We start from the raw sequence: 56203 nt of genomic DNA, 5'->3' as shown, positions 1-56203 counted from the left end.
CTTGTTCGCCTCGTCGACCACGGCCTGGATCTCGGCGATCAGGTCCGCGTCCTCGATCAGGTCGGGCACCTCGGCCGACGCCGGCTTGCCGTGCGACTCCTTCCACGACGGGAAGAACTCCGGGTCGATGGTGATCAGCGCGCCGATGAACGGCTGCTTGTCGCCGACGACCATGCACTGCGAGATCAGCGGGTGCGCCCGGATGCGGTCCTCGAGCTGCGCGGGGGAGACGTTCTTGCCACCGGCGGTGACGATGATCTCCTTCTTGCGGCCCGTGATCTTCAGGAACCCGTCGCCGTCGAGCTCGCCGATGTCCCCGGTGTGGAACCAGCCGTCCTCGAGGGCCTCCTTGGTGGCAGCCTCGTTGTTCCAGTAGCCGGTGAACACGATCTCGCCCTTGATGAGGATCTCGCCGTCCTCGGCGATCCTCACCGACGTGCCCGGCACCGGCGGGCCGACCGTGCCGACCTTCTCCTGGCCGCGGAACGTCACGCACGCCGCCGCGGAGGTCTCGGTCAGGCCGTAGCCCTCGTAGACGGGGATGCCCGCGCCGCGGAAGAAGTGCGACAGCCGGTCGCCCAGCGGCGCGCCACCGGAGACCGCGGCGACCGCGCGGCCGCCCAGCGCGGCGCGCAGCTTCGCGAACACCAGCTTGTCGAACACCGCGTGCTTGAGCCGCAGGCCCAGGCCCGGACCGCCGTTGTCGAGCGCGGCCGAGTACGCGACCGAGGTGGCCTCGGCGGCGTCGAAGATCTTGCCCTTGCCGCCGGCGTGCGCCTTCTGCTTCGCGCCGTTGTAGACCTTCTCGAACACGCGCGGCACCGCCACGACGAACGTCGGGCGGAACTGGCCGAGGTCGTCGACGAGGTTCTTCACGTCCGCGGTGTGGCCCAGCGTCACGCGCGAGTACACGCACGCCAGCGCCAGGGCGCGCGCCAGGATGTGCGCGAGCGGCAGGAACAGCAGCAGCGAGTTGCCCGCGGCGAGGATCTCGGGGAACCGCGACAGCGCCGACCGCACCTCGGCCACGAGGTTGCGGTGCGTCAGCGTGCAGCCCTTGGGACGGCCGGTGGTGCCGGACGTGTAGACCAGCGTGGCCGTGTGGTCGGCCTTGGCCTGCGCGCGGCGCTCGTGCACCTGCTCGTCGGTGATCTCGGCGCCCAGCGCCGTCAGCTCGTCGACGGCCGCGGCCGAGCCCTCGATCTGCCACACGTGGCGCAGCTCGGGCAGCTTGCCGACGACGTCGTCGACCAGCGCGCGGTGCGAGGACGCCTCGACGAAGACCGCCTTGGCGCCGGAGTCGGACAGGATCCACTCGATCTGGTCCGCCGACGACGTCTCGTAGATCGGGACCACGACGCCGCCCGCCGCCCAGATGGCGAAGTCGAGCAACGACCACTCGTAGCGGGTCTTGGAGACCAGGCCGACCCGGTCGCCCAGCTCGAGACCGGCCGCTACCAGGCCCTTGGCGACGGCCATCACCTGCGCGGCGAAGTCACGCGCCGTGATGTCCACCCAGGTGCCGTCGACCTGCCTGCGGAAGCTGACGGCGTTGCCGAAGCGCTCCGCGTTGGCCCACACCATGTCGGTGAGGTTCTCCTCCGGAGCCACTTCGGCCGTGGCGGGGACGCTGAACTCGCGCACGTCAACCTCCGTACGGTGTTTTGTTACTGGTGGGGAAACTTAGCGTGTGATTCCGGCGATACAAAGGTCGGTACGCCCTTCCGTTACCTTTTGTCCTCATGGCGAGCGTCGATGTGGTTGACGAGACTTTCCTGGCGGTGCCACCCGGCGTGGTCGCCGCCGCGTTCGCCGCTCCCTCGTCGTGGCGGCGGTTCTGGCCCGACCTGGAGCTCGACGTCTACGCGAACCGCGGCGACGAGGGTCTGCGCTGGACGGTCGGCGGCGCGCTCGTCGGCACCATGGAGGTCTGGCTCGAGCCCGTGCTCGACGGCACCGTTGTGCACTACTTCCTCCGCGCTGATCCACCGGCCGGGTCGCTCACGCCGCGCAACGCCCGCCGCGAGGTGCGACGCCGCCAGCTCGACGCGAAGTCCGTCGCACTGGGCCTCAAGCTGACGCTGGAGGACGGCCGTCCCGCCGGCTGCCCACCGCTCCCGTGATCTTGCCAAGACTTCAACTAAGTTGGAACCGTGCGGGTTCACGTGGTTTCCGATGTGCACGGCAACGCGGAGGCGCTCGCGCGCGCCGGTGAGGGTGCCGACGCCCTCGTCGTGCTCGGCGACCTGATCGACTTCGTCGACTACCACGACCACTCCGGGGGCATCCTCGGCCGCGTCTTCGGGCCGGAGAAGGTCGGGATCTTCGCGGAGCTGCGCAGGGGCACCCGGCGCGCCGACACCGCGAGCTACATCCGGTCGCTGTGGGACGGTCTCGCCGACGCGCGCTCCGTCGTCGAGGAAGCGGTCCTGGAGCAGTACGACGCGCTGTTCTCGGCGATGTCCGCGCCGACGTACGCGACACCGGGCAATGTGGACAGTCCGCACCTGTGGCCGCGGTTCGCGGGCGCCGGCGTGCACGTCCTCGACGGCGAGGCGACCGAGATCGGCGGCCTGCGGTTCGGCTTCGCCGGCGGCGGCCTGATGCTGCCGGGCTCCGTGCGCAACCCCGACGCGCCGTGGCTGCCGTACCTGCGCACGGAGCAGGAGATGGCCTCCGCGCTGGACCGGATGGGGCAGGTCGACGTGCTGTGCACGCACATCCCGCCGCACATCCCGGACCTGACCTACGACGTCGTCGCGCGCCGTCCCGAGTGGGGCTCGCGGGCCGCGCTGGACAAGATCGTGCGCGAACGGCCGCGCTGGTCGGTGTTCGGGCACGTGCACCAGCCGCTGGCCCGGCGCGTGCGCGTGGGCCACACCGAGTGCATCAACGTCGGGCACTTCCAGCGCAGCGGCAAGCCTCACGTCCTCAACTGGTGAAGACGCGAGTAACCTCCTCACACATGGCCGACGAGTCCACTCAGTCCATCGTCATCGACGCGCCGCCCGAGAAGATCATGGCGATCATCGCTGACTTCCCGTCGTACCCGGACTGGGCGAACGGGATGAAGGAGGTCGAGGTCCTCGGCACCGGTGCGGACGGCCGCGCCGACCAGGTCCGGTTCGCGATCGACCAGGGGCCCGTCAAGGACGAGTACACCCTGTCCTACGACTGGTCCGCCGACGGCCTGTCCGTGCAGTGGGACCTCGTCAAGGGCACCATGCAGAAGTCCCAGCACGGCAGCTACGTGCTGGAGCCGTCCGGGACCGGCACCAAGGTCACCTACACGCTGTCGGTGCAGCTGGTGATCCCTATGATCGGCCTGTTCCGCCGCAAGGCCGAGAAGCTGATCCTCGACACCGCGCTCAAGGAGCTCAAGAAGCGCGCGGAGAAGGCGGCTTGAGCCAGGTCCTGCTCTTCACCGGCAAGGGCGGGGTCGGCAAGACGACGCTGGCCGCCGCCACGGCGGCCTCCCTCGCGGCCGGCGGGCGCAAAGCGCTCGTGGTCTCCACCGACCCCGCGCACTCGCTCGCCGACGCCCTCGACGTCCGCCTGGGCTCCTCTCCGTCCGAAGTGGACACCCCCGAGATGGGTGTCGGCGGCCTCTACGCCTGCCAGATCGACCCCAGGGGCCTCGTCGACGAGGCGTGGGGTGAGCTGCGCGGACACCTGCGCACCGTGCTCGCCGGCGCGGGCGTCGACGAGCTCGACGCCGAGGAGCTGACCGTGCTGCCCGGCGTCGAGGAGCTCCTCGCGCTCGCGGAGGTGCGGCGGCTCGCCGTGTCCGGGCCGTGGGAGGTCGTGGTCGTCGACTGCGGCCCGACCGCCGAGACGCTGCGGCTGCTGTCGCTGCCCGAGGCGTTCGCGGGCTACCTCGAACGGCTCTTCCCCACCCACCGGCGCGTGGTGCGCGGCCTGCTCGCCGGGGTCGCGGGCACCGGGAGCGTCGAGAAGTGGGACGCGACCGCCGACGCGCTGAGCAGGCTCGCCGAACGGCTGGACGCGCTGCGGTCGATGCTCGCCGACCCGTCGACGTGCTCGGTGCGGCTCGTCCTGACGCCCGAACGCGTGGTCGCCGCCGAGACCCGGCGCACGCTGACCGCGCTCGCTCTGCAGGGCATCCGCGTCGACGGCGTGGTCGCGAACCGGCTGGTGCCCTCGCCGGGCGCCGCGCGCGGTGCGGCCGCCACGTGGCTGCGGACCCGCCGGCACGAGCAGGACGCGGTGCTCGCGGAGCTGACCGGCATCGGCGAGATCCGCACGGTCGACCACCGCGCGTCCGAGCCCGTCGGCGTGCCCGCGCTGCTGGAGGTGGCCGCGCAGCTCTACGGCGACGAGGACCCGTTGCCGGCCTCGGCCGCGCCGGAGTCGATGCTGGAGGTCTCGGGCAGCGGGCGCGGGCTCGACGCCCGGTACTCGCTGCGGATCGCGTTGCCGCTGGCCGACGACACCGACCTGGACCTGGCGCGGGTGGGCGACGACCTCGCGCTGACCGTCGACGGGCGGCGCCGGCTCGTGGCGCTGCCGTCGTTGCTCAGGCGCTGCATCGTGACCGGTGCGGAGATGGATTCGGGCGGCGTGACGGTGGAATTCCGTCCCGACCCGTCCCTCTGGCGCTGACCGTGGCGCTGATCAGGAGCTCGTAGATGACCCAGGACAACACCGGCAAGCTCGCCGAGGAGCTGCGGCTGCTCCTCGACACCGCCGCCGAGCGGATGCAGCCGTGGCTGCAGCGCGTCGCCGAGGCGGGCGACGGCTCGCACGCGCCCGAGACGTGCGGCTGGTGCCCGCTGTGCAACGGCGTGGCGCTGCTGCGCGGCGACCGCTCCGAGCTGGCCTCGAAGGCCGCCGAGCACGCTGCGGGCCTGGTCGCGGTGCTGCGGGCCGCCCTGCGCGAGCCCGGCGCACCTCCTGCCGCTGACGACGACGAACCCGCTCCGGACGCGGGTCAGCGCGTGCAGCACATCAAGGTCGTCAGGAAGACCGACTAGTGCTCACCGTCGGAGTGGACATCGGGGGCACCAGCGTGCGCGCGGGTGTCGTGGACGCACGCGGTTCGGTGCTCGACACCTCGCGGGCACCGACCCCGTCGAGTGAACGCGCCCTCGAGGACGCGATCGTCGCCGCCGTCGAGGAGGTGGCGGACCGGCACCCGGTCGACGCCGTCGGGCTCGCCGTCGCCGGGTTCATCGCCTCGGACCGCCGCACGGTCCGGTTCGCGCCGCACCTGGCGTGGCGGCAGGTGAACGTCGCGGACCGGATGAGCGACCGCCTCGGCATGCCCGTGGTCCTCGAACACGACGCGAATGCCGCCGCTCTCGCCGAACACCGCTTCGGTGCCGCGCGGGGTGCCTCGACGGCCGTGCTGGTCGCCATCGGCACGGGCATCGGCGCCGCGCTGCTGCTCGACGGCGAGGTCTTCCGCGGTGCGCACGGCGTCGCCCCCGAGCTGGGGCACCTGCGCGTCGTCCCGGACGGGCGGCCCTGCCCGTGCGGCAAGAACGGCTGCTGGGAGCGCTACTGCAGCGGCACGGCCCTCTCGGCGACGGCGGTGGAGCTGCTGGCCAAGCACCCCGGCGTGTCGACGGTGCTGGCCCGCGAGGCCGCCGGCGACTCCCGCGCGGTGACGGGACGACGGGTCGCGGGCGCGGCCCGGGACGGCGACCCGCTGGCCCAGCGCGCGATGGCCGACCTGGCCCGCTGGCTCGGCGAGGGCCTGGCGCTGGTCGCCGACGTCTACGACCCCGAGGTGATCGTCATCGGGGGCGGGGTGTCGACGTCGGCGCCGCTGTTCCTCGACGACGCCCGCGAGCGCTACGCCTCGGTCGTCACCGGCGCCGGCCACCGGCCGCTGGCGCGGATCCGCACCGCGCAGCTCGGGGACGACGCCGGGATCGTGGGAGCGGCGACGCTGGCCCGTGAGACGACCGCGCAGCTCACCGCGCGGGGGACCAGGAACAACTCCCGCCGCTCCTAGTTCTTCAGCGGGTCGTGGCCCCAGTTCATCAGCGAGTGGCGCCAGCGGCTGTCCTCGACGTCGCCCTTCGGCCGCTGGGCGAGGTGCCGGTGCACGTAGCCGACGACCTTGCGCATGTGCTGATGGTCGCTGTCGGTCAGGTCGTCCTTCTTCGTCCTGAGCAGCTCGACGATCCGCCGGCCCGACGCGTGCCCGGTCGACTCGCCCGACGACTTGTCGCCGGCCGCCTTGGACTCGTCGGTCTCGAGCCACTTCTCCAGTGCCGAGGCGGTCATGTTGACCGCCTCGCCGAACTCGTCGCGGGTCCTGTCGTCGCTCATGTGGTCCTCCCGGCCGGATTGACTCGTCCGTACGGGGTACCCGGTGTTCATGGACAAGCACCCCTTGAAGCCCGGTGACGAGGTCGAGTGGTCGAGCCACGGCTCGACGACGCACGGCGAGGTGAAGGAGGAGATCACCACCGAGAAGCAGGCTGCGGGCCGGAAGGTGAAGGCCTCGGAGGACGAGCCGCAGTACCGGGTGGAGAGCGCGAAGAGCGGCCGGGACGCGGTCCACAAGCCGGAGGCGCTCAAGAAGAGGAGCTGATGCTTCCGGACCGCCGGCGACGAGCAGGGCGGTTCCGGAGTGGGGTTCGCGGCGAGCGGATCGGGGATGTTCGCTCGCCGCGAACACTCACCGGGGGACTAGCGGCCGAGCAGGCGCAGGATGCGCGGGCGGCGGCGCTTGGCGCGCTCCGCGTCCTTCTTGGTCAGCGTCGCCATGGCACGGGCCATCATCAGGTGCTGCATCTGGTCCATGCCCGACACGGTAAGCACGACCGAATCGTTATCTGAAGGTTTGAGTGGCCGTTATCACGTCGTTACCGGCCGGCTCGGGACCGCGTCACACCTGGGCGCCGTCGTCCCACCCGGAGTCCGGCGGCGGGGTGTTGCGCATCCGCAGGATCAGCCAGCCGACGCCCGCGCACAGCGCCACCAGCGACAACGGCGTGCCGATGCGCGGCTGCAGGCCGAAGAGCCCCGGAGCGACCAGCAGGACGATGCCCAGCACGAACAGGCCGAGCGCGGCGAGGGTGGAGGCGCGCAGCACCGGGAACGGCGGCGGCTCCGGCGGGACGTAGTGGTCCTCGTCCTCGTGGGCCCGCCGGTCCGGCTGCTCCTCCGGCTCCGGCGCGACGTCCTGCGCCGCGTCCTCGTCGCCGCGGGAGTCGTCCGGGCGCGCCTCGTCCACGTCGAGCCAGTCCTTGCCGACCCCGTCCCGCTCGAGACCCGCGACGATCTCGGCAAAGAGCTCGTCGACGTTCTCGGGGCCGTCGGTCGAGTCGCGCCGGGCGTTCATCCAGAGCCTCTCCACGTGCCGCAACCCTCTGACTCCTCATCGTTGCACGACGGGGGAGTGTTGCGGGCTACGGCAGTCGGCTCAGTCACCTTCCCGGGACTCGCACCGGAGAAGCGTCCCGTTGGGCCGTGACGCCCGAATCCGGGATTCGTTGTGTGAGGTGCGGTCGGCTCCGTAGGCTGGTCGCCGGGATCAAGGTTCGGTGTCTAGGGAGGCGCTTCCCGCTGTGCTGTACTGGATCATGAAGCACGTCCTCCTGGGACCGATCTTGCGGCTGTTCTTCCAGCCCAAGATCATCGAGGGCGCCGAGAACATCCCCAAGGACGGCGGAGCGATCCTGGCGAGCAACCACCTCGCCGTCTCCGACTCGTTCTTCCTGCCGCTGATGCTGTCGCGGCGCGTCACCTTCCCCGCCAAGATCGAGTACTTCACCGGCACGGGGCTCAAGGGCAAGCTGCAGAAGTGGTTCTTCTCCGGCGTCGGCCAGGTGCCGATCGACCGGTCCAGCGCGTCCGCCGCGCAGGGAGCGCTCGACACCGGTGTGCGGATCGTGCGCGAGGGCAAGCTCCTCGGCATCTACCCCGAGGGCACCCGGTCGCCCGACGCGCGCCTGTACAAGGGCAAGGTCGGCGTCGCCTGGATCGCCCTGGAGTCCGGCGCGCCGGTCATCCCCGTGGCGATGTTCGGCACCGACAAGGCGAACCCCATCGGCTCGAAGATGTGGAAGCCGTACCCGATCCGCATCAAGATCGGCAAGCCGCTCGACTTCTCGCGGTACGAGGGCCTGTCCGGCGACCGGTTCGTGCTGCGGTCCATCACCGACGAGATCATGTACGCGCTGATGGAGCTCTCCGGCCAGGAGTACGTCGACGTCTACGCGGCCAAGGCCAAGGAGCAGGCCGCCGACGCGCCCGAGCAGGGCGGGAAGCCCGACCGGGTGCCCCAGAAGAAGGCGAGCTGACCGGACCCCTAGGGTGTCGCGGTGCGGTTCTTCTACGACTGTGAGTTCATCGAGGACGGGGTGACGATCGACCTCGTGTCGATCGGTGTGGTCGACGAGGAAGGCCGCGAGTTCTACGCCGTGTCCACCGAGTTCGACCCCGAACGCGCGGGTCCGTGGGTGCGGCAGAACGTCCTCAACCAGCTCCCCTCGCCCGCCGACAGGGCGTGGCGCAGCCGGGAGCGCATCCGCGAGGACCTGCTCGACTTCCTCGGCGCGCGGGGCGCCGCCCGGGACGAGGTCGAGCTGTGGGCCTGGTTCGCCGCCTACGACCACGTCGCGCTGGCCCAGCTGTGGGGTGCCATGCCGGCGTTGCCGCGCGCGTTGCCCCGGTTCACCCGCGACCTGCGGCAGCGCTGGGACGACGTCGGCCGCCCGAAGCTGCCGGCGCCGCCCGCCGACGCCCACGACGCCCTCGCCGACGCCCGGCACAACCTCGCCCGCTGGAAGGTGATCGAGGAACAGCGGCGGAAAAACGGCTTTCCTGTCCGGTAAGTGAGACCCCACGTTGCTGCACCGATACAGCTCGTGAAAGTCTGCGTGACACAGAACACGAGAGATGGGGAAGCAGATGCGCATCGGTGTGCTCACTGGCGGTGGTGACTGCCCCGGTCTGAACGCCGTGATCCGGGCCGTGGTCCGCAAGGGCATCAAGGCACACGGCTGGGAGATCGTCGGGTTCCGCAACGGGTGGCAGGGCCCGATCGAGAACCTCACCAAGTCGATCGACCTCGCGGACGTCGAGGAGATCCTCACCCGCGGTGGCACGATCCTGGGCTCGTCGCGCACGAACCCCTACAAGGTCGAGGGCGGTGTCGACCGCATCCGCGAGACCATCGCGGAGAACGGCATCGACGCCATCGTCGCGATCGGCGGCGAGGACACCCTCGGTGTCGCCAAGCGCCTGACCGACGACGGCATCGGCGTCGTGGGCGTGCCGAAGACGATCGACAACGACCTCGGCGCCACGGACTACACGTTCGGCTTCGACACCGCGGTCCACATCGCCACCGAGGCCATCGACCGCCTGCGCACCACGGCCGAGTCGCACCACCGCGCGCTCGTCGTCGAGGTCATGGGCCGCCACGCGGGCTGGATCGCGCTGCACTCCGGTCTCGCCGGTGGCGCGAACGTCATCCTCGTCCCCGAGCGCCCGTTCAACGTCGACAAGGTCGTCGAGCACGTCGAGCGCCGCTTCGAGAGCGAGTTCGCGCCGATCATCGTCGTCGCCGAGGGCGCGATCCCCGAGGGCGGCGCCGAGGTGCTGCACTCCGGTGAGCGCGACGCGTTCGGCCACGTCCGCCTCGGCGGCGTCGGCCAGTGGCTCGCGGAGGAGATCGCGGACCGCACCGGCAAGGAGTCCCGCGCGGCCGTCCTCGGCCACATCCAGCGCGGTGGCACGCCGACCGCCTACGACCGCGTCCTCGCGACCCGCTTCGGCCTGCACGCCGTCGACGCCGTCGCGGCCGGTGACTTCGGCACGATGGTCGCGCTGCGCGGCACCGACATCGTCCGCGTGAAGCTGTCCGAGGCCACCGCCGAGCTGAAGACGGTTCCGGCGGAGCGCTACGAAGAGGCCGAGGTCTTCTTCGGAGCCTGATACATCGGATATCGGTTCTTCCCGGAAGCCGGGTGTCGACGTCGTCGGCACCCGGCTTCTGCTTTCCGTGCGGGAGTCCCGCTCACCGGGACGCGCGTTGTGACCGGCCTCTCCCCGGCTGCGATGGTGAATTCACCATCCGTTGAGCAACTGAGGAGACCCGATGAGCGACGCGCGACCCGTGCTGCCCGAGCCGGACGCCGACGAGACCGGTCCGTACACCCACCTCGGGTTCTGCCGGGCCAGGCCGGGACACGAGGACGAGGTCGAGCGGCTGGTCCTCGGGCTGGTCGAGCCGTTGCGCGCCGAGGAGGGCTCGGTCGAGTTCCACGTGCACCGCGACCGCGCCGACCGGGCCGAGTTCGTGATCTACGAGGTGTTCCGCTCGAAGCGGGACCTGGAGGAGCACCTCGCGCAGCCGTACGTCGGCGAGTTCGTCCACGCGATCGGGCCGCTCGTGGAGGGGCCGCTGCGCCAGCGGTTCCTGCGCATGTCCAGCGCGCTGCCGGCGGGGGAGTAGGCCGTGGGACTTCTCGTCATCGCGGTCGTCACCCTGCTGGTCCTCGCGACCCGGAAGCTGTGGGGACGGTTCACCGGCACCCCGCTGCCGCTGGTCACCGCCCGTCCCGGCAGCGGGTTCCTCACCCGGCTGGGCAAGGCGAAGAACCGTCCCGCGGTGCGGCCGCCGAAACCGCGGGCGGCCGCACCGGAGCGGCTGCCTCGCTACGACTGCGACGTGCTGGTCGTCGGCGCCGGGCCGAGCGGGCTGATGACGGCGGCGCTGCTCGTCCGCCAGGGGGTGAAGGTCTGCGTCGTCGACGCGAACGCGGGACCGGCGACCGAGTCGCGGGCGTTCGCCGTGCAGGCCCGCACGGTCGAGCTGTTCCGGAGCATCGGGCTGGACGGCGAGCTGCTCGGCCGCGGCGTCGTCACCACCGGGATCCGCTTCCACATCAGGGGCAGGCACGTCGGCGGCCTCGACTTCGACCGGGCGAGGGCGGAGACCACGCCGTACCAGTTCATCCTCATGGCGCCGCAGTCCGAAGTGGAGGAACTGCTGCTCCAAGACCTCGCACGGCACGGCGTCACGGTCCGCCGCGGCACCAGGCTCACCCGGCTCCACCAGACCGAGGACGCCGTCACCGCCCTGCTCGGCGAGCGGACGGTGACGGCCCAGTACGTCGTCGGCGCGGACGGCGCCCACAGCACGGTCCGCCGGCAGCTCGGGCTGAGCTTCGACGGCGACAGGTACGGCCAGCGCTACCTGCTCGCCGACTGCCGCGTCGAGTGGCCGCTCGACCACGCGCACTTCCGGGTTTTCATGAACGGCAGCCGCATCGGCCTGTTCCTGCCGCTGCGGGGCGCGGAGAGCTCGCGCGTCATGGTCACCGACTCCGGCGACCCCGAGGCGCCGTTCGACCTCGACGTCCTCCAGTCCGAGCTGCGCGAGGCGATGCGGCTGCCGGTCACGCTCAGCGCCCCGACCTGGACGAGCCGCTACCAGGTCCACCTCAAGGGCGTCGACAGCTACCGCGCGGGCCGGGGGTTCGTCGTCGGCGACGCCGCGCACATCCACTCGCCCGCGGGCGGTCAGGGCATGAACACCGGCCTGCACGACGCGGCCAACCTGGCGTGGAAGCTCGCCGCCGTCCTCCGCGGCGCCGACCAGGACCTGCTCGACACCTACGACGCCGAACGCCACCCGGCCGGCGTGCGGCTGCTGAAGTTCACCGACCGCCTCTACCGCGTGGCGGCGGGACTGGACGGCTGGAAGGCGTGGCTGCGCGACACCGCGGGACCGTTCCTCATCGGACGGATGTCGGCCGCGCCGCTCCCGCACCGCAGGTCGTTCCACCGCCTGTCGCAGCTGAGCCTCGGGTACCGGCCGAGCGACATCAACGTCAACGAGCTGCTGTACTCGCTCAAGGGCCCGCTCGCCGGCCACCGCGCCCCGGACGCCCGGATCAACGCCCGCGAGCAGGTGTTCGACCTCTTGCAGGGTTACCGGATGCACGTGCTCGCGTTGTCCCGCAGGCACCTCACGACCGCGGAGATCACCGAGCAGTCCGAAGCGCTTGCGGCACTGGGCGTCCGGACCCACCTCGTCACACGGGTCGAGGCACGGCCGGACCCGCGCGTGCACCAGGCCGACTCGGCGCAGGTGTTCGAGCACTACGGCCTCACCGAGCCGGATTCCCAGGCCCTGTACGTGATCCGGCCCGACGGGCACGTCGCGTGGCGGTGCGACGAGCTGGACGTGGAGGCCTGCCGACGTTTCCTCGCCACGTTCTCCGGCCAGGCCGCGGACACCCTCCGGGCGGCATGAGAAGAGGGGCCCGGATCCCACTCCCGGGCCCCTCCTCCTCACCCCAGAGCGGGGGAGATGTCCATGTGCACGCGGTACTCGACGACCTGCTCGCCGGACATCCGGATCACCGTCACGCACGGCAGCGCGAGCGGTTTCCCGTCCGGCGCCTCGGTCTCGATGGTGAACCGGCAGAACAGCTGGTCGCCCACCTCGGCGACCTGGTCGACCACGTGCCGCACCCACGGCAACGCGCCGGCGGCACCCGCCGTCGCCGCCACGACCGCGGCACGGCCGATCAACGGCTCGTCGTTGCCGAACACGTACGTGGCGTCCTCGGCGAACCAGGCGCCGAACGCCTCCGCGTCCCCGGCGTCGACGGCGGCGCACATCCGCCGCACCATGTCGCTGCGGTTCACGGCTTCTGCTGCAGCGAGAGGCCGTGCCGCACCATGATCTCCGCGACCAGCGTCATGTCGCGCGGCCCCGGCGGCAGCTCGGACAACGCCTGGTAGTAGTCCTCCAGCCCCGGCGGCGACACGACGGCGACCACGCGGGTCTCCTCGTCGTACGGGTTGTGGAACATGTGCGGCACCCCGCGCGGCATCAGCAGCGAGTCGCCCGGCCCCAGCACGTGCTCCTCGCCGTCGAGCTCGACCACGACCCGTCCCTGCACGCACGTGAACAGCTCGTCCTCGCGCGAGTGGACGTGGGTGGGCGGACCGCCGAGGTTCGGCGGCACGACGTACTCGAACAACGAGTACGCGCCCTTGGTGTCCGCGCCGGTCAGCCGTGTGTGGATGCCGAGGCCGATCGCGCCGACGTTCGTGCCCTCGCCGGTGCGGTAGACGTGGTGCTGCTGTTCTGCGGGCATGGTCTCCAACCTCATTTCGACTCGGCCGCCGGCTCGGCCGCGCGGGCCTCGAGCCGGGCGAGCAGCTGGGGCGTCACCTTGCGGTACGCGGAGGGCGCGACGGGGTTGAGCCAGTGCGTCGCGCGGGCCGCACGGCCGATCTGCAGGCCGAGGTCCGAGAGCACCTCGTCGGCGTTGTGCAGCGAGAACGGGATGATCTTGGTGCCGCGGCAGTGGTGCGTACCCGTCGCCTCGTCCATGAACGCGAGCTGCGCGGTCACGTCCGCCCGCCGGGCCGCGTCGTCCGGCAGCGAGAGCGCTCCCGCGAGGTCGGCGGTGATCCACAGCGCGGCCATCTCGGCGTTGAGCGGGCTGAAGAACGACGAGTTGTAGCCGTTGAAGTACAGGCCGGGCACACCGATCGGCTGGATCTGCCGGTACAGCGCGAAGTTGCCGCGTTCGTCGAACAACCGCCGCTGCACGGCGTCGGGCAGGAACGGCACGCCCTGCGTGAACCCGGTCGCGCAGACGACGAGGTCCGCGGGCAGCACCGAGCCGTCGGACAGCACGGCGCCGCCGGACTTGAGCCGGGCGATGGTCCTGTCGCGGTGCACGCGGATCGAGCCGTCCGCGACGCCCTCGAAGAACCCCTCGGTGGCGAGGCCGATCGCGCCCTTGACGATGTCCTCCATCCGCCCGGACGGCACGAGGTCGTGCTGCGCCAGGCCGAACTGCTTGACCGACACCGAGCCGAGCGAGTTGAGCATCGAGCGCCGCGCCCCGTTCGCGGGGCCGTGCAGGAACTTCTCGGCCCCGCGCAGGAACCGGTAGCGGAAGAGCGCCTCGCCCATGCGGGTCAGCAGCAGCATCTTGAAGTTGACGACGCCGGCGATCTTGCGCGGCACCTTCCACAGCAGCTGGCGCGCGATGACGTCGGCGCTCGCGGCGACCTTGCTGATCGGCACCGTCACGTCGCAGGCCGACTTGCCGTAGCCGACGACCAGGACGTGCTTGTCGCGGGCCTCCTCGGCGTCGTGGAACTCGGTGCCCGCGAGCACCCGCCCACCGGCCGCCTCGAACTCGTCACGGCCGGGGAACGCCGGCACCGCGGGTTCGCAGAACACCCCGTTGGCCACGACGACCCGGTCGTAGCGGTAGGTCGTGCCGGTGTGCGTGGTCAGGTCCCACCCGTCGCCGGAGGGCACGACCGACGTCACCGTGGTCTCCAGGCGCAGGCACGCGTCCACGCCGAAGTGCCACGCGTACGCCTTCAGGTAGGCCTGCACCTGCGCACCGGTGGGCCACTCGGGCAGGTCCTTCGGCATCGGGAAGTCGGAGAACGAGTACTGCGCCTTCGGGCTCTGCGTGGTGAGCCCGGGATAGCGCCGGGTGCGGCTCCACACGCCGCCGACGTCCGGTGTCCGGTCGAACACCTCGACCTCGTGCCCTGCCTGCAGCAGCACCTTCGCGGTGGTGAGGCCGGCGACTCCGGCGCCGATGATCGCGACTCGCATCCTGCTCCTCCTCGGTGAGGATGTGACGGCCCACACTGTGGAGCGGGGGCGCGGTCGCGACCAACCGGGAGTCCCGGCTAGTGGGACTCCCACCGGCGCGTCGAGTACGCCCGGCTCGCCGCGGCCGCCGCCATCCGCACCGCGGGGCCGATGCGGTCCGGCCGCACGGCCGCGCTCGGGCCGGTCACCGACAACGCCGCGGCGGGCTCGCCGGTCGCGGTGAAGATCGGGGCCGCGATGCAGCTGATGCCGACGTTGCCCTCCTCCTTGTCGTAGGCCCAGCCCCGGTCCGGGATCGCGGCGAGCTCGCGCCGCAACGCCGTGGGACTCGTGATGGTGCGCGGGGTGCGGCGTTCCATCCCCGCGGCGATCACGGCGTCCACTGTGGACGCGTCGGAGTAGGCGAGGATCGCCCGGCCCAGTCCGGAGCAGTGCGCCGGGATGACGCCGCCGACCTGCGACAGCATCGGCATCGGCTGGTGCCCGGTGATCTTCTCGACGACCAGCACGTGCGTGCCGTCGAGGACACCGAGCTGGACCGTGACGCGGGCGGCGGCGTAGAGGTCCTGCAGGAACGGCAGCACGGCCTCGCGCAGCTCGTGCCGCACCGGCACCAGGCCGGACAGCTTGAACAGGCCGGTGCTGATCCGGTAGCGGTCGCCGGGTTTGTCGAGCCAGCCCAGGTCGATCATGCGCGCCGCCGTGCGGTGCACCGTCGAGCGCGGCAGGCCGGACCGGCGCACCAGCTCCGCGAGGCCCAGCTCGCGGTGGCCCGCGTCGAACGCGTCGAGGATCGCCGCCGCGCGTTCGAGTGAACCGCTCGGCTCGCCCGGCTGCGAGTCCCGGTGACTGGGACTCATCCTTGGTCACCCACTTCCACACGGCGACTGTAGGAGCCCATGGACGCAAACACCACGCGGGTCGCGCTCGTCGGGGGCGGCGCCGGCGGAATCGGGGCGGCGACGGCCGCGGCGCTCCTCGCGAGCGGGCACCGCGTCGTGCTGGCGGGCCGCACGGAGTCGACGCTGGAGGAGACCGGCGCGGCGCTCGGCGCGGACCACGTCGTCTGCGACCTCGCCGACCCCGCTGAGGCCGCCGCGGTCGTCGACGAGGTCGTCGACCGGCACGGGACGCTCGACGTGCTCGTCGTGAACGCCGGTGGGCCGTCGCCGGGGGAGATCTTCGCGGTGCCGGACGCACAGTGGCACCGCGACCTCGACCTGCTGCTGCTCGGCCCGCTCGCGTTGCTGCGCGAAGCGTTGCCGCCGATGGCGGCGCGCGGGTTCGGCCGGGCCGTGCTGATCACGTCGACCGCGGTGCGGCAGCCGCAGCCCGGTCTCGCGTCCTCCACGGTGCTGCGCGCGGCCGTGACGTCGGCGGCCAAGCTCGTGTCCCGCGAGTTCGCGGCGCAGGGCGTCACGGTCAACTGCGTCGCTCCCGGCGCGACTCTGACGCCCCGGCGGCGGGAGGTGCTGCGCCGCCGGGCGGAGGCGGCGGGCGTGGACCTCGGCACCGCCGCCGCGCACGACCTCGCCGACATCCCGGCGTCGCGTGCGGCGGATCCCGCCGAGATCGCCGCCGCGGTGGCCTTCTTGGCGTCACCACAGGCCTCGTACGTCAACGGCACCGTGCTGACCGTCGACGGCGGCCGCACCGAGTTCTCACTCTGAAGGGGACAGCATTGGCCACCTCAGGACCCGACTTCGCCCTGACCGACTTCCTCGGGGCGCTCGCGCACGCGGTGCGGCCGGACGGCGGCCGTCCGCTGGTCGTGCACGACGACGAGCTGGAGACGATCCCGCCGGGCGCGGTGCCGAACCCGACGACGCTGCGGATCGCGGGCAAGCTGCCCACGTCGACGTTCGAGCTGTTCCGGCAGGTCATCCTGCCGGGCGAGAGCTCCGACATGCAACGGCACCACCACGAGACCGTGCACTTCGTGATCTCCGGCGACGGGCACAGCGAGATCCAGGACGCCGAACCGGAGAAGTTCGAGACGGTCACGTGGACCACCGGCTCGTTCGTCTACACGCCGCCGTGGACCTGGCACCGCCACTACAACGACTCCACCTCGGCGCCGGTCGAGTTCCTCACCATCGAGAACTCCCGGCTGCTCGCCCTCTTCGGGCTCGCGCGCAGGCAGAGCGCAGGACTCGCGACCTTCGACGAGGCCCGCGCCCGTTTCGACACCTCCGGGGAGGACCAGTGATTCCCGACCACGTCAGCATCTGGGGCGAACTGTCGCATGTGGACCACGTCGTGCGGCACGTCGACGTCCCCGTGCGCGGCCACACCGTGCGCACCAGGGTCCTGCAGGCGGGCGCCGGACCGGAGCTCGTGCTGCTGCACGGCACCGGCGGCCACCTGGAGGCGTACGCGCGCGACATCGCGGGACTGGCGGAGGACTTCCACGTCACCGCCTACGACATGATCGGCCACGGCTGGTCGGACCTGCCGGACCTGCCCTACACGATCGACGTGCTGTCCGAGCACCTCGTCGGGCTGCTGGACGCGTTGGACGTCGACCGAGCCCACCTGTCCGGTGAGTCGCTGGGCGGCTGGGTCGTCGCGTGGGTCGCGGCGCACTTCCCCGAGCGCGTCGACCGGCTGGTGCTGAACACGCCCGGCAACATCGCGAACAAGCCCGAGGTCATGCGCCGCATGCGGGACAGCACGATGGCCGCGGTGCTCGACCCGAGCGAGGAGACCGTGCGGCGGCGGGTGGAGTTCCTGTTCCACCACAAGGAGATGGTCACCGACGAGCTGGTGGACCTGCGTCGCCAGGTCTACTCGCGGCCGGGGTTCGTGCAGGCGATCACGAACACGCTGGTGTTGCAGGACCCCGTGGTGCGCAAGGACTTCGCGTGGGACCCCGCGTGGGTCGGGAAGATCGCGGCACCGACGTTGTTGCTGTGGACCAGCCACGACCCGACGGGCGGCCTGGACGAGGCCGACATGTTGCTCGGATGGCTGCCGGACGCGCGGTTGCACGTCATCGACGACGCCGGGCACTGGCCGCAGTGGGAGAAGGTCTCCGAGTTCCTCGACACGCACCGCACGTGGCTGTTGCACGGAAAGGATCCGTCCTGATGGCCGAGATCATCGGTTTCGCCGGCATGTCGCACAGCCCGTTCGCGACGCTGCTGCCGCCCGACGGGAACGGCCCCGGCTCGGTGTTCCTGCGCGACGCCGACCGCGTGCGCGTCGCCGTGGACGAGCTGGCGCCGGACGCCATCGTCGTCATCGGCCCCGACCACTTCCACGCCAACTTCTACGACGTGATGCCGCCGTTCGTGCTCGGCGTCGAGGAAGCGGTGGGGTTCGGCGACTTCGGCAGCAGCTCGGGGCCGTTGCCGGTCGAGCGGACGCTGGCGTGGTCGGCGCAGAGCGGGCTCGCCGACGCCGGGTTCGACGTGTCGCTGTCGTACTCGCTGACGGTCGACCACGGCATCGTGCAGAGCTACGAGATGATCACCGGCGGCACCACCCTCCCGTTGGTGCCGCTGGTGGTCAACACGGCCGCGCCGCCGCTGCCGTCGCTCGACCGGTGCGTGGAGCTGGGACGGGCGCTGGGGGCGGCGTTGCGGTCGTCGGCGTTCCCCGGACGGGTTCTCGTCGTCGCCAGCGGCGGGCTGTCGCACTGGCTGCCGTCCAACGACCCGCGCGACCCGTCGGTGGTGGGGGAGCGGCGCGAGTCGTTGATCCGGGGCCGTTCCCACGTCCACGAGTTCGCCGCGGCGCGCGAACCGCGGGTGCGGGCGATGGGCGGCAACCCCGACGCGAAGGTGAACGCGGTGTGGGACCGGTGGTTCCTCGACCGGCTGGTGGAGGGGTCGGCGGGTGAGGTCGCGGGGATCGGGCACGAGGCGCTGGAGGACCACGCCGGCAGCGGCGGGCACGAGATCCGCTGCTGGCTCGTCGGGCAGGTCGCCGTCGGCCTGCCCCTGGTGTGGACGAGCTACGAACCGGTGCCCGAGTGGATCACCGGCATGGGCATCGGGACCACGTTCCCGGTCTAGCGCGTGAGGTCCAGGGCGATGTCGGTGAGCATGTCCTCCTGGCCGCCCACGAGCCGCCGGCGTCCGGCCTCCAGCAGGAGCTCCCGGACGTCGGCGCCGGTGCGTTCGGACGCGGTCTCGGCGTGGCGCAGGAACGAGCCGTAGACGCCCGCGTAGCCGAGGGTGAGGCTTTCGCGGTCGACGCGCACCGGGCGTTCCATCAGCGGTCGGACGAGGTCGTCGGCGGCGTCCTGAAGGGCGAACAGGTCGGCTTTGTGCTGCCAGCCCTGAAGGTTCGCGACGGCCACGAACGGTTCGATCGGGCAGTTGCCCGCGCCCGCGCCGAGTCCGGCCAATGACGCGTCGACCCGTGTGGCGCCTTCCTCGACGGCGGTGAGCGAGTTCGCCACCGACAGCGAGAGGTTCTCGTGGGCGTGGATGCCGATTTCGGTGTCTTGGTCGAGGACGTCGCGGTAGGCGCGGACGCGGTCGCGGACGTCGCGGGGGAGCAGGCGGCCGCCGGAGTCCGTGACGTAGACGCAGTGCGCGCCGTAGGACTCCATCAGTTTCGCTTGGCGCGCCAGCTCTCGCGGCTCCGCGAGGTGGCTCATCATCAGGAACCCGGACACGTCCATGCCGAGCTCGCGGGCGCCTTCGACGTGCTGGGCGGCGATGTCGGCCTCGGTGCAGTGCGTGGCGATCCGGACCGACGTGACACCGAGGTCGTGGGCGCGCCTCAGGTCGTGGAGGGTGCCGATGCCGGGCAGCAGCAACGTGGTGAGCCTGGCGCTGGTCAACGCTTCGGCGGCCGCGGCGATCCAGTCCCAGTCGGTGTGGCTGCCGGGGCCGTAGACGAGAGACCCGCCGCTGAGCCCGTCGCCGTGCGCGACCTCGACGGCGTCGACTCCCGCCGCGTCGAGTGCCCTGGCGATCTCGGCGATCTTCCGGGGCGTGATGCGGTGCCGCAGGGCGTGCATGCCGTCCCTGAGGGTCACGTCTTGGAGGTAGATCCTCATGCCCGCACCACCGCTTCCGCCATCGTCTCCGCGACGCGCAGTGCCGCGCTGGTCATGATGTCCAGGTTGCCCGCGTACGCCGGCAGGTAGTCGGCCGCTCCCTCGACTTCGAGCAGCACGGTGACCTGGTGCGTCACGGGATCGGTCGTGAGGGTGTCCGGCTGGGTGACCGGGGTGATCTGCACCTGCTGCTTGAGGCGGTAGCCGGGGACGTACCCGGCCACCTCGCCGACCATCCGCTCCACGGACTCGCGGATGTGCTGGTGCGTCTCGGGATCCGGTGCGTCGACGAGCGCGAGCACGGTGTCGCGCATGGTGATCGGCGGGTCGGCGGGGTTGAGCACGATGACGGCCTTGCCGCGTCTCGCGCCGCCCACCTTCTCGATGGCGTGCGCGGTCGTCTCGGTGAACTCGTCGATGTTCGCGCGGGTGCCGGGACCGGCCGACCTCGACGCGATGGAGGCGACGATCTCCGCGTACGGCACGGGCGTGACCCGGCCGATCGCGGCGACGACCGGGATCGTGGCCTGACCGCCGCACGTGACCATGTTGACGTTCCCGGCGTCGAGGTGCTCGTGCAGGTTGACCGTCGGCACCACCATCGGCCCGATCGCCGCCGGGGTGAGGTCGATGACCCGTTTCCCGTGCTGCGCCAGGACTTCGGCGTTCTTCAGGTGCGCGCCGGCCGAGGTGGCGTCGAAGACGATCTCGACGTCGTCGAAGCCGGGCATCTCGACGAGCCCCCGGACCCCTTGCGCCGTCGTGGGAACGCCGAGCCTCGTGGCCCTGGCGAGACCGTCCGACGCGGGGTCGATGCCCACCAGCGCGGCGACCTCCAGCGTCGTGGACCGCCTGAGCACCTTGACGACGAGGTCGGTGCCGATGTTGCCCGACCCGATAACCGCGACCTTCGTCACGACTGCCTCCCGAACGCAGCCCGCACCGTGCCGAGACCGGTGATGGTGGCTTCGACCTCGTCGTCCGCGGCGACCGGGACGACGGGCCCGAGCGCACCGCTGAGCACGACGTCCCCCGCCCGCAACGGGTCGCCGAGCTCGACGGCCGTCGTCGCGAGCCACGCGAGGGCGGTGAGCGGGTCGCCCAGGCAGTCGGCGCCGGTGCCGGCCGAGCGCTGCTCGCCGTTGAGGCTCAGCGTCATCGACACGTCCCGCGTCACCACGTCCGCGAGCTTGGTCTGCTCCGTGCCGAGCACGAACAACCCCGCCGAGGCGTTGTCCGCCACCGTGTCGGTGAAGGTGATGTCCCACTTCGCGATGCGGCTGTCCACGATCTCCAGCGACGCCTGCGCGTACGCGACCGCCTGACCGGCGGTCTGCTCGTCGAACGGCCCGGTCGTGAGGTCCGCGCCCAGCACGAACGCCACCTCGGCCTCGACCCGCGGTTGCAGCAGCCGGCCCGTCGGCAGGGTGGCGCCGTCCTCGAACGCCATGTCGTCGAGCAGCACGCCGAAGTCCGGCTGGTCCACGCCCAGCTGCCGGCGCACCGCCGGGGAGGTGAGTCCGATCTTGCGCCCGATGACGCGCGCCCCGGCGGCGATGCGCGCCTTGATGTTGCGGCTCTGCACCGCGTAGGCCTCGTCCTCGCCCACGAGGTCCCGCACGGGCGCACAGGTGACCTTGGTGCGCGCCGCCGTGGCCAGGCGCTCCGCTGCCAGTTCGACTTCGTCCATGCCGCACATCGTGGCCGTGGCACGGGTTCGTTGTGGACTCCGGAGTTCCGCTGAGCGGAACCCGATGGCACCATCGGGTGATGACGGAGGTGCCGAACACCCTGCTGGGCAAGGTGATGCTGGTCCTGAACGCCTTCGGCCCCGACGACGACGAGCTCGGCTTCGCGGACCTGGGCCGCCGCACCGGCCTGGCCAAGGCGACGCTGCACCGCCTGCTGGGCGACCTGCTGGACGTCCGCCTGCTCGACCGCGGCACGCGCGGCTACCGCCTGGGCGGTCACCTGTTCCAGCTCGGCATGCGCGCCTCGGTCGAGCGCCGCCTGGTCGAGGTCTCCACCCCGTACCTGGAAGACCTCTACGAACGCACCCACGAGACGGTCCACCTCGGCCTGCTGGAAGGCCACGAGGTCGTCTACGCCGCCAAGATCGGCGGCCACCGCCAGGCGTCGTCCCCGTCCCGCCTGGGCGGCCGCATGCCCCTGCACGCCACCGCGATCGGCAAGGCGCTGCTGGCCCACGCGACCCCGGCCCTGCGCACCGAGGTGCTCACCGCGCCGCTGGCCCGCCGCACACCCCGCACGGTCGTGACGCCGGGGATGCTCCGCCGCCAGCTCGGCACGATCCGGCAGACCGGCGTGGCCTACGAGTTCGAGGAGTCCCGGATCGGCCTCGCCTGCGTGGCGTCGCCGGTGCTGGACGGTGACGGCGCCGTCGTCGCCGCGGTCAGCGTTGCGGGGCCGACCACGCGGTTCGACCCCCGCACGCACGCCGCGTCGGTGCATGCGGCAGCGACGGGGATCGCGCTGACGTTGATTCGTCGAGCAGCCCTGACGGCCGGCAGCTGATATCCGATATATCAGCTGCCGCCGTCGTTGCTCAGAACGCCTTCGCGTCCAGGTAGGCGCCGAAGGTGCCGAGCCAGTGGTCGGCCATGTACCCGTGCCCGCCGAACACGTAGGCCCACCCGGCCTCGCGGTGCGCGGCGGAGGCCGTCCGCGCGAGCGGGATGTACCGGTGGTCCGGCGGCAGCGACTCCGCGATCGCCTCCCAGTTCCAGGCGCGCGACAGGGCGAGCCCCGCCAGGTGCGAGCCGTACGGGTCGGCGGGGTCGTCGACCGGGAACGGCTCGCGCAGCACGCGCCACCGGTCCGACTCCAGCTCCGGCAGGTAGGCGTCGAACCAGTCGGCGAACTCGGCGGGCGGCAGGGCGCGGCGCATCAGGTCGGCCGTCGTCAGCGCGGGGGACAGGAAGTCGGCGGCGTCCGGCTCGAACCCGCCGTACCCGGCCTCGTCCCGGTGCCACCGCAGCGCCGCCGCGACGCACGCCGACACGATCTCCTCGTCGCCGGTCGCCAGTGCCGCGTCGTGCACCAGAGCCGTCGCGAAGGCGGTGTTGCCGTGCGTGCCGGTCCTGATCGGCAGCCGCGCCTCGGAGACCCACTCCAGCCACCGGTTGCGCAGCACGTCCGCGATCGGCTCCACCGACCACGGCAGGCCGGAGGTGCGCAGCTCCGCGTCGAGCAGCAGCAGCCACGCCCAGCCGTAGGGCCGCTCCCAGTAGCGTCCGGCCGGCGAGGCGAAGAACTCGGCCTCGACGGCGCAGTTCTCCGGCGTGACCAGCTTGTCGAGGGCATCACGGGCCGCGTCGGCTCCCCGCAGGTCCGGCCGCAGGCGCAGCAGCCGCACGGCGAGCCACGTCTGGTGCACGCAGGAGTGCCAGTCGAACGACCCGGCGAACACGGGGTGCAGCACGCGCTGCGGCACGAGCCGGTGGTCGCCGTCGATGACGTGCGTCCAGTGCACCGGGTGGTCGCGTTGGATGTTCTCGATCGCGATGCCCAACAGCCGGGTCGCGGTGCTGTCATCCAATCGGGTGGCGTTCATGGCCCACATCATGCAGGGCGACGTCTCGGCAGGGCAGTGGGCGGCTGTTGACAAGTAACAGACCTCACCCGCCCGACGACCGGAAACACGCCACGGGAGCGGTGCGGGAGAGCTGACAGGGGCGGGCGGGTCTCTCAGTGTGGAACAACTAAGCTGAGCAGCGTGAACTGGACCGTGGACGTGCCCATCGACACGCTTCCCGAGCTTCCGCCGCTGCCTCCCGAGATGCGCAAGCGCCTGGACGACGCCCTGTCGCGCCCGGCCGCCCAGCAGCCGGAGTGGCCCGACGCCGATCTGGCGCGTCGCGTGCGGGCCGTGCTGGAGAGCGTGCCGCCGATCACCGTGCCCGCCGAGATCGACCGGCTGCACACGCAACTGGCGCAGGTCGCGAACGGTGAGGCATTTCTCCTGCAGGGCGGTGACTGCGCGGAGACGTTCGCCGACAACACCGAGCCGCACATCCGCGCGAACATCCGGACCCTGCTGCAGATGGCCGTGGTGCTGACCTACGGCGCGAGTCTTCCGGTGGTGAAGGTCGGGCGCATCGCCGGCCAGTACGCCAAGCCGCGTTCGTCGGGCATCGACGCCCTCGGCCTGCCGTCCTACCGCGGCGACATCATCAACTCCCTGGTCGCGACGCCGGAAGCCCGCGTCGCCGATCCCGGTCGCATGATCCGCGCCTACGCCAACGCCGGCGCGGCCATGAACCTGCTGCGCGCGCTCACCGGCGCCGGGCTGGCGGACCTGCACCGCGTGCACGACTGGAACCGCGACTTCGTGCGCACCTCGCCCGCGGGCGAGCGCTACGAGGCCCTGGCCGGCGAGATCGACCGCGGCCTGAAGTTCATGTCGGCCTGCGGCGTGAACGACCAGTCGCTGCACGGCACGGAGATCTTCGCCTCGCACGAGGCGCTGCTGCTCGACTACGAGCGCGCGCTGCTGCGCCTCGACACGACGGGCGACGAGCCGCGGTTGTACGACCTGTCGTCGCACTTCGTGTGGATCGGTGAGCGCACCCGCCAGCTCGACGGCGCGCACATCGCGTTCGCCGAGATGCTGTCGAACCCGATCGGTCTCAAGATCGGTCCGACGACGACGCCCGAGATGGCCGTCGAGTACGTCGAGCGCCTCGACCCGCACAACCGACCCGGCCGCCTGACGCTCATCTCGCGCATGGGCAACCAGAAGGTGCGCGACGTGCTGCCCGCCATCGTCGAGAAGGTCGAGGCCAGCGGCCACAAGGTCATCTGGCAGTGCGACCCGATGCACGGCAACACGCACGAGTCGTCGACCGGTTACAAGACCCGGCACTTCGACCGGATCGTCGACGAGGTCCAGGGCTTCTTCGAGGTGCACCGCCGCCTCGGCACGCACCCCGGCGGCATCCACATCGAGCTCACGGGCGAGGACGTCACCGAGTGCCTCGGCGGCGCCCAGGAGATCTCCGACGACGACCTCGCCGGCCGCTACGAGACGGCGTGCGACCCGCGCCTGAACACGCAGCAGTCGCTCGAGCTCGCGTTCCTCGTCGCCGAGATGCTGCGCTCGTAGTCGCTGAAGAACAGCTGAAGGACGAAGGGCCCCGCGTCGGGAACGCGGGGCCCTTCACTTCGTCGCGGTCAGAGACCGAAGATGGTGATCTCGGTCCCCTTCTTCACCCGCGTGCGCGGGGGGATCGACTGGTTCACGACGGTCGCGTTGCCGCTCTTGTTGAACTCGACCTTCACCTTGAACCCAGCCCGTTCGAGCTCCTCCTTGGCCTCGCGCACCTTCTTGCGCGAGACGTCCGGCACCTCGATCTCCCGGTCGTTCTGGAAGAACACGGTGACGCGCTTGGCGCCCGTGCCCTCCAGCACCGTGCCCGCGGGCGGGTCCGTCCGCACGACGCGCGACTGGTCGTTCTCGGCCGCGTCGTCGCCGCCGGCCTCGACCGCCTCGATCCCGGCGCGCTGCAGCTCCGCGAACGCCTCGGCCTTCGTCTTGCCCGCGACGTTCGGCACCGGCGTGCGCGGCGCGGGGCCCTTGCTGAGCACGAGGGTCACCGGCTCGTTGATCTTGAGCGCCGTACCGGGCCGCGGGTCGAGCGCCACGACCTTGCCGATCGGCACCGTGTCGTGGAACGCGTCCTTCGCGGGGTCCTTGGCCGCCTTCAGGCCCGCAGCCTCGATCTCCTTGGTGGCGGCGTCGACCTCGGAGCCCACGTTGACGAAGGGCACCACGGGCTTGCCGCGGGACACGATGATCTTCACGGACTCGTTCTTGAGCAGCTCCGTGGCCTGACCGGGCTCGGAGCGGATGACCTGGCCGAGCGGCACCTCGTCCGAGGGCACCTTCTCGACCAGCGCCGTCAGGTCGGCGGTCTGGACGAGCCGCACGGCGTTCTGCTCGGACTGCCCGACGATCTCGGGCACCGTCGTGTAGCGGCCGGTGCCGAGCAGCCACGAGTACAGGCCGATGATCACCGCGAGCCCGCCGACGACCGAGCCGCCGATGATGAGCATCTTCTTCCTGCGCTTGCGCTCCTCCTCGGCGGGGTCGACCTTCGGCTTGCGCTGCGGCCGGCTCTGCGGGGGCTTGCGGCGCGGCTGCTCCGGGCGCGCCATCGTGCGGGTGCCCGCGATGCCGGGAGGCGGCGTCGGCGGGCCGGTGTGCACGGTCGTCATCGCCGGGCTCAGCGGCGGCTTCTGCACGACGGGCCTGGTCGCCTCGGCGGCCGACGGGGGAGTGGCGCCGACCGAGACGGGAACCGGCCGCATGACCACGGTCCTGTCGTTCTCGGGCGCCGTGCCGGGAACGGGCACCGGCTGCGGCGTCAGTCCCAGCTCCGCGCCGACGCGCTCCAGCTCGGACAGGAACACCTCGGCGTTCGCGGGCCGCAGCGCCGGGTCGCGCCGCGTCGCCTTGCGCACCAGCGTGTCGAGCGCCAGCGGGATCTCGGGGATCGACGGGACGTCCGAGCTCACGTGCTGGTAGGCCACCGAGATGGGCGTCTCGCCGCGGTAGGGCGCCTTGCCGGCCAGCATCTCGTACAGCACGATGCCGGCCGAGTAGACGTCACTGCGCGCGTCCGCCGCACCCGTCTCCACCTGTTCGGGTGACATGTAGGCGACGGTGCCGAGGATCTCGCTGTCGCTCGTGACGCCGTTCACGGCGACCGCGCGGGCCAGCCCGAAGTCCGCCACCTTGACCTGGCCACCCGGTCCGATCAGCACGTTCTCCGGCTTCACGTCGCGGTGCACCAGTCCGGCGCGGTGCGCGGCGCCCAACGCCGACAGCACCGGCCCGAGGACGCTCAACGCGACGGCGGGAGCCAGCTTTCCGCGCTGGTTCAGCAGGTCGCGGAGGTTTCCGCCGTCGATCAGCTCCATCACCAGGTACACCTGGTCACCGTCGACGCCCTGGTCGTGCACGGACACCACGGCCGGGTGGTGCAACTGGGCCGCCGCCCGCGCCTCGCGTTCGAACCGCGCGACGAACGCCGGGTCCGCCGTCAGGTGCGGATCCATCACCTTGACGGCCACATCGCGATCGAGGCGGGTGTCGCGACCTCGATAGACGGTGGACATGCCACCGCGCGCGAGCACGGAGTCCACCCGGTAGCGCTGCTCGAGCAGTCCACCCATCACGTTCGAAACCGACCTCTCCACAGTGCGAGATGGTAAAGCTCAGGATGACCCGGTTGGCGGAAGGGCGTTCCCAGTTCGGTTATGGCATCGTGACCCCCGTGAGTGCGATTCCTGCCGCTGCGGATGTACTGGCTGCCGACCTGGAGGTTCTCGACCTCCCCGAGGTGGCCGACCGAATGGGACTGCCGGTCAGCCGGGTCCACCAGATGCTGCGCGACGGGCAGCTGCTCGCCGAGCGGCGAAAAGGCGTCCTCGTCGTTCCCGAAGCGTTCCTCGCCGCCGGTGGCGTGGTGAAGGGCCTGCCCGGCACCATCACGGTGCTGCGCGACCAGAACTACTCCACGGACGAGATCCTGCGCTGGCTCTTCACGGAGGACGACAGCCTCCCCGGCACTCCGATCGAAGCATTGCGCGGAGACCGTGGGCGTGAGGTAAAGCGCCGCGCGCAGGCCATGGGATTCTAGTTCACCCGAAGCAGCGGTTTCAGGCGTTTCCCCAGGCGGGAGGCGTCTGGAACCCCTGAGCTGGTGGGCATGACCAAGACTCTGCTCGCTGTTCTCGCCACCGCCGGTCTGCTGCTCTCGCCGGCCGTCGCCACCGCCGCCCCCGCCGTCCAGGCGAAGCCCACCACGCTGGAACTGGACGCCGGCGGCGCGAAGGTCAAGCTGAAGAAGGGCAACAAGCTCCAGGTCAAGGGCAAGCTCGGCGCCAGGGGCGACCGGGAGCTGACCCTCGGCCTCGACGTGTTCGCCCAGGTCAGGGTGGGTGCCTCGGTGTGGACGAACATCTACACCGCGAACTGCCAGCCGAACGCCACCTTCACCGCGCGACTCACCATCGACGCGTCCGCCGACCTGCGCCTCTTCTTCCCCGGGACGAACGTGTACACGTCCGCGACGTCGAACATCGTCGGCGTGCTCGTGGTCTGACGCCGCTAAGCCCGGCCTCATCTCGTCATCGCCCGCGCGAGCAGTGCCCGGCCGGCGCCGGGCACTGCCACGGCGACCCGTCGTGCCCTGGACACCGCCACCCGCCGCCACAGCATCGCGACACCGGGCTCCGCCGACTGATATATCGCATATGAGCGCGCGCCGAGGGCGCCCAGCAGCGTCGTGGCGAGGAAGAACGTCCTGCCGTAGCGCGCGGTCACCCGGCGGCAGGCGTCGTAGGCGGCGCCCACGTTCACGGGACGTGCCTCACTCGTAGCGGGTGGACAAGCCGAATGGGTCCGGCTTCACCAGCGACCGCGCCGCGAGCCCCGACACCACCAGGGCGAAGAACAGATAACCCCACGAGTAGAGCGCCGTGTCGCCGTTCGGGAACGTCACGAGCATCAGGAACACCGACGCGACCGTCACCGTGACGAGCGCGGCCGTGCTCCACGCGAACCCGGCGGCGAGCGCCAGCGGCCAGCTGAAGTACCACGGCAGCGTCGCGGGGGAGAGCAGGGCGACGGCCAGCATCGTCAGCGTGCCGCGCCTGATGCTGTCGCGGACCTCGCCGTCGCGCGCCGCCCACCACTGCGTGTACGCGATCCAGATCAGCACGACCGAGCCGATGCCCCGCGCGATGCCGATGAAGATGCCGCCGTCGACGTAGACGAACCAGTTGACGACCATGCGCGCGAAGTCGCCGACCGCGCTCGGCAGCGACAGCCAGTTGATGATCATCGACGAGCTGCGCAGGGCCGGGATCCAGCCCAGCGTCACCCCGGCGAGGGCTGTGCACGCCGCGAACGTTCCGACGAACGCGACCAGGCCGGGCACCAGGGCCTTGCGGAACTGGGCGCGCTTGTCGCCGTCGAGCCGCGCCGCCCAGATCCAGATGAGGAACGGCGCGATCACGACCGCCGTCGCCTTCACCGAGAACGCGAGGGCGAGCAGCACGAAGCCGAGGACGTGCCAGCGGTCGAGCACCAGCAGCACGCCGGCGGCCATCAGCCCGATCATCAGCAGGTCGTTGTGCGCGCCGCCGACGAGGTGGATCAGCAGCAGCGGGTTCGCCGCCACCAGCCACAGCGCGATGGCCGACCGGCCGCCCAGGTGCCTGCTCAGGCCCGGCAGCGCCCAGCACAGCAGCACCAGGCCGCCGGCGAGCGAGAAGCGCATGGCGACGACGCCGAGGATGACGCTCGCGTCCGTCACCCACACGATCGCCTTCGCGACCAGGATGAACAGCGGCCCGTACGGCGCGGGCGTGTGCTGCCAGACCCAGCTGACGTTCTCGCTGAGCGTGCTCTGCAGCACGGCGGGCCCGACCTCGTACGGGTCGTAGCCGCTCAGCGCGAGCTGCCCCTGCGCCAGGTAGCTGTAGATGTCCTTGCTGAACAGCGGCGGTGCGAAGAGCAGCGGCAACGTCCACACCGTCACCGCGACCAGCACGGCGAAGTCGCCGATCTCACCCCACCGCACGAGCCGGCCCAGGCGCACCCACGCCCAGATGACGAGGCCGAGCCCCAGGTACAGCACCATGCTCGCGAGGTCGCGGCCGTGGCCGTAGCGCAGCCAGCTCAGCCCCACCTGGGCGAGCAGCGGGTCGCGCTCGAGGATCGCGCCCGCGCCCATGCCGCCCAGCGCGATCAGCGCCACGCCCAGCAGGCCGAGCATGGTCGTGCGGATGGGGATGGCGTAGGTGTTCGCGCGCACGACTTGATGAAGCTCCTGCGGAGACACCTCGGAGCTCGTGCGGGGGAGGGACGGAGTTGCTGCCATCGCCCGAACATCGTTGCACAAGGCGAACAGGCGTCAGCAAGCAACGGGGCCCACCGGCAACGAGGTGTTAATGAACTCTCAGGAAGCGGAGCCGATCTTGGTCGCGCCCCGGCGTCAGAAGGTCCGCCTCGTCGAGCTGATCGCGAGGCTCGCGAGCTCCTCGGCGGCGGGCTCGGCCACGGGTGCCGCGTCGAGCGCCGCCAGCGCGCTCTTGGTCAGCTCCTCGATGCGTTCCTCGACGGCGTCGACGGCGCCGACCTTCACGAGCGTGCGGCGGACCTCCTCGACGGTGTCGAGGTCGAGGTCCGGCCGGCCGAGGGTGATATCCAATATATCGGCGCCGAACTGCATGCCGAGCGCGACGAGCAGCGTCCGCTTGCCCTCGGAGAGGTCGTCGCCCGCGGGCTTGCCGGTGACCTCGGGGTCGCCGAACACGCCGAGCAGGTCGTCGCGCAGCTGGAACGCGACGCCGATGTCCGCGCCGAACGCCCGCAGCCCGTCGATCAGCTCGGGTGAGGCGCCGGCCATCGCCGCTCCCATGTGCAGCGGCCGCTCGACGGTGTACGCGGCGGTCTTGAGCCGGTCGATGCGCAGCGCCGCGTCCGGGGACGAGTCGCCCGTGGCCTGCGTGAGCACGTCCAGGTACTGGCCGGCGAGCATCTCGGTGCGCATGTCCCGCCACGGCTCGCTCATCCGGCGCAGCACGTCGGACGGCAGCCCGGCGGCGAACAGCATGTCGTCCGCCCACGCCAGGGCGATGTCGCCGATCAGCACGGCCGCCGACATGCCGAACCGCTCCGCCGAGCCGAGCCAGCCCCGCTCGCGGTGCCGCGCGCCGAACGCGATGTGGACGGTCGGCTTGCCCCGGCGCACCGAGGAGGCGTCCATCAGGTCGTCGTGGATCAGCGCGCACGCCTGGATGAGCTCCAGCGAGCTGACCGCCGTGAGCACCTCGTCCGCGAGCTCGCCGTCGGGGTCGCCGCCGGCGGCGCGCCAGCCCCACCACGCGTAGGTCGGGCGGATGCGCTTGCCGCCGCCCAGCACGAAGTCCGAGAGCGCGTCGACGGCGCTCGCGAAGCTCGGGTCCATCGCCTCGCCGGACGCGCGCCGGGAGGCCAGGTACGTGGTCAACGCTGCTTCGACGTGCTGGGGCAGTGACACGTCGACGGGGTGGTAGGACACACGTCCATGGTCCGCTGTGTCGGGCACCACGCGCATGTCGGGGCCGCGTACCACATGGTGAGCGGGTGTCTCACTCTCCGGAAGTACCACTAGGGTTGGGGCATGACGTCGGTGGTGGAGCGGCTCCAGGGGGAGTCACCCAAGTTCTCGGTGGAGTTCCTGCCGCCTCGGGACGCCGAGGACGAGAAGGTCCTCTGGAAGGCCGTCCGGGAGCTGGAGGGTCTCGACCCGGCGTTCGTGTCGATCACCTACGGCGCGGGCGGGTCCCGCCGCGACCGCACGATCCGCGCCACCGGCCGCATCGCGCAGGAGACGACGCTGCTGCCCGTCGCGCACCTGACCGCCGTCGACCACTCGGTGGCCGAGCTGCGCAACGTCATCGGCTGGTACGCGGCGATCGGCGTGCGCAACGTCCTCGCGCTGCGCGGCGACCCTCCCGGCGACCCGATGGGCGAGTGGGTCGCGCACCCCGAGGGCCTCAACTACGCCGACGAGCTGGTGTCGCTCGTGCGCGAGCTCGGCGACTTCTGCGTGGGCGTGGCGGCGTTCCCGTACGGGCACCCGCGCTCGGCCGACCTCGACACCGACCTGAGGTTCCTGCTGCGGAAGCTGAACGCGGGCGCGGACTACGCGGTGGCCCAGCTCTTCCACGCGCCGGAGCCGTTCCTGCGGCTGCGCGACCGGGTGGCGGACGCGGGCTGCCCGGCCGCGATCCTGCCGGGCATCATGCCGATGCTGTCGCCGCGCGGCCTGTCCAAGATCGTGGAGCTGTCCGGCGCCGACCTGCCGCTCGACGTCTCGCGGAGGCTGGAGCCGTACGCCGACGACGTCGCGGGGTTCCGCGCGACCGGCATCGACATCGCGACCGAGATGTGCCAGCGGCTGCTCGACGAGGGCGTGCCCGCGCTGCACTTCTACACGATGAACAGGGCCAAGGCGACGCGCGAGGTGCTGGGGCGGCTGGGCCTGGTCACCCGCGCCTGACCCGCGCTAGACGACCGCGCTGCGCTTGTGCGCGATGAGCGCGAGCACGACGACGATCAGCGCGGCACCGCCGGTGAGTCCCGCGACGAGCAGCGCCCAGCCGAGGAACGAGTTCGAGTTCTCGCCCGCGTACTGCACGGTCGCCTGGAGCATCGACGCCTGACCGGGCTTCGGAGACCACGCGATCGTGTTGTTCTCCTCCTCGCGGCCGTTGGTGTTCACGATCTTGCCGGGGAAGCTCACCTTGACCTGGATGTCGGCCCGCTCGACGGGCACCTGGGTCAGGTCGACCGACCCCGACAGCGTGACAAGATCACCCGACCGGCGGAAGTTCAGGCTGTAGCGGCTGTTCGACGAGCTGGTCGTCGCCGACAGCGTCCGCATCTCGTCGAACGACAGGCCGTTGAAGAACAGCTGCGTGCCCGCGTAGGACTCCACCCGGTACTGCTGGGTGGTTACGCGGCCCGCGAGCTCCGGCGGCACCTTGAGCTGCGGGCCGGGATCGTTGTCCTGCGTGGGAGGGGTGGCCGCGACGATCTCGCCGGAGATCCGGTCGTCCTCCGAGACGGCCATGGCCGCGTAGACGCGGACGCATCCACTCAGCGAGAACAGGGTGAGCAGCAAGAAGACCGGCAGCAGCAGTGCCCGGGAACGACGCACCCGGACATCCTGCCAGCACGGTCCGGACGACGCAGTCCCCTCCTTTGGTCGTGAGCTTGACTAACTACCTTTTGGCGGGCATGGGCGGGAGGTAGCGTCTCGGCGCATGGCATCCGTGCACGACATCAGCAACAAGTACGTCAGCGACTACGTCGCGTTGGACCCGGTCACGGCCACCAACCTGGGCTTCGCGGGCTTCGACGACCAGCTGACGGACCTCTCGCCGGAAGGACACGCGGCGCGCGACGAACTCGCCGTCCGCGCGCTCGCCGACGTCACCGCCGCCCAGCCCGCGGATGCGTCCGAAGAGGCGGCGCGCGCCGTCTTCCTGGAACGGACGGGCCTGGAGCACGAGCTCTACGAGGCCGGTGTGACCGAGTCCTCGTTGAACGTCATCGCGAGCCCCATCCAGTCCGTGCGCGACGTCTTCGACCAGATGCCGACGGACACCCCGGAGCAGTGGGCCACGATCGGCCGCCGCCTTGCTGAGGTGCCCGCCGCCCTCGACGGCCTGCGCGCGTCTCTCTCGCACGCCGCCTCCCGCGGCACCGTGTCCGCGCTGCGCCAGGTGACCAAGGTGGCCGCGCAGTGCGACACCTGGTCGTCGACGTTCTTCACCTCGTTCGTCGCCTCGGCCGAGGTCGACGGCTCGCTGCGGTCCTCGCTGGACTCCGGCGCCGCGGCCGCCTCCGCCGCCTACGCGGACTTCGCGTCCTTCCTGCGCACGTCGCTGGCGCCGCTCGCCCCGGAGAAGGACGCCGTCGGAGAGGAGCGCTACCGCCTCGGTTCGCGCTACTTCACCGGCTCGAAGCTCGACCTGGCCGAGGCCTACGAGTGGGGCTGGCAGGAGTTCCTCGGCCTCGAGGCGGAGATGAAGGAGGTCGCGGCCCGCCTCAAGCCGGGCGCGACGCTCGCGGAGACCGCGGCGTACCTCGACGAGCACCCCCGCTACCAGGTGCACGGCCAGGACGGCCTGCAGGCGTGGATGCAGGAGCTGTCCGACAAGGCCCTGCTCGACGTGCGCGACGTGCACTTCGACATCCCCGACGCCCTGATGAACCTCGAGTGCCGCATCGCCCCGCCCGGAGGCGGCGTCGGCGCCTACTACACGCCGCCGACCGCGGACTTCTCCCGCCCCGGCCGCATGTGGTGGTCGATCGCCGAGGGCAAGGCCGTGTTCCCGACGTGGCGCGAGACCTCGACCGTCTACCACGAGGGCGTGCCGGGCCACCACCTCCAGTGCGCGACGGCGGTCTACCAGTCGCAGACCCTGAACGACTTCCAGCGCCTGCTGTGCTGGGTGTCGGGTCACGGCGAGGGCTGGGCGCTGTACTCGGAACGCCTGATGCGCGAGCTCGGCTACCTCGACGACGACGGCGACCTGCTGGGCATGCTGGACGCGCACCTGTTCCGCGCGGCCCGCGTGATCATCGACATCGGCATGCACCTGGAGCTGGAGATCCCGGCCGGCACCGGCTTCCACCCCGGCGAGCGCTGGACCCCGGACCTCGGCCTGGAGTTCCTGCTGACCCGCACGCTGCAGGAGCCGGCGGCCTCGCGCGACGAGGTCGACCGCTACCTCGGCTGGCCGGGCCAGGCGCCGGCGTACAAGCTCGGCGAACGCCTGTGGCTGGCGGCGCGCGACGACGTCCGCGCCCGCAAGGGGGCCGGCTTCGACCTCAAGCAGTTCCACAAGGAGGCCCTGGAGATGGGCTCGATGGGACTGGACACGCTGCGGGAGCGCCTCGCCGCGCTGTGACGCGCGACTGACATATCGGCTGGTCGTGGACTACCGCGGCCAGCCGATACATCGGATATCAGCTCGGGTCGGCGTACCGGACGCGCACCCGGTTCGTGATCGGCTCCGGGTCGTCGTTGCGCACGAACTCCAGCCACGGCCCCGGCTCCGGCCGCACCGACGCGAACCCCTCCCCGTGGCGCGCCACCGGGTGCCCGGTCGCCCGCGCCGACGCCAGCGGGTCCGGTGAGTCGACGACCACCGCCGCGACCACGCCGGTGTACTCGGGGCGGGGTTCGAGGACGCAGAACTCGTTGCCCTGCGGGTCCCGCAGCACCACCCACGGCACGTCGCGCTGGCCGATGTCGGCGTGTTCGGCGCCGAGCTTCAGGGCGCGTTCGACGATGTCGGTCTGGTGCTCGGGCGAGGTGGAGGCCAGGTCGAGGTGCACCCGGTTCTTCTCGATCTTCGGGGCGTCGCTCCACACGAACGTCAGCTCGATCTCGTCCCCGGCGAACTCGGACCAGAACGCGGCCAGTGCGGACGGATCTGCCGCCTCGAACGTGATTTCCACCCGTGCGAGGGTACTGTCTCGCGCGTGGCGAAGCTGGTGCTCGGACCTCTCCTGCGGTACGTGAACGAGACGTCGGCGACCGTGTGGGTCGAGACCGACGCTCCCTGTGAAGTGAAGATCGTCGGGCACACCGCCAAGACGTTCCAGGTGGGCAGGCAGCACTACGCGCTCGTCCGGATCGGGGGACTCGGCGCGCGCACCGAGTACGACGTGCGGCTGGACGACGAGGTGGTGTGGCCGCTGCCCGACAGCGACTTCCCCAAGCCCGTCATCCGCACCGGCGAGGTCCGCCGGATCGCGTTCGGGTCGTGCCGCGCCGCCCCCGCGCAACCGGTCGGCGACGACGCCCTCGACGCCTTTGCGCAGCGGCTCATGAAGACGCCGGAGCAGGACTGGCCGCAGGCGATGATCCTGCTGGGCGACCAGGTCTACGCCGACGAACCCACGAAGGCGACCATCGAGTGGATGCGCGAGCGCCGCAACGGCACGAAGGAGCCCGACGGCGAGGTCGTGCACTTCTCCGAGTACGCGCGGCTCTACCACGAGACCTGGGGCGACCCGGAGATCCGCTGGCTGCTGTCGGTCGTGCCGTCGTCGATGATCTTCGACGACCACGACGTGCGCGACGACTGGAACACCTCCGAGGTGTGGCGCAGGCAGATGGCCGAGAAGCCGTGGTGGCGCGACCGCATCCGCGGCGCCCTCTCGTCGTACTGGGTCTACCAGCACCTCGGCAACCTCGGCCCGGACGAGCTCGCCAAGGACCCCCTCTACGCCAAGGTGATGGCGCAGGACACCGACGTGCTGCCGATGCTGCTCGAGTTCGCCGAGGAGGCGGACCGGGAGACCGACGGCGGCAAGTCGACGATGTGGAGCTACCGCCGCGACTTCGGCCGCGCCCGGCTGCTCATGGTCGACACGCGCTCCGGCCGCATCCTCGAGGAGGGCAAGCGGCAGATGGTCAGCGACGCCGAGTTCGAGTGGATCGAGCGCAACGCCGAGGGCGACTTCGACCACCTGCTGATCGGGTCGTCGCTGCCGTGGCTGATGCCGCACGGGCTCAGCCACTTCCAGTCCATCAACGAGGTCGGCGCGCGCAAGCCGGGCTGGCAGGGCAAGGCCGCCGAGAAGATCCGGCAGGTCGTCGACCTGGAGCACTGGCCCGCGTTCCGCGAGTCGTTCGACCGGCTGTCCCGCATGATCGAGAAGGCCGCGAACACCGACACCTCGACGGTGTGCGTGCTCTCCGGCGACGTCCACCACAGCTACGTCGCCGTGGCCGACTTCCCCAACCCCACCAAGGCCCTGGTCACGCAGCTCGTGTGCTCGCCCGTCCACAACGAACCGCCGAAGGTGCTGGAACCCATGTTCCGGCTGTCGTGGTCGCGGTCGGTGGGCAGGGCGCTGCGCCGGCTCGCCACCTTCGTCGGCGTCCCGCAGGACCTCCTGAGCTGGCGCAAGACCAGCGGTCCGCACTTCGGCAACTCCGTGGCGCTGCTGGACTTCGACGCCCGCCACGCCCGCTACCGGCTGTTGTCGGCAGCGGGCGAGGAGACCGCGTCCGTCCTACTTAGTCGCGAGTCGCAGTAGCGCCCACAGCTGCGCGATCGCGTCGTGGTCACCGATCACGGTGACCATGCGGTCGGGCAGCCGTCCCCACAGCCAGCGGTACATCGTCATCGGGTCCGCCGTCACCTGAGCGTCGGCGCGGTGGGCGTCCTCGGGGTCGACGACACGCCACGCCGACGCGCCGTGCGGGCCGCAGCGCGTCAGCCACAGGTGGTCCTCGACCTCGATGGCGACCAGGCTGTCGCGCGACCCCCGCACGCCGAGCACGTCCAGCTTGTGCCCGAGCCACAACGTGAGCACCTCGTCGGCGCCGTCGACCGCGACCTCGTCGTCGACCGCGCCGACGTCCATGCCCGCCGCGCCCTGGACGTCCATGCGGTGCACCGTCGTCTCGTGCGCGAGCCGTCGCTGCCAGAACCCGTAGTTCTGCTGTTCGGGCCACCACGTCGCGCACGGCTCGTCCTCGCCGTGCGCGCTGAGCTCGGCGAGCACGGCCTCCGCGCCCGACCGCAGGAAGTCGAGCGTGTTCTCCCCGTTCTCCGGGTAGTCCTGCCACTCGCCCGCCCCTGGTTCGCGGCCGAGCCTGATCCACTCCAGTGTTCTGCGGTAGCCGCTGCCGACGTGCCGCACCGTCTCCCCGAGGTTGAGGCCGGGGCAGGCGGGCACGCCCTTGTGCGGGGGCTGGCCGATCGCGGACATGGCGAGCAGTTCCGCCTCGCGGCGCAGGACGTCGAGCGAGTTCACCGCCTCGCCTCGTTCACCATGCCGTCGACGAGCGTCACGAACAGGCCGGCCTGACGCACCATGTCGTCGGCCGTGCGCGCGTTGACGTGGCGTGTGATCCCCGCGAGCACAGCGGCCCGTGTGGACGACCACGACGTGAAGAACGCGGCCCACTCGCTCAGTTCCGGGGCCATCGAGGTGAGCAGCACCCAGGCGCTGGTCGGCCTCGACCGCCCGCGGTGGGGCCGTCCTCGCAACGCGAGCACCGCGGCGGCGGCGCGCAACGCGGCGAGGTAGGCGGTGGCGAACCGTTCCGGGGGCTCGGGTGTGCGCCCGGACTCGGCGAGCGAGTCGCGTGCCTGCTGCAGCAGCGCGAGCGCGGATGCGGGTGGCAACGGGATGGGGAAGTCGATGGCAGTCATCTCGGCCTCCTCGTGGCGTCGGTGAACGACGTCTCCGCCGAGGGGAAGCCGGCGGCTCTCGGAGGTGGGGTGCTTCCCCCACCCCACCTCCGAGGCATGGTGCGACTCGAACAAATGTTCGAGTCCGTCCCAGCGTAGCTCCCGCCCGGCGGATTCCTCAACCCGGCCCACCACTTGGGCGCCAGTCGTGGTCTGATGGTTACGTGAGCTCGCTCGAACACCCCGGAATCCGCAAGGTCGCGGATGCCCTGCCCCCGGCCACCGCGGCGCGCATCGTCGTGCTGCCGGACGCGGTGCGGACGGCGTCGGCCGCCGCGGACGCGGTGGGCGTGCAGGTCGGCGCGATCGCCAACAGCCTGCTCTTCGCGGCGGTGCGCGACGGCGTGGCGGCCCCGCTGCTGGTGCTGACCTCGGGAGCTCACCGCGCGGACACCTCGCTCGTCGCCGGGCTGGTGGGCGCGGACGCGGTGAAGCGCGCCGACCCGGAGTTCGTGCGCGAGCACACGGGCCAGGTGATCGGCGGGGTCTCGCCGGTCGGGCACCCGGAGCCGATCGAGACGGTGGTGGACGAGACCTTGTCCGGTTACGAGGAGATCTGGGCGGCGGCGGGACATCCGCACGCCGTCTACCCCACGACGTTCGCCGACCTGGTGGCGCTGACGGGCGGCCGCGTCGCGGTGGTGTCGTCATGACGGCGTCGCCGCGCCTGGAGCGCATCGTCGAGATGACCGCCGCGGAGCTGAACGCCCGGCTCGGCGAGGCGCTCGCGCTGTACGTGACCGCGATGAACTACCCGCCCGGCACCGTCGAGCAGCGCGCCCCGATGTGGCTCGCGCACATGATGCGCGAGGACTGGCGGTGCGTCGTCGCGCTGGGGGAGCAGGACGAGCTCGTCGGCATCGGCTACGGCTACCGCGGCGCGTCCGGTCAGTGGTGGCACGAGCAGGTGCGCCGCGGCCTCGTGGTCGTCTCGCCGCCGGCGGTCGTCGAGGACTGGCTCACCGACTACTTCGAGCTGACCGAGCTGCACGTGCTGCCGCGCGCCCAGGGCCGCGGTCTCGGCGAGGACCTGTTGCGCCGGCTGCTGGAGGACGTGCCCTCGTCCCGCGTGCTGCTGTCCACGCCCGAAGGGCCGAGCAAGGCGTGGAAGCTCTACCGCCGCGTCGGCTTCGTCGACGTGCTGCGGCACTACCAGTTCACCGGCGACCCGCGCCCGTTCGCCGTGCTCGGCCGCACGCTGCCGTTCTGATCCCGTTCTTCTCCGCCCCCGAGCCGTGACGGCTCGGGGGCTTCTTGTTGCGCTCGGCAGACCCCGCACCTACTCTCACCAATATGCAATATATTGGATATGGGTCGCTGAAGGACCGCGCGGCGGCCGAGATCCGGTCGGCGATCGTGCGCGGTGACCTGCAGCCGGGCACCGCCATCAAGGACGTCGAACTGGCGGAGAAGCTGGGCCTGTCCCGCACGCCGGTGCGCGAGGCCCTCGCGACGTTGACCGACGAGGGGCTCGTCGAGACCAAGCCCCATGCGTACACCCGCGTCACCGCACTGGAAGCGGAACCGGTGCGCGACGCCCTCGTCGTCGTGCGGCAGATGCACGCCCTCGCCACCGGCCTGGTCGTGCAGCAGGGATCGCTGACGGACGAGGACCTCACGGCGATGCGCGCGGCGAACAAGGCCTTCAAGGAGGCGCTCGACGCCGAGGACGCCGGCGCCGCGCTGGCCGCCGACGACGAGTTCCACGCGGTGACCGTCCACCGCTGCGGCAACTTCGCGATCACCGCGACCATCGACCGCTTCACGCCGCTGGTGCGCCGCGCCGAGCACAGCCGCTTCTCCTCACCCGCCGCCCGCCACTCCGTCACCCAGCACCGGCAGATCATCGAGGCCTGCGAACGGGGCGACCACGAGCGCGCGGCGGTCCTCGTCGACGAGAACTGGACCACCCTGGAGGACGAACTGTGAACAGGTTCCCGCTGCTCTTCGGCCCCTCGCCGGTCCACCGCCTCGACCGCCTGACCACCCACCTCGGCGGCGCCGCGGTCTGGGCGAAGCGCGAGGACTGCAACTCCGGCCTCGCCTACGGCGGCAACAAGACCCGCAAGCTCGAGTACCTCGTCGCCGACGCGATCGCCACCGGCTGCGACACCCTCGTCTCCATCGGCGGGATCCAGTCCAACCACACCCGCCAGGTCGCGGCCGCGGCGGCGCGGGCGGGCCTGAAGGCCGTGCTGGTGCAGGAGAGCTGGGTCGACTGGTCCGACGTGGGCAGCGACCGCGTGGGCAACATCCTGCTCAGCCGCATGATGGGAGCCGACGTCCGCCTGGTGGACGCCGAGTTCGGCATCGGCGTGAAACCCGCCTGGGAACAGGCGATCGAGGACGTCCGCGCCGCGGGCGGCAAGCCCTACCCGATCCCCGCCGGCGCCTCCGACCACCCGCTGGGCGGCATGGGCTTCGCGTCGTGGGCCGACGAGGTCCGCCGGCAGGAGTCCCAGCTCGGCGTCTTCTTCGACACGATCATCGTCTGCTCGGTCACCGGCAGCACCCAGGCGGGCATGGTCGCGGGCTTCGCGAACGACACCGGCCGCCGGGTGCTCGGCATCGACGCCTCCGCCAAACCGGCCGAGACCCTCGACCAGATCACCCGCATCGCCCACAACACCGCCAAGCTGCGCGAGGTCACGGTGTCCGAAGAGGACATCCTGCTCGACGACCGCTTCCACGCCGGCACCTACGGCATCGCCGACGAGTCCACCGTGGACGCCATGCGCCTCGGCGCGAGCCTCGAAGGCATGATCACCGACCCGGTGTACGAGGGGAAGTCCCTCGCCGGGCTCATCCACCTGGTGTCGTCCGGGGAGATCGACCGCGACTCGACCGTCCTCTACGCACACCTCGGCGGCCAGCCGGCGCTCAACGCCTACAGCTCGCTGTTCCCGGCGTAGACCGGGGCCGCACGGCTCGCGGCGTGCAGCCGGTGCGGACGGTCCCCGGGCTCACGCCCTCAGGCGCAGGCCCTTCGGGGTGGCGCGGAAGCCCGCCTCCTGCAGGACCGTGGCCAGGTGCGAGGTGAGGGCCACCTCGCCGTCGGCGCGCTGGACGGCCAGCTGGCCCAGCCAGCCGTCGCGGACGGCCCGGCTCAGGGCGTTGGCCGCGGTACGCAGGGTCGGGTCGTCCTCGGTGAACGACAGCAGGGACTTGCCGCCCCGCTCCACGTAGAGGGCCGGGGTGCCGTCCACCAGGACGGCCAGGGCGCCGGCCTTGCGGGCCGGGCGGTGCTTGCCCTCGCCCAGCGGGTCCGGCCAGGCCAGGGCGGCGCCATAGGGCTGGGCCGGGTCGGCCGCGGCCAGCACCACCGCGTCCTGGTCGCTCGGGGCCGGTTGGCCCGGTGGACGGGACAGGGCGCGCAGGCGGTCCACCGCGCCGCGCGCCGCGAACTGGGCGGCGCCCAGGCCCTCGACCACGTAGCCGCGGATCACCTGGCCCGACTCCTCCATGGCCCGCAGGACCTTGTAGACGCCGCTGAAGCCGCCCGTCACGCGTTCGGTGTCGAGGGCGCCCCTGGTCAGGACGCCGTGGCGTTCCAGGAAAGCTTCGGCCCGTGCGTGTGCCCGGCGGGTCGGGTCCGCCGCCGGGGCCACGGCCAGCGACCAGCGGCCCGCGGCGGTGGGCGGGCCCGTGCGCGAGGGCAGGTCCGGCCGGGCCGCGCGGAGGCGGGCGTAGCGGCCACGGGGAGCGCCGCGGCGGGGTTTGTGGGCCGCGCCGCCGCCGGAGACCAGGGCGCGCAGCGGTGCCAGCGTGTCGTTGGTGACCAGGCCCGCCCAGACCAGGTCCCACAGGGTGCCGACCACCTCCGCGTCCGTGCACGTGACGGACTGCGAGGCGCGGTCCACCACCTGGCGGAAGAACAGCGCGCCACCGGACAGCGCCTCCAGCACCGCCGTGTGCAGCGGCGACTCCGGGATCGACTCCGGCACCAGGTCGGGCAGCAGCAGGTCGGCCACGTCGGTCGGGGCCAGGGCGACCCAGCCGTCACCGCCGGCCAGCGCACCGCAGCCCGTCCACGTGACCTCGCCGGACGCGGTCAGCTCGTCCAGCAGCGCCGGGTAGTAGCCGGGCAGCCGGGACGGGAACAGCAGCGACTCCAGCGCGCTCGCGGGCAGCGGCGCGCCGGCGAGCTGTTCGACGACCGAGAACACGTCGTCGACCGTCGGCGCCGACCGCAGCCGGCGGCCGAGCCCGTGCCACGACGGCAGGAACCGGCCCAGCGCCGCCGGTTCGACCGGCTCGACCTCGGACCGCAGCCGGGCCAGCGAGGCACGGCGCAGGCGCCGCAGCACGTCCGCGTCGCAGTACTCGGTGTGCGTGCCGCCGGGCCGGAGCTCGCCGCGCACCAACCGGCCCGTGGCCGCCATCCGTTCCAGCACACCCGTCACCACGGCCACGCCCAGACCGAAGCGCGCCGCGGGTTCCGTGGCGGGGAACGGGCCGTGCGTGCGGGCGTACCGGCTCAGCAGGTCGCCCAGCGGATCCGCCACCGGTTCGGTGAACGCCTCCGGCACGCCGACCGGGAGGGCCACCCCGAGCGCGTCCCTGACCTTGCCCGCGTCCTCGATCGAGATGCTGCGTTCCTCGCCGGCGATCCTGACCCGGATCACCCGGCGCTCGGCCACCAGCTCGTCCAGCCACTCGCGCGGCACGCCGCGTTCGAGCGCCTCCGCGTCGGAGAGGTCTCCCAGGAACCGCAGCAGGTCCGCGGTGTCCTCGGCGTGCCGCGGCCGCCGGTCCTCCGCCAGGCGCTGCAGGCCGCGCTCGACCTCGGCGACGATCTCGGGGTCGAGCAGCTCGCGGATCGCCTCGGAACCGAGCAGCTCCGCGAGCAGCGTCGAGTCGAGCGACAGCGCCGCCGCCCGGCGTTCCGCCAGCGGGGCGTCCAGCTCGTACAGGAACATGCCCACGTACCCGAAGAGCAGGCTGCGGGCGAACGGCGACGGCGACGGCGTCTCCACCTCGACCACGCGGACCCGGCGCGCCCGGACGTCCGCCATCAGCTCGCGCAGGCCCGGCAGGTCGTAGACGTCCTGCAGGCACTCGCGCATCGCCTCCAGGACCACCGGGAACCGCTCGTACTTCGACGCCACCGACAGCAGCTGCGCCGACCGCTGCCGCTGCTGCCACAACGGGGTCCGGCGTTTCGGGTCGCGCCGCGGCAGCAGCAGCGACCGGGCGGCGCACTCGCGGAACCGGGCCGCGAACAACGCCGACCCGCTCACCTCCGCCACCACGATCTGCTCGATCTCCTCGGGGTCGAGCAGCACGTCCTCGGCGCCCGCCGTCACCTCCACGCCCTCGTAGTCGAGCGCGTCGGGCAGCCTCAGCACGATGCCGTCGTCGGAGTGCGCCGCCTGCGCCTCGACACCGCGCTTCTCCCGCAGCCGGGCGGCGATCGCCAGCGCCCACGGCGCGTTGACCTGGGCGCCGAACGGCGAGTGCACCACGAGCCGCCAGTCGCCCAGCTCGTCGCGGAACCGCTCCACCAGGACGGTCCTGTCGTTCGGGACGTGCCGCGTGGCCTCCCGCTGCTCGCCGAGGTACGCCAGCAGGTTGTCCGTCGCCCACTCGTCCAGGCCCGCGGACTTCGCCCGCTCCCGCGCCGCGGCGTCCTCCATCGTGGACACCTCGCGCAGGAACTTGCCCATCGCGCGGCCGAGCTCCAGCGGACGGCCGGGCGCGTCGCCCTTCCAGAACGGCATCCGCGCCGGCTGACCCGGCGCGGGCACCACGATCACCCGGTCGTGCGTGATGTCCTCGACCCGCCACGACGAGGTGCCCAGCAGGAACGTGTCGCCTACACGCGACTCGTAGACCATCTCCTCGTCCAGCTCGCCGACGCGCGAGCCGGGACCGTTCTCCGACGGCGGCGTCATGACCGCGAACAGCCCGCGGTCGGGGATCGTGCCGCCGGAGGTGACCGCGAGCCGTTGCGAACCGGGCCGGCCGCGCAGCTCCGAGTTGACCCGGTCCCACGTGATCCGCGGCCGCAGCTCGCCGAACTCCTCGGACGGGTAGCGCCCGGACAGCATGTCCAGCACCGCGTGCAGGGCCGAGTCCGGCAGACCCGCGAACGGCGCCGCGCGCCGCACCAGCGCCGTCAGGTCCTCGACCGTCCACGTCTCCATCGCCACCATCGCGACGACGTGCTGCGCCAGCACGTCGAGCGGGTTGCGCGGGAACCGGACGGACTCGATCGCGCCGTCGCGCATCCGTTCCGCCACCACCGCGCACGACACCAGGTCGCCGCGGAACTTCGGGAACATGACGCCCTTGGACATCGCGCCCACCTGGTGACCGGCCCGGCCGACGCGCTGCATCCCGGACGCCACCGAGGGCGGCGCCTCCACCTGGATCACCAGGTCGACCGCGCCCATGTCGATGCCGAGCTCCAGCGACGACGTCGCCACCACGCACGGCAGCCGCCCGGACTTCAGGTCCTCCTCCACGGCGGTGCGCTGCTCGCGCGACATCGAGCCGTGGTGCGCGCGGGCCACCGACGCGGTCTTCTGCACCGTCATCCCGGACTGGCCGACGGCCTCCGCCGGGAACGACTCCGCCGCCGAGGACTCAGAGGACTCCGCGGACTCCTCCGCCAGCTCGTTGAGCCGTGCGGTCAGCCGTTCCGCCAACCGGCGCGAGTTCGCGAAGACGATCGTCGACCGGTGCTCCCGCACCAGTTCGAGCACGCGCGCCTCGACCGACGGCCAGATGGAGTTGCGCTGCTCGGCACCCGCCGCCGACCCCGACACCTCGCCGGTCGGCTGGCCGAGCACCGTCATGTCCTCGATCGGCACCTCGACCTCGACCTCGATGGTCTTCGGCGTCTTCGGCTGCACCACCGACACCGGCCGGCCGCCGGACAGGTAGGTGCTGATCTCCTCGACCGGCCGCACCGTGGCCGACAGGCCGATCCGCTGCGCGGGCCGCTCCAGCAGCGCGTCCAGCCGTTCCAGCGACAACGCCAGATGGCCGCCGCGCTTGGTGCCCGCCACCGCGTGCACCTCGTCGAGGATCACCGTCTCCACGCCGCGCAGCGACTCGCGCGCCGACGACGTGAGCAGCAGGAACAACGACTCCGGCGTCGTGACCAGCACGTCCGGCGGAGTGCGGCCGAACGCCCTGCGCTCCTCCGGCGACGTGTCGCCCGTCCGCATGCCGACGGTGATCGACGGCTCCGCGAGACCCAGCCGGTGCGAGGCCTGCCGGATGCCCGCGAGGGGTGCGCGCAGGTTGCGCTCCACGTCCACCGCCAGTGCCTTCAGCGGCGAGATGTAGAGCACCCGGCACCGGCGCTTCGGCTCCTCCGGCACCGGCGAGGCCGCCAGCCGGTCGAGCGCCCACAGGAACGCGGCCAGCGTCTTGCCCGAGCCCGTCGGGGCGATGACCAGCGCGTGCTCGCCCGCCGCCGCGGCCGCCCACGCGCCCGTCTGCGCCTGGGTGGGCGAGGCGAAGGCTCCGGCGAACCACTGCCTGGTCGCCGGTGAGAAGGCCTCCATCACGTCCATGGAGAACATCATGACGCCGGGGTCCGACAATTTCTGATTACGCAGGTCCGAGCACCCGGTGAAGGCCCCTGTGGCACGATCACCCGGTACGTCCTTCGAGGGGAGCACGGTGCGCATCCTGTCCGTCGACCTGGGCACCGCCAACACGGTCGCGGTGCTGTCCGGCCATGGTGTGGTGGACGTGGACGGAGGGGCGACGATGCCCTCGTCCGTCTACCTCGACGAGGACGGCACGCTGCGCGTCGGCAGAGACGCGGACCGGCGTTCGCGCCGCGACCCGTCGCGCTACGAGGCGAACCCGAAGCGCCTGATCGACAAGCCGACGATGAAGCTCGGCGACCAGACCCTCCCGGTCAACGACGCGCTCGCGGCCATCTACGCGCGCGTCATGGAGGCCGTGACGCCGTTGCTCATGGGCTCGGCGCTCGACGAGATCCGCCTGACGCACCCCGCGGAGTGGGGCCCGAGCAGGCGCAACAAGCTGCTGTCCTCGGCCAGGCTCGCGGGCATGACGGGCGAGCTCGTGCCCGTTCCCGAGGCCATCGCCGTGGCCGCGCTCGGCGGCGGGCGGCCGCTCGCGGTCTACGACTTCGGCGCCGACACGTTCGACGTCTCCGTGCTCGACGCCGAGCACCGCATCCTCGCCGACGGCAGCCTCGGCGACATCGGCGGTCTCGACGTCGACCAGGCGCTGCTGGAGCACGTCGGCCGCGAGATCTCGCACAAGGACCCGGCGGCCTGGCAGCGGCTGCTGCGCCCGACCACCGTGGACGACCACCGCGCCCGCCTCGGCCTGCGCGAGGAGCTGCGCCTGGCCAAGGAGGACCTCTCGGCGCTGCACCGGGTCGAGGTGACGATGCCGGAGCCGTTCGAGAAGGTCGTCATCACCCGCGGCGAGCTGGAGGCGCTGATCCGGCCGAGCCTGATCCGCACCACCGAGCTGCTGATCTCCACGGTCACCAGGGCCGGCGTCACGCCCGAGCACGTCTACCTGGTCGGCGGCTCGTGCCAGATGCCGCTGGTCGCCCAGACCATCGCCGAGAAGGTCGGGATCGTCCCCACCAGCCCCGACCACCCGGAGACGATCGTCGCGTCCGGCGCCCAGGTCGTGGACAAGACGAAGATCACGCTGAAGCCCGAGGACGACAAGCCCAAGTACGTCGAGCCGCCCACGGTCGTGACGGCGCCGGTCAGCCCCGCCACGTCCGGCCCGCACCCGGTGAACCCCAACGTCAGCGGCCCGAACCCGGTGGTCAGCGGCTCCTACCCGAGCGGGTCGTACCCGAGCGGGTCCTACCCCAGCGGCTCGTACCCCAGCGGGGCCTACTCGGCCAGCGGCAGCTACCCGGTCACCGGGCCGTACGGCGTGAACCCGAACGTCAGCGGCAGCTACCCGATGAACTTCCCGCAGCAGCAGGCCCCGAAGAAGAAGGACAACAGGAAGCTCCTCCTCGGTGCCGGCGGCGCGGTCGTGGCGCTGGCGGTGGTCCTCGGCGCGGTGTTCGCGTTCTCCGGCCCCGACCTGCCCAGCGCCGACGAGTGCAAGGACGAGACCACCCAGGACGGCCAGGGCTTCACGAGGTGCCTGCGCCAGCTCGCGGGCCACGTGCCCGACGGCGGCGGCTGCGAGAAGGCCGACTCCGCGCAGATCACCGGCATGGACGAGATCAAGGGCACGGTCGTCAGCTGCGCGATCCGCGACGGCTACGCGGTCCAGTACATCCTCACCGACAGCGTCACCGGCGCGGAGAACAACGCCGACGCGATCGCCAAGTCGTTCCAGACCGACCGCGTCGAGGCCGACTGGACCGGCAACGGCCTGGAGGGCGGCTACCGCGCGGCCACGTCGAGCGGCACCGGCGTGCTGGTGTTCACCGCCAAGGGCCGCCCGATGTTCGGCATCCTCACCAAGAACGCCGAGGAGAACGCCGACGAGCTCAAGCCGGACGAAATGGCCGATTTCTTCGAGAAGACCGTGCAACCGGGGGAGTAACCGCCCCTGATGGACCTGTCGGCACGCCGTCACGGCGTGTCACCATCGCGATCATGGTGACGGTCGCGCCGCAGGTCGAACGCGTGCAGCGCAAGGTCGTCCGGGTGCTGACCTGCACCCAGGCGCTGGGGTCGGCGTCGGTGACGATCGGGCTCGCGTTCAGCACGCTGGTCGCCGCGTCGCTGTCCGGGTCCGACGCCGTCGGGGGCCTCGCGCAGACGGCCGCGGTCGCCGGTGCCGCGCTGCTCGCCCTTCCCGGAGCCCTCCTCGCGCAACGGCGCGGGCGTCGCCCCGCGTTGATCCTGGGCTACGGCATGGGCGCTCTCGGCGCGGTGGTCGCCGCGGCCGCTGTGAGCTTCGGCGTGTGGCCGCTGCTGCTGGCGGGGCTGGTCCTGTTCGGCGGGGCGTCCAGCGCGAACTACGCGGCCCGTTACGCCGCAACGGATCTGGCGCACCCGCGGCGCCGTGCGCGCGAGCTCTCCCGGGTGGTGTGGGCGGCGATGATCGGCGCGGTCATCGGGCCGAACCTCGCCGATCCCGCGGGACGCGCGGCCGCGTCGCTCGGCCTGCCGGTGGGGGCGGGGCCGTTCCTGCTGGCCGCCGTCGTGCTCGGGGTGGCGGTGCTGGTCATCCAGCTCGGGCTGCGGCCGGACCCGCTGGTCGTCGTGCAGAGCACCCGTCCGGTGGAACCCCAGCACTGCGCCGGCGGCTCCGGCCGTCCCGGCGGTCTGCGGATCTGGGGAACGCTCGGGCCGATGGCACGACTTGCACTCGTTGGAGTGATGTTGTGCCACACCGCGATGGTCGGGCTGATGTCGATGACCCCGGTGCACATGAACCACGCCGGGTCGTCGTTGCGCGTGGTCGGCGTGGTGATCAGCCTGCACGTCGCCGCGATGTACGCCGCGAGTCCCCTGTTCGGGTGGATGGCGGACCGCATCGGCCGCGTGCCGGTGCTCGCGGTCGGCGCGTCGCTGGTGGTGGCGGCGTCCGGGGTGGCCGGCATGGCGCCGTCGCACGACGCCCCGCAGCTCGCCGTGGGCCTCGCGCTGCTCGGTTTCGGCTGGTCGGCGGGCCTGGTGTCCGGGTCGGCGCTGCTGACGGAGTCCGTGCCGGTGGAGGACCGGCCCGCGGCGCAGGGGCTCTCGGACCTGGTGATGAACGTCGGCGCCGCCATCGGGGGAGCGGTGGCCGGGATCGTCGTGACGGCGTGGTCGTACGCGGCGCTCGGGCTGCTCGTCGGGTTCACCGCCCTGCCGCTGCTCGTCGCGTGCCTGCTCGCATCGCTGCGCAGGCCCGCCGGTTAGGGTCTCGCGGTGCGCATCACCATGTTCCGCAAACTCATGGCAGGGGAGTTCGGCCAGGTCAGGGCCGAGATGATCGCCCACGACCACGTGCTGTCGTCGCTCGGCGGCCGCACCGCCGACCAGGCGCTGGAGGCCGGGATCGGCGCCAAGGAGGTCTGGGTCGCGGTCTGCGACGCCTTCGAAGTGCCCGAGAACCGGCGGTGAGAGCCGGTCCGGAGTGTTCACGTGTGCTCGAACACGTGTTCGGCTACAGTGGCCGCGACCCCCGGCTTCGCAGAATTGTCAGACCCCGCCAGTAGCGTCAGGTCCAACATGACGAAGCAACGGCAGCAGACGACAAAAGGTGGATCCAAGATGGCACCCGCAGCACCCGACCGGGACAAAGCGCTCGAGCTGGCCCTGGCGCAGATCGACAAGCAGTTCGGCAAGGGCTCCGTGATGCGCCTCGGCGAGGAGGGGCGTGCCCCGATCGAGGTCATCCCGACCGGCGCGATCGCGCTGGACGTGGCGCTCGGCATCGGTGGTCTGCCGCGGGGTCGCGTCGTCGAGATCTACGGTCCTGAGTCCTCCGGTAAGACCACCGTCGCCCTGCACGCCGTCGCGAACGCCCAGAAGGCCGGCGGCATCGCCGCGTTCATCGACGCGGAGCACGCCCTCGACCCCGAGTACGCGAAGCGGCTGGGCGTCGACACCGACGCGCTGCTGGTCTCCCAGCCCGACACCGGTGAGCAGGCGCTCGAGATCGCGGACATGCTGGTCCGCTCCGGCGCGCTCGACATCCTCGTCATCGACTCGGTCGCCGCCCTCGTGCCGCGCGCCGAGATCGAGGGCGAGATGGGCGACAACCACGTCGGTCTGCAGGCCCGCCTGATGAGCCAGGCGCTGCGCAAGATCACCGGTGCGCTCAGCGCGTCCGGCACGACGGCGATCTTCATCAACCAGCTGCGCGAGAAGATCGGCGTGATGTTCGGCTCCCCGGAGACCACGACCGGTGGTAAGGCGCTGAAGTTCTACGCCTCCGTGCGCCTGGACGTGCGCCGCATCGAGACCCTGAAGGACGGCGGCGAGCCCGTCGGCAACCGCACCAGGGTCAAGGTCGTGAAGAACAAGGTCGCGCCGCCGTTCAAGCAGGCCGAGTTCGACATCCTCTACGGCAAGGGCGTCAGCCGTGAGGGCTCGCTCATCGACATGGGCGTCGACCAGGGCATCCTGCGCAAGTCCGGCGCCTGGTACACCTACGAGGGCGACCAGCTGGGTCAGGGCAAGGAGAACGCCCGCAAGTTCCTGCTGGACAACCCGGACATCGCCAACGAGGTCGAGAAGCGCATCAAGGACAAGCTCGGCATCGGCGCGACCCTCGACGCCGACGAGACGGCTCCCGCCGCTCCCGTCGAGTTCTAGGGGTAGCCGGGGTGGACGAGGCTGAGGAGCAGCGCAAAGCGCGGGACATCTGCTACGCGCTGCTCACCGCTCGGGCCCGCTCACGGCAGGAGCTGCACGACGCGTTGCTGCGCAAGGGGATCAGCGCCGGCGCCGCCGAGGTCGTCCTCGGCAAGTTCGACCGCGCCGGCCTGATCGACGACGCGCAGTTCGCCGAGATGTGGGTGCGTTCCCGTCACACGTACAACGGCCTGGGTCGCCGCGCCCTGGCCATGGAGCTGCGCCGCAAGGGCGTGGCGGACGAGGTGGTGGCCGAGGCCGTCGCCGCGGTCGACGGCGAGGCGGAGGAAGAACGCGCCCGCGAGCTCGTCCGCAAACGCCTGCGCACCATGTCCGGCGTGGACGAGACCGCGAAGATCCGCCGTCTCGTGGGCGCGCTGGCGCGCAAGGGCTACGCCGAGGGGCTCGCCTACCGCGTGGTGCGCGACGAGCTGCGCACCGCGGGCGACGAGGCGTCGGCGCTGGACGAGCCTTGGTAGTAGCCAGGCCGGGTGAACGGCCTGGCTCGGCTTCGCGCCGTGGTGCGGGTGTGCGTCGTGGCGACTGGTCGTCCCGGCTTGCCTGGTTCGTCGAGCGCCGTACCCGACTTCGCCGCCCGACCGGGTCGTCCCGAGTAGCCTGATCGGTGTGAGCACCACGCCCGACGCGCCGTCCGAGGTGACCCCCACGGTCTCCGACCTGCTCTGCTTCGACCTCTACACGACGTCGCGGGCGGTCACCGGCTTCTACCGCCCGATCCTCGACAAGGCGGGCATCACCTACCCGCAGTTCCTGGTGATGCTGCTGTTGTGGGAGCGGGACTCGCGGCCGATCCGGGAGCTCGTCCAGGAGCTCGACCTCGAGTACAGCACCCTCTCGCCGTTGATCAAGCGGCTGGAGAAGGGTGGTCTGCTGGTGCGCGTCACGCACCCCGACGACGAGCGGTCCGTGCTCGTCCAGCTCACCGACAAGGGCCGTGAGCTGCAGTGGATCGGCGCGGAGATGTTCACCCAGCTCGGCAACGCGCTCGGCATGACCCTCGAGGAGATCGCCGTTCTCCGCAAGGCGCTGCAGCGCGTGAAGCACGGTGCCGAACGCTAGGTGTGCTGACCTGAGGCGTTGCGAACGCCAGGGCGACACCTCTCGGGGCGCTGCGGCCGGTACGTGGCGAAGTCTCCGGTAGGTGGGTTGGCGACCAAGCAAACCTGCAGTACCGGAGACCTCTTGGCCGGCGTAGCGGCAGCGGGGCAGGCTGACCTGACCGACGCGCAGCGGGCTGTGTTGCAGCTGCTGCCTGTCGGCGCCAAGCCGGGGCGCCGCCGAAGTGGAGCAAGAGGCAGTTGATCGACGGCGTCCGGTGGCGGGTGTGCGTCGGTGCTCCGTGGCGTGACGTCCCGCCTGAGCATGGGCCTTGGCAGACCATGTGCGGGTTGTTCCGCCGCCGGCAGCGGGCCGAGGTGTGGCAGCGGATTCTGACCGGCTTGCAGGCCCGTGCCGATGCCGCCGGTACACGGAAAAGGGGGATCTGCAGGTCGAACCGCCCGGCACTCCGGCCGGCGGAACCGAGCCCGACTACCACGGACTGGGCGGGTCGCGCGGCTGCTGGACCAGCAAACTGCACCTGGCCTGGAGCAAGGCCGCAGGCCGTTGTCGCTGCTGATCACCGCCGGACAGCGAGGTGACAGCCCGCAGTTCGTGCCAGTGATCGGACAGATCCCGGTGAAATACAATCTGGTGACCTGAAACACATCGCGTGCGAGGTAACTCGTCGGGTAACTTACATCGTGCACGATCTAATCGAGCACGATGCAGCACCGAGCCGGTGCCTGACGAGAGAGTGAGAGAGCAATGCGAGTTCGCAAGGTGTTCGCCGTTCTTGGGACGCTGCTGGCGCTGGCCGCCGTTGTTCCGTCGGGTGCCGGAGCGTCCGAGGAGCAGGAGAAGCAGGGCGCGAAGAAGCCGACCATCGTGCTGGTGCACGGGGCGTTCGCTGACGCGTCGAGTTGGAACGGTGTGGTGGAACGCTTGCAACGCAAGGGTTTCCCGGTGGTGGCGGTGGCCAACCCGCTGCGGTCGCTCACCGGCGACGCGCAGTACCTGCGCCAGGTGCTCGCCTCGATCGACGGGCCGGTCATCCTCGCCGGCCACTCCTACGGCGGCATGGTGCAGTCGCAGGCCGCGCTCGGGAACGCGAACGTGAAGGCGCTCGTCTACGTCGCGGCGTTCGCGCCGGAGAAGGGCGAGAGCGCCTTGGACCTGTCGAACAAGTTCCCCGGCAGCACCCTCGGCGACACGCTGTCGACCATCCCGCTCGGTGACGGCACCACGGACCTGGTGATCCAGCAGGACAAGTACTGGCAGCAGTTCGCGGCCGACGTCCCGCGCAAGGACGCGACGCTCGCGGCGGCGACGCAGCGGCCCGTCAACGACTCCGCGCTCGGCGAGAAGGCCGGCGAGCCCGCGTGGCACGCCGTCCCGTCGTACTTTGTGGTGGCGGGCAAGGACAAGAACATCCCGATCGCCGCGCAGAAGTGGATGGCCGAGCGCGCCCACGGCCGCGCCGTCGTCGAGGTCGGGGACGCTTCGCACTCCGTGGCGGTGTCGCACCCGGAGACCGTGGCCGACCTGATCGTGCGCGCCGCGCGGTAGCGGACCGATCAAACGAGGAAGTCGGGACGCGGGCAGGGGCGTCCCGGCTTCCTCTTGTCGACGTACCTAGGGCTTCGCGACCGTGCAGCCCGGCAGTGACAGGTTCAGCGTCGTGCCGGAGCCGAAGCAGGACACGAAACCGTACGTCTGCTGGCCGTAGTTGATGCCCTTGCGGACGGTGACGGTACCGGCGGCGTCGACCTCGCACGGGTTGTTCATCGTGCAGCGGCCGCCGCTCTCGTTGCCGGTGTTGTTGACGCCCACGACCTTGCCGCTCGCGTTGTCGATGATCGGCGAACCCGAGGTGCCACCGATGGTGTTGCACGACGACGTGTAGCGCAGCGAGTCGCGCCAGGTCCAGTCGGCTTCCTTGAGCTGGTTGACGAAACCGTCGACCTGGCAGGAGTAGATCCGCTTCCAGTAGCCGGAGACGACGCGGATCTCCGTTCCCGCCACGGGGTGCGAGGCGGACAGTTCGAGCGCCCGGCTGCCGTAGCGGCTCTGGATGTCGCCGTAGGTCGTGTTCAGCTGGTAGAGCGCGGCGTCGGTGCCGGTCATCGTCGCGTAGACGATCTTGGTGCCGGTGAGCGTCGCGATCTTGGTGCCGGAGCCGTTGAGCAGGCTGAAGCTGCGCGACACCGCGCGGTCGACGATCACCTGGCCGGGCTTCATGAGCTCGACGCAGTGCCCGTTCGTGAGCACGAGCGCCTTGTCCGCGGGAGCCGAGGAGGGCAGGCGGACGAGCGAGCCCGAGCAGTTGTTGAGGGCCACGATGCCGGTGAAGTCGACGGCGGCCTGGGCGGGTACCGCCGTCACACCGAGTGCGGCGATCGCCGCGAGCAGGGTTCCGACGAGTCGTCGTGCCATGGCAGGGTTCCTTTCGGGATGGCATCCAGCGCCAAGCCTCTACGGATCGTAGTCACCTCGCTACCTTCGGAAGTCGGCTGCCGCACCGGGCAACTCGATCGAGTGACACCACCGGTCCGTGCGCTAACGGAGCAAGCGGACGATTCGACGTCGTGGTCACCACTTCGCAACCGCCGGGAGCCGTGATGACCTATCCGACGCAGTACGTCCAGCCCCAGCCCGGTGCCGTACCGCCGAAGCCGGCGAAGTTCGGTGCGCTCGCCTGGGCCGCGGTCATCCTCGGCATCGTCGGAGTCGTCTGCTCCTGGCTCGTCATCCTCAACATCCTCACCTCGATCGCCGCGTTCGTCGGCATCGTGCTCGGCGTCATCGCGCTGTTCGGCACGCGCAAGGTCCTCGCCGCGATCGGCGTCGTCCTCTGCGTCCTCGCGATCACGTTCTCCGTGCTGGCGAGCGGGGCGGCCGTCAAGGAGATCGACAAGGCCCTCGACACCACCACGAACCAGGGCCAGGTCGGCGTCGCCGGCGAGACCGCGAAGCAGGACGCGGCCGCCGAGACCCCGACCTGGGGCAAGCGGTACACGTGGGCGAACGGCCTCGCGGTCGACGTCGCCACGCCCGTCGAGTGCACGCCCGGCCAGTTCTCGGCGCCGTCGGACATCGCCCGCGCGGTGAAGTTCAAGGTCACCGTCACCAACGGCACGAACGCCGCGTTCGAGACCGCGCTGATGTCGATCGCCGACGACGCCCAGTTCAACGGCCAGAAGGCCCCGAGGATCTTCGACAGCAGCGGCGGCTGCGACAGCACGTTCGACTCGGCGACCGTGCTGCCGGGCAAGACCTACACCTACGAGGTCGCCTACTCGGTCGGCGCGCAGCCCGGTGAGATGCAGCTCGTGTTCGAGCCGACCTTCAACTCCGACAAGGCTGCGTTCGTCGGCCAGGCGTAAACCGCTCGCCCGCGCAGGTGCGGGCGGGTTACAACTGCGGGCATGTTGCGCAAGTACCCGCGAACGCCGCACCTCCAGGGCTCGCGCCTGCAACCGGGCGACGAGGACCTCGACCAGGTGCCGTTCCGCGCGATCGCGGGGCGGCACCTGGTCGTCGAGGAGAAGCTCGACGGCGCCAACGCGGGCATCAGCTTCGACTCCGGTGGCGTGCTGAAACTCCAGTCGCGCGGCCATTTCCTGACCGGCGGTCCCCGCGAACGGCAGTTCGCGCCGCTGAAGGCGTGGGCCGCGACGCACCAGGGCGTGCTCTGGGAGAGGCTCGGCACGCGGTTCGTGCTCTACGGGGAATGGTTGTACGCCAAGCACACCGTGTTCTACGACGCGCTGCCGCACCACTTCTGCGAGTTCGACCTCCTCGACCGCGACACCGGCGAGTTCCTGTCCACACCGGAACGCCGCCGGGTCCTCGCGGGCACACCGGTGGTGTCGGTGCCGGTGCTGCACGAAGGGCCGTTGCGAACGGTGAAGGACCTGACCGCGTTGGTCGGCCCGTCCACCTGCCGCACCGCCGGGTGGCGCGACGTGCTGGTCGAGGCCGCGCGTGCGGCGGGGCAGGACCCGGATGTCGTTGCCGCGGAGACGGATGCGGACGACGACATGGAAGGCCTCTACGTCAAGGTGGAGGAGGACGGGCGCACGGTCGGGCGCTACAAGTGGGTGCGGCCGACGTTCGTCACGGCGGTGCTCGACTCGGGCAGCCACTGGCAGGACCGCCCGATCCTGCCGAACCGGGTGGTGTCCCGTGTTTGAGTCGCTCTGCCCTACCGGTCCACAGTGGACCGTTGACTGGGACGCCATCCGTTCGGCGTTCGCGTGGGTGCGCGCGATGGAGGGAGTGCCGCAGGATCCGGTGCACCACGCGGAAGGCGACGTCTCCGTGCACACCCGCATGGCGTGCGAGGTGTTGGCGACGCTGCCGGAATGGCGTGCCCGTCCCGAACCGGACCGCGTGCGGTTGTTCGCGACGGTGCTGATGCACGACGTCGCCAAGCCGTTCCGCACGCAGGTCGACGGCGGCCGCGTCACCGCGCACGGCCACTCCCGCGCCGGGGACCTGCTGGTGCGCCGGCTGTTGTGGGAGATGGGCCGCCCGATCGAGTGGCGCGAGCACGTCGCCGCGCTGGTCCGCCACCACCAGGTGCCGTTCTGGGCGCTCGAACGGCCCGACCTCGACCGGATCGCGTTCCGGGTGAGCCTGCTCGCGCGCAACGACGACCTGGCGACGCTCGCCCGCGCCGACATCCTCGGCCGGATCTGCGGCGACGCCGAGCCGGTGCTGGAGAACATCGCGCTGTTCGAGGAGTACTGCCGCGAACGCGACTGCCTGGACCGGCCGCGCGCGTTCCCGTCGAACCACGCGCGGTTCCAGTACTTCCGCACGCCCGGCCGCGACCCGTCGTACGCCGCCTATGACGACACGCGCGTCGAGGTGACCGTGCTGTCCGGCCTTCCCGGCGTCGGCAAGGACCACTGGATCGCCGGGAACCGGCCGGGCTGGCCGGTGGTGAGCCTCGACGCGGTGCGCTCCCGGCTGGGCATCGCTCCCGACGGCGACCAACGGGCGGTGGCCGCCGCGGCGTTCGAAGAGGCCCGGACGTTCCTCAGGGCGGGGGAGCGGTTCGTCTGGAACGCGACCAACATCTCCCGGCAGCTGCGCGACCGCTGCGTCGGGCTCGCCGCGGACTACCGCGCGCGGATCACCCTCGTCGGCCTCGAAGCGCCGAGGGACGTGGTCCACGCCCGCAACCGCGCCCGTCCGGAACCGGTGCCCTCCGCCGTGATCGACCGCCTCGCCGGCAGGTGGGAGGCGGTCGACCCCACCGAGGCGCACGTCGTCGACCGGGTGGACACCTCCGCCCGTTAGCGGCGGTGCTCGCCGTGGTGGCCGATGGCGCGGACCAGCCAGAGCGTTCCGGCGGCGGCCACCACCAGGACGGCGATGCCGCTGAGGAAGGCGACGTTCAGCGGCGACTCCTCCGGCTGGGCGGGCGGGCTCGGCTTCGTCTGGACGATGGCCGGGACGTCG

The 56203-nt window shown here is 71.5% G+C and carries 59 protein-coding genes (1 of these 59 cut by a window edge); 38 read left to right on the top strand and 21 right to left on the bottom strand.

All coding sequences use genetic code 11. The features are described 5' to 3' along the window. A protein-coding gene (locus VF330_RS01885; protein WP_330849705.1) for a long-chain fatty acid--CoA ligase crosses the window boundary here: on the bottom strand, positions 1-1644 show its 5' portion. 153 nt of this gene lie to the left of the window's left edge; 1644 of the gene's 1797 nt are visible here — the first part of the coding sequence; the start codon lies at positions 1642-1644; its stop codon lies beyond the left edge, outside the window. A gap of 98 nt (positions 1645-1742) precedes the next feature. On the opposite strand from VF330_RS01885, the gene VF330_RS01880 reads away from it, so the two are divergent. Genes VF330_RS01880 through VF330_RS01855 form a run of 6 tightly spaced genes read left to right on the top strand, consistent with a single transcriptional unit; the run spans position 1743 to position 5980 of the window. Next, a complete protein-coding gene (locus VF330_RS01880; RefSeq protein WP_330849704.1) occupies positions 1743-2123 on the top strand; it encodes a polyketide cyclase / dehydrase and lipid transport in 381 nt (126 codons plus the stop codon). A gap of 30 nt (positions 2124-2153) precedes the next feature. Continuing rightward, the gene (locus VF330_RS01875) at positions 2154-2942 is read left to right on the top strand and encodes a metallophosphoesterase family protein (RefSeq protein WP_330849703.1); all 789 of its coding nucleotides are present in this window, start codon (positions 2154-2156) and stop codon (positions 2940-2942) included. Between the two features lie 23 nt (positions 2943-2965). After that, entirely contained in the window at positions 2966-3406 is a 441-nt protein-coding gene (locus VF330_RS01870) for an SRPBCC family protein (RefSeq protein ID WP_330849702.1), read from the top strand. After that, complete coding sequence (locus VF330_RS01865; protein WP_330849701.1) at positions 3403-4623, top strand: ArsA family ATPase; 1221 nt, start codon at positions 3403-3405, stop codon at positions 4621-4623. The genes VF330_RS01870 and VF330_RS01865 overlap by 4 nt, the downstream gene beginning before the upstream one ends. Before the next feature lie 26 nt (positions 4624-4649). Next, on the top strand, positions 4650-4994 hold the full coding sequence (locus tag VF330_RS01860) for a hypothetical protein (protein ID WP_330849700.1): 345 nt from the start codon (positions 4650-4652) through the stop codon (positions 4992-4994). Positions 4995-5008: 14 nt separating this feature from the next. After that, positions 5009-5980: an ROK family glucokinase gene (locus VF330_RS01855; RefSeq protein ID WP_414675320.1), complete on the top strand. Its 972-nt coding sequence runs from the start codon at positions 5009-5011 to the stop codon at positions 5978-5980. Here VF330_RS01855 and VF330_RS01850 read toward each other — a convergent pair. Next, complete coding sequence (locus VF330_RS01850) at positions 5977-6300, bottom strand: DUF3140 domain-containing protein (protein WP_330849698.1); 324 nt, start codon at positions 6298-6300, stop codon at positions 5977-5979. The genes VF330_RS01855 and VF330_RS01850 overlap by 4 nt on opposite strands. Before the next feature lie 49 nt (positions 6301-6349). Between VF330_RS01850 and VF330_RS01845 the strand changes: the two genes are divergently transcribed. Further along, a complete protein-coding gene (locus tag VF330_RS01845; RefSeq protein ID WP_330849697.1) occupies positions 6350-6565 on the top strand; it encodes a DUF2945 domain-containing protein in 216 nt (71 codons plus the stop codon). Positions 6566-6862: 297 nt separating this feature from the next. On the opposite strand, the gene VF330_RS01840 is transcribed toward VF330_RS01845, so the two are convergent. After that, a complete protein-coding gene (locus VF330_RS01840; protein ID WP_330849696.1) occupies positions 6863-7333 on the bottom strand; it encodes a hypothetical protein in 471 nt (156 codons plus the stop codon). A gap of 211 nt (positions 7334-7544) precedes the next feature. Here VF330_RS01840 and VF330_RS01835 point away from each other — a divergent pair, with 211 nt between their 5' ends. From VF330_RS01835 to VF330_RS01815, 5 genes are all read left to right on the top strand, one after another. Next, the gene (locus VF330_RS01835; protein WP_330849695.1) at positions 7545-8279 is read left to right on the top strand and encodes a lysophospholipid acyltransferase family protein; all 735 of its coding nucleotides are present in this window, start codon (positions 7545-7547) and stop codon (positions 8277-8279) included. A 21-nt stretch (positions 8280-8300) separates the two neighbouring features. After that, positions 8301-8813: a polyadenylate-specific 3'-exoribonuclease AS gene (locus VF330_RS01830; RefSeq protein WP_330849694.1), complete on the top strand. Its 513-nt coding sequence runs from the start codon at positions 8301-8303 to the stop codon at positions 8811-8813. 76 nt (positions 8814-8889) lie between these two features. Continuing rightward, positions 8890-9918: a 6-phosphofructokinase gene (locus tag VF330_RS01825; protein WP_330849791.1), complete on the top strand. Its 1029-nt coding sequence runs from the start codon at positions 8890-8892 to the stop codon at positions 9916-9918. Between the two features lie 163 nt (positions 9919-10081). Continuing rightward, on the top strand, positions 10082-10438 hold the full coding sequence (locus VF330_RS01820) for a putative quinol monooxygenase (RefSeq protein ID WP_330849693.1): 357 nt from the start codon (positions 10082-10084) through the stop codon (positions 10436-10438). A 3-nt stretch (positions 10439-10441) separates the two neighbouring features. Then, positions 10442-12244, top strand: coding sequence for an FAD-dependent monooxygenase (locus VF330_RS01815; RefSeq protein WP_330849692.1), 1803 nt, complete (start codon positions 10442-10444; stop codon positions 12242-12244). 38 nt (positions 12245-12282) lie between these two features. Here the strand turns inward: VF330_RS01815 and VF330_RS01810 are convergent, their stop codons facing one another. The 4 genes from VF330_RS01810 to VF330_RS01795 form a co-directional block, all read right to left on the bottom strand. Beyond that, positions 12283-12642 carry a nuclear transport factor 2 family protein gene (locus VF330_RS01810; RefSeq protein WP_330849691.1) on the bottom strand — a complete coding sequence of 120 codons (360 nt, stop codon included), beginning with the start codon at positions 12640-12642 and terminating at the stop codon, positions 12283-12285. Continuing rightward, the gene (locus tag VF330_RS01805; protein ID WP_330849690.1) at positions 12639-13097 is read right to left on the bottom strand and encodes a cupin domain-containing protein; all 459 of its coding nucleotides are present in this window, start codon (positions 13095-13097) and stop codon (positions 12639-12641) included. Before VF330_RS01805 ends, VF330_RS01810 begins: the two co-directional genes overlap by 4 nt. Before the next feature lie 11 nt (positions 13098-13108). Next, a complete protein-coding gene (locus VF330_RS01800) occupies positions 13109-14590 on the bottom strand; it encodes an NAD(P)/FAD-dependent oxidoreductase (RefSeq protein WP_330849689.1) in 1482 nt (493 codons plus the stop codon). Positions 14591-14667: 77 nt separating this feature from the next. Continuing rightward, a complete protein-coding gene (locus VF330_RS01795) occupies positions 14668-15450 on the bottom strand; it encodes an IclR family transcriptional regulator (protein WP_330849688.1) in 783 nt (260 codons plus the stop codon). Positions 15451-15489: 39 nt separating this feature from the next. On the opposite strand from VF330_RS01795, the gene VF330_RS01790 reads away from it, so the two are divergent. Genes VF330_RS01790 through VF330_RS01775 form a run of 4 tightly spaced genes read left to right on the top strand, consistent with a single transcriptional unit; the run spans position 15490 to position 18609 of the window. Next, positions 15490-16260: an SDR family oxidoreductase gene (locus tag VF330_RS01790; RefSeq protein ID WP_330849687.1), complete on the top strand. Its 771-nt coding sequence runs from the start codon at positions 15490-15492 to the stop codon at positions 16258-16260. Positions 16261-16271: 11 nt separating this feature from the next. After that, positions 16272-16799, top strand: a complete 528-nt coding sequence (locus VF330_RS01785) for a cupin domain-containing protein (protein ID WP_330849686.1) — start codon at positions 16272-16274, stop codon at positions 16797-16799. Next, a complete protein-coding gene (locus VF330_RS01780; protein ID WP_330849685.1) occupies positions 16796-17680 on the top strand; it encodes an alpha/beta fold hydrolase in 885 nt (294 codons plus the stop codon). Before VF330_RS01785 ends, VF330_RS01780 begins: the two co-directional genes overlap by 4 nt. Then, the gene (locus tag VF330_RS01775; protein WP_330849684.1) at positions 17680-18609 is read left to right on the top strand and encodes a 2,3-dihydroxyphenylpropionate 1,2-dioxygenase; all 930 of its coding nucleotides are present in this window, start codon (positions 17680-17682) and stop codon (positions 18607-18609) included. Before VF330_RS01780 ends, VF330_RS01775 begins: the two co-directional genes overlap by 1 nt. On the opposite strand, the gene dmpG is transcribed toward VF330_RS01775, so the two are convergent. Genes dmpG through VF330_RS01760 form a run of 3 tightly spaced genes read right to left on the bottom strand, consistent with a single transcriptional unit; the run spans position 18606 to position 21294 of the window. Continuing rightward, positions 18606-19604, bottom strand: coding sequence for a 4-hydroxy-2-oxovalerate aldolase (gene dmpG / locus VF330_RS01770; protein ID WP_330849683.1), 999 nt, complete (start codon positions 19602-19604; stop codon positions 18606-18608). The genes VF330_RS01775 and dmpG overlap by 4 nt on opposite strands. Further along, positions 19601-20521 (bottom strand): acetaldehyde dehydrogenase (acetylating), encoded by a 921-nt coding sequence (locus tag VF330_RS01765; protein WP_330849682.1) that lies wholly within the window; start codon positions 20519-20521, stop codon positions 19601-19603. Before VF330_RS01765 ends, dmpG begins: the two co-directional genes overlap by 4 nt. Continuing rightward, positions 20518-21294: a 2-keto-4-pentenoate hydratase gene (locus VF330_RS01760; protein WP_330849681.1), complete on the bottom strand. Its 777-nt coding sequence runs from the start codon at positions 21292-21294 to the stop codon at positions 20518-20520. The genes VF330_RS01765 and VF330_RS01760 overlap by 4 nt, the downstream gene beginning before the upstream one ends. An 80-nt stretch (positions 21295-21374) precedes the next feature. Here VF330_RS01760 and VF330_RS01755 point away from each other — a divergent pair, with 80 nt between their 5' ends. After that, positions 21375-22139, top strand: a complete 765-nt coding sequence (locus VF330_RS01755; protein ID WP_330849680.1) for an IclR family transcriptional regulator — start codon at positions 21375-21377, stop codon at positions 22137-22139. Between the two features lie 31 nt (positions 22140-22170). Here the strand turns inward: VF330_RS01755 and VF330_RS01750 are convergent, their stop codons facing one another. Beyond that, positions 22171-23178: a DUF2891 domain-containing protein gene (locus VF330_RS01750; RefSeq protein ID WP_330849679.1), complete on the bottom strand. Its 1008-nt coding sequence runs from the start codon at positions 23176-23178 to the stop codon at positions 22171-22173. Between the two features lie 162 nt (positions 23179-23340). Between VF330_RS01750 and VF330_RS01745 the strand changes: the two genes are divergently transcribed. Beyond that, a complete protein-coding gene (locus VF330_RS01745) occupies positions 23341-24729 on the top strand; it encodes a class II 3-deoxy-7-phosphoheptulonate synthase (RefSeq protein ID WP_330849678.1) in 1389 nt (462 codons plus the stop codon). Positions 24730-24797: 68 nt separating this feature from the next. Here VF330_RS01745 and pknB read toward each other — a convergent pair whose 3' ends face one another. Beyond that, the gene (gene pknB / locus VF330_RS01740; protein WP_330849677.1) at positions 24798-26825 is read right to left on the bottom strand and encodes a Stk1 family PASTA domain-containing Ser/Thr kinase; all 2028 of its coding nucleotides are present in this window, start codon (positions 26823-26825) and stop codon (positions 24798-24800) included. Positions 26826-26902: 77 nt separating this feature from the next. Between pknB and VF330_RS01735 the strand changes: the two genes are divergently transcribed. Continuing rightward, positions 26903-27268 carry an Rv2175c family DNA-binding protein gene (locus VF330_RS01735; RefSeq protein WP_330849790.1) on the top strand — a complete coding sequence of 122 codons (366 nt, stop codon included), beginning with the start codon at positions 26903-26905 and terminating at the stop codon, positions 27266-27268. A 69-nt stretch (positions 27269-27337) separates the two neighbouring features. Next, positions 27338-27733 carry a hypothetical protein gene (locus VF330_RS01730; RefSeq protein WP_330849676.1) on the top strand — a complete coding sequence of 132 codons (396 nt, stop codon included), beginning with the start codon at positions 27338-27340 and terminating at the stop codon, positions 27731-27733. Between the two features lie 17 nt (positions 27734-27750). On the opposite strand, the gene VF330_RS01725 is transcribed toward VF330_RS01730, so the two are convergent. The 3 genes from VF330_RS01725 to VF330_RS01715 form a co-directional block, all read right to left on the bottom strand. Further along, positions 27751-27990 (bottom strand): hypothetical protein, encoded by a 240-nt coding sequence (locus VF330_RS01725; protein ID WP_330849675.1) that lies wholly within the window; start codon positions 27988-27990, stop codon positions 27751-27753. A 10-nt stretch (positions 27991-28000) separates the two neighbouring features. Then, complete coding sequence (gene mptB, locus VF330_RS01720; RefSeq protein ID WP_330849674.1) at positions 28001-29449, bottom strand: polyprenol phosphomannose-dependent alpha 1,6 mannosyltransferase MptB; 1449 nt, start codon at positions 29447-29449, stop codon at positions 28001-28003. 180 nt (positions 29450-29629) lie between these two features. Continuing rightward, on the bottom strand, positions 29630-30697 hold the full coding sequence (locus VF330_RS01715) for a polyprenyl synthetase family protein (protein ID WP_330849673.1): 1068 nt from the start codon (positions 30695-30697) through the stop codon (positions 29630-29632). Between the two features lie 102 nt (positions 30698-30799). Between VF330_RS01715 and metF the strand changes: the two genes are divergently transcribed. After that, positions 30800-31681: a methylenetetrahydrofolate reductase [NAD(P)H] gene (gene metF / locus VF330_RS01710; RefSeq protein WP_330849672.1), complete on the top strand. Its 882-nt coding sequence runs from the start codon at positions 30800-30802 to the stop codon at positions 31679-31681. A 6-nt stretch (positions 31682-31687) separates the two neighbouring features. Here the strand turns inward: metF and VF330_RS01705 are convergent, their stop codons facing one another. After that, entirely contained in the window at positions 31688-32341 is a 654-nt protein-coding gene (locus VF330_RS01705) for a DUF3153 domain-containing protein (RefSeq protein ID WP_330849671.1), read from the bottom strand. Positions 32342-32447: 106 nt separating this feature from the next. Between VF330_RS01705 and VF330_RS01700 the strand changes: the two genes are divergently transcribed. Next, positions 32448-34100, top strand: coding sequence for a DUF885 domain-containing protein (locus VF330_RS01700; protein ID WP_330849670.1), 1653 nt, complete (start codon positions 32448-32450; stop codon positions 34098-34100). Between the two features lie 58 nt (positions 34101-34158). On the opposite strand, the gene VF330_RS01695 is transcribed toward VF330_RS01700, so the two are convergent. After that, positions 34159-34653: a VOC family protein gene (locus VF330_RS01695; protein WP_330849669.1), complete on the bottom strand. Its 495-nt coding sequence runs from the start codon at positions 34651-34653 to the stop codon at positions 34159-34161. A gap of 24 nt (positions 34654-34677) precedes the next feature. Between VF330_RS01695 and VF330_RS01690 the strand changes: the two genes are divergently transcribed. Further along, positions 34678-36243, top strand: a complete 1566-nt coding sequence (locus tag VF330_RS01690) for an alkaline phosphatase D family protein (RefSeq protein WP_330849668.1) — start codon at positions 34678-34680, stop codon at positions 36241-36243. Here VF330_RS01690 and VF330_RS01685 read toward each other — a convergent pair. Further along, the gene (locus VF330_RS01685; protein WP_330849667.1) at positions 36220-36966 is read right to left on the bottom strand and encodes a maleylpyruvate isomerase N-terminal domain-containing protein; all 747 of its coding nucleotides are present in this window, start codon (positions 36964-36966) and stop codon (positions 36220-36222) included. The genes VF330_RS01690 and VF330_RS01685 overlap by 24 nt on opposite strands. Then, complete coding sequence (locus tag VF330_RS01680; protein WP_330849666.1) at positions 36963-37367, bottom strand: SAV_6107 family HEPN domain-containing protein; 405 nt, start codon at positions 37365-37367, stop codon at positions 36963-36965. The genes VF330_RS01685 and VF330_RS01680 overlap by 4 nt, the downstream gene beginning before the upstream one ends. 203 nt (positions 37368-37570) lie before the next feature. Between VF330_RS01680 and VF330_RS01675 the strand changes: the two genes are divergently transcribed. The 4 genes from VF330_RS01675 to VF330_RS01660 all read left to right on the top strand — a co-directional run bounded on the left by VF330_RS01675 (position 37571) and on the right by VF330_RS01660 (position 40318). After that, the gene (locus VF330_RS01675) at positions 37571-38059 is read left to right on the top strand and encodes a YbaK/EbsC family protein (protein ID WP_330849665.1); all 489 of its coding nucleotides are present in this window, start codon (positions 37571-37573) and stop codon (positions 38057-38059) included. Next, positions 38056-38616, top strand: a complete 561-nt coding sequence (locus VF330_RS01670) for a GNAT family N-acetyltransferase (protein ID WP_330849664.1) — start codon at positions 38056-38058, stop codon at positions 38614-38616. Before VF330_RS01675 ends, VF330_RS01670 begins: the two co-directional genes overlap by 4 nt. A gap of 83 nt (positions 38617-38699) precedes the next feature. Beyond that, positions 38700-39335: a GntR family transcriptional regulator gene (locus tag VF330_RS01665; protein WP_330849663.1), complete on the top strand. Its 636-nt coding sequence runs from the start codon at positions 38700-38702 to the stop codon at positions 39333-39335. Beyond that, positions 39332-40318 carry a 1-aminocyclopropane-1-carboxylate deaminase gene (locus VF330_RS01660; protein WP_330849662.1) on the top strand — a complete coding sequence of 329 codons (987 nt, stop codon included), beginning with the start codon at positions 39332-39334 and terminating at the stop codon, positions 40316-40318. The genes VF330_RS01665 and VF330_RS01660 overlap by 4 nt, the downstream gene beginning before the upstream one ends. Before the next feature lie 51 nt (positions 40319-40369). Here the strand turns inward: VF330_RS01660 and VF330_RS01655 are convergent, their stop codons facing one another. After that, entirely contained in the window at positions 40370-44932 is a 4563-nt protein-coding gene (locus tag VF330_RS01655; RefSeq protein ID WP_414675319.1) for an ATP-dependent helicase, read from the bottom strand. A 109-nt stretch (positions 44933-45041) separates the two neighbouring features. Here VF330_RS01655 and VF330_RS01650 point away from each other — a divergent pair, with 109 nt between their 5' ends. The 8 genes from VF330_RS01650 (at position 45042) to VF330_RS01615 (ending at position 52300) form a co-directional block, all read left to right on the top strand. Beyond that, the gene (locus VF330_RS01650; RefSeq protein WP_330849661.1) at positions 45042-46925 is read left to right on the top strand and encodes an Hsp70 family protein; all 1884 of its coding nucleotides are present in this window, start codon (positions 45042-45044) and stop codon (positions 46923-46925) included. Between the two features lie 53 nt (positions 46926-46978). Then, the gene (locus tag VF330_RS01645; protein WP_330849660.1) at positions 46979-48232 is read left to right on the top strand and encodes an MFS transporter; all 1254 of its coding nucleotides are present in this window, start codon (positions 46979-46981) and stop codon (positions 48230-48232) included. Positions 48233-48241: 9 nt separating this feature from the next. Then, on the top strand, positions 48242-48436 hold the full coding sequence (locus tag VF330_RS01640; protein WP_330849659.1) for a DUF3046 domain-containing protein: 195 nt from the start codon (positions 48242-48244) through the stop codon (positions 48434-48436). 150 nt (positions 48437-48586) lie between these two features. Then, a complete protein-coding gene (recA, locus tag VF330_RS01635; protein ID WP_330849658.1) occupies positions 48587-49633 on the top strand; it encodes a recombinase RecA in 1047 nt (348 codons plus the stop codon). A gap of 11 nt (positions 49634-49644) precedes the next feature. Continuing rightward, positions 49645-50151 carry a regulatory protein RecX gene (locus tag VF330_RS01630; RefSeq protein WP_330849657.1) on the top strand — a complete coding sequence of 169 codons (507 nt, stop codon included), beginning with the start codon at positions 49645-49647 and terminating at the stop codon, positions 50149-50151. A gap of 148 nt (positions 50152-50299) precedes the next feature. Continuing rightward, positions 50300-50752, top strand: a complete 453-nt coding sequence (locus VF330_RS01625; RefSeq protein ID WP_330849656.1) for a MarR family transcriptional regulator — start codon at positions 50300-50302, stop codon at positions 50750-50752. Positions 50753-50991: 239 nt separating this feature from the next. Beyond that, positions 50992-51333, top strand: coding sequence for a transposase (locus VF330_RS01620; protein ID WP_330849655.1), 342 nt, complete (start codon positions 50992-50994; stop codon positions 51331-51333). A gap of 166 nt (positions 51334-51499) precedes the next feature. Further along, positions 51500-52300 carry an alpha/beta hydrolase gene (locus VF330_RS01615; protein WP_330849654.1) on the top strand — a complete coding sequence of 267 codons (801 nt, stop codon included), beginning with the start codon at positions 51500-51502 and terminating at the stop codon, positions 52298-52300. Positions 52301-52366: 66 nt separating this feature from the next. On the opposite strand, the gene VF330_RS01610 is transcribed toward VF330_RS01615, so the two are convergent. Further along, a complete protein-coding gene (locus VF330_RS01610) occupies positions 52367-53167 on the bottom strand; it encodes a serine protease (protein WP_330849653.1) in 801 nt (266 codons plus the stop codon). Between the two features lie 185 nt (positions 53168-53352). Here VF330_RS01610 and VF330_RS01605 point away from each other — a divergent pair, with 185 nt between their 5' ends. The 3 genes from VF330_RS01605 to VF330_RS01595 all read left to right on the top strand — a co-directional run bounded on the left by VF330_RS01605 (position 53353) and on the right by VF330_RS01595 (position 56041). Continuing rightward, positions 53353-54117, top strand: a complete 765-nt coding sequence (locus tag VF330_RS01605; RefSeq protein ID WP_330849652.1) for a hypothetical protein — start codon at positions 53353-53355, stop codon at positions 54115-54117. Positions 54118-54159: 42 nt separating this feature from the next. Continuing rightward, a complete protein-coding gene (locus VF330_RS01600) occupies positions 54160-54927 on the top strand; it encodes an RNA ligase family protein (protein WP_330849651.1) in 768 nt (255 codons plus the stop codon). Positions 54928-55003: 76 nt separating this feature from the next. Further along, positions 55004-56041, top strand: a complete 1038-nt coding sequence (locus VF330_RS01595) for an AAA family ATPase (RefSeq protein ID WP_330849650.1) — start codon at positions 55004-55006, stop codon at positions 56039-56041. Positions 56042-56203: the final 162 nt, after the last annotated feature.

The organism is Lentzea sp. (assembly GCF_036380075.1).
Classification (GTDB): Bacteria; Actinomycetota; Actinomycetes; order Mycobacteriales; family Pseudonocardiaceae; genus Lentzea.
The sequence above is the reverse complement of the archived record's forward strand: the minus strand, read 5'-3'. Positions and strand labels throughout refer to the sequence as shown.

Excerpts from the sequence above, each read along its gene's own strand:
- VF330_RS01880 (WP_330849704.1), top strand. The coding sequence starts at position 1,743 with ATGGCGAGCGTCGATGTGGTTGACGAGACTTTCCTGGCGGTGCCACCC.
- VF330_RS01870 (WP_330849702.1), top strand. The coding sequence starts at position 2,966 with ATGGCCGACGAGTCCACTCAGTCCATCGTCATCGACGCGCCGCCCGAG.
- VF330_RS01860 (WP_330849700.1), top strand. The coding sequence starts at position 4,650 with ATGACCCAGGACAACACCGGCAAGCTCGCCGAGGAGCTGCGGCTGCTC.
- VF330_RS01850 (WP_330849698.1), bottom strand. The coding sequence starts at position 6,300 with ATGAGCGACGACAGGACCCGCGACGAGTTCGGCGAGGCGGTCAACATG.
- VF330_RS01845 (WP_330849697.1), top strand. The coding sequence starts at position 6,350 with ATGGACAAGCACCCCTTGAAGCCCGGTGACGAGGTCGAGTGGTCGAGC.
- VF330_RS01825 (WP_330849791.1), top strand. The coding sequence starts at position 8,890 with ATGCGCATCGGTGTGCTCACTGGCGGTGGTGACTGCCCCGGTCTGAAC.
- VF330_RS01820 (WP_330849693.1), top strand. The coding sequence starts at position 10,082 with ATGAGCGACGCGCGACCCGTGCTGCCCGAGCCGGACGCCGACGAGACC.
- VF330_RS01805 (WP_330849690.1), bottom strand. The coding sequence starts at position 13,097 with ATGCCCGCAGAACAGCAGCACCACGTCTACCGCACCGGCGAGGGCACG.
- VF330_RS01800 (WP_330849689.1), bottom strand. The coding sequence starts at position 14,590 with ATGCGAGTCGCGATCATCGGCGCCGGAGTCGCCGGCCTCACCACCGCG.
- VF330_RS01795 (WP_330849688.1), bottom strand. The coding sequence starts at position 15,450 with ATGAGTCCCAGTCACCGGGACTCGCAGCCGGGCGAGCCGAGCGGTTCA.
- VF330_RS01790 (WP_330849687.1), top strand. The coding sequence starts at position 15,490 with ATGGACGCAAACACCACGCGGGTCGCGCTCGTCGGGGGCGGCGCCGGC.
- VF330_RS01775 (WP_330849684.1), top strand. The coding sequence starts at position 17,680 with ATGGCCGAGATCATCGGTTTCGCCGGCATGTCGCACAGCCCGTTCGCG.
- dmpG (WP_330849683.1), bottom strand. The coding sequence starts at position 19,604 with ATGAGGATCTACCTCCAAGACGTGACCCTCAGGGACGGCATGCACGCC.
- VF330_RS01760 (WP_330849681.1), bottom strand. The coding sequence starts at position 21,294 with ATGGACGAAGTCGAACTGGCAGCGGAGCGCCTGGCCACGGCGGCGCGC.
- VF330_RS01755 (WP_330849680.1), top strand. The coding sequence starts at position 21,375 with ATGACGGAGGTGCCGAACACCCTGCTGGGCAAGGTGATGCTGGTCCTG.
- VF330_RS01750 (WP_330849679.1), bottom strand. The coding sequence starts at position 23,178 with ATGAACGCCACCCGATTGGATGACAGCACCGCGACCCGGCTGTTGGGC.
- VF330_RS01730 (WP_330849676.1), top strand. The coding sequence starts at position 27,338 with ATGACCAAGACTCTGCTCGCTGTTCTCGCCACCGCCGGTCTGCTGCTC.
- metF (WP_330849672.1), top strand. The coding sequence starts at position 30,800 with ATGACGTCGGTGGTGGAGCGGCTCCAGGGGGAGTCACCCAAGTTCTCG.
- VF330_RS01700 (WP_330849670.1), top strand. The coding sequence starts at position 32,448 with ATGGCATCCGTGCACGACATCAGCAACAAGTACGTCAGCGACTACGTC.
- VF330_RS01680 (WP_330849666.1), bottom strand. The coding sequence starts at position 37,367 with ATGACTGCCATCGACTTCCCCATCCCGTTGCCACCCGCATCCGCGCTC.
- VF330_RS01670 (WP_330849664.1), top strand. The coding sequence starts at position 38,056 with ATGACGGCGTCGCCGCGCCTGGAGCGCATCGTCGAGATGACCGCCGCG.
- VF330_RS01665 (WP_330849663.1), top strand. The coding sequence starts at position 38,700 with ATGCAATATATTGGATATGGGTCGCTGAAGGACCGCGCGGCGGCCGAG.
- VF330_RS01655 (WP_414675319.1), bottom strand. The coding sequence starts at position 44,932 with ATGGACGTGATGGAGGCCTTCTCACCGGCGACCAGGCAGTGGTTCGCC.
- VF330_RS01645 (WP_330849660.1), top strand. The coding sequence starts at position 46,979 with ATGGTGACGGTCGCGCCGCAGGTCGAACGCGTGCAGCGCAAGGTCGTC.
- recA (WP_330849658.1), top strand. The coding sequence starts at position 48,587 with ATGGCACCCGCAGCACCCGACCGGGACAAAGCGCTCGAGCTGGCCCTG.
- VF330_RS01615 (WP_330849654.1), top strand. The coding sequence starts at position 51,500 with ATGCGAGTTCGCAAGGTGTTCGCCGTTCTTGGGACGCTGCTGGCGCTG.
- VF330_RS01610 (WP_330849653.1), bottom strand. The coding sequence starts at position 53,167 with ATGGCACGACGACTCGTCGGAACCCTGCTCGCGGCGATCGCCGCACTC.
- VF330_RS01605 (WP_330849652.1), top strand. The coding sequence starts at position 53,353 with ATGACCTATCCGACGCAGTACGTCCAGCCCCAGCCCGGTGCCGTACCG.
- VF330_RS01600 (WP_330849651.1), top strand. The coding sequence starts at position 54,160 with ATGTTGCGCAAGTACCCGCGAACGCCGCACCTCCAGGGCTCGCGCCTG.
- VF330_RS01595 (WP_330849650.1), top strand. The coding sequence starts at position 55,004 with ATGGAGGGAGTGCCGCAGGATCCGGTGCACCACGCGGAAGGCGACGTC.